Source organism: Streptomyces sp. NPDC024698 (assembly GCF_055559015.1).
In genome coordinates this window covers 56,575-112,854 of the sequence record NZ_JBVHLK010000007.1, presented here as the reverse complement: position 1 = coordinate 112,854, position 56,280 = coordinate 56,575, and the positions used below count along the sequence as shown (strand labels likewise).

51 protein-coding genes (2 of these 51 cut by a window edge) are annotated in these 56,280 nt (G+C 72.3%); 21 read left to right on the top strand and 30 right to left on the bottom strand.

The features are described from left to right. Positions 1–168, top strand: the 3' end of a protein-coding gene (locus ACZ4AA_RS18510) for a serine-threonine protein kinase (protein WP_467602706.1). The gene continues 1,146 nt to the left of window position 1, outside the view; the window shows 168 of its 1,314 coding nt (coding positions 1,147–1,314); the start codon falls outside the window, past its left edge; it ends in the stop codon at positions 166–168. A gap of 72 nt (positions 169–240) precedes the next feature. Here the strand turns inward: ACZ4AA_RS18510 and ACZ4AA_RS18505 are convergent, their stop codons facing one another. Continuing rightward, positions 241–3,033: a penicillin acylase family protein gene (locus tag ACZ4AA_RS18505; RefSeq protein WP_467602703.1), complete on the bottom strand. Its 2,793-nt coding sequence runs from the start codon at positions 3,031–3,033 to the stop codon at positions 241–243. Between the two features lie 296 nt (positions 3,034–3,329). On the opposite strand from ACZ4AA_RS18505, the gene ACZ4AA_RS18500 reads away from it, so the two are divergent. Together ACZ4AA_RS18500 and ACZ4AA_RS18495 are read left to right on the top strand one after the other, a co-directional pair. Beyond that, a complete protein-coding gene (locus ACZ4AA_RS18500; RefSeq protein WP_467602701.1) occupies positions 3,330–3,932 on the top strand; it encodes a hypothetical protein in 603 nt (200 codons plus the stop codon). A 288-nt stretch (positions 3,933–4,220) separates the two neighbouring features. Further along, the gene (locus ACZ4AA_RS18495; RefSeq protein ID WP_467602699.1) at positions 4,221–5,327 is read left to right on the top strand and encodes an RNA ligase (ATP); all 1,107 of its coding nucleotides are present in this window, start codon (positions 4,221–4,223) and stop codon (positions 5,325–5,327) included. Positions 5,328–5,354: 27 nt separating this feature from the next. Here ACZ4AA_RS18495 and soxR read toward each other — a convergent pair whose 3' ends face one another. Then, complete coding sequence (soxR, locus tag ACZ4AA_RS18490) at positions 5,355–5,900, bottom strand: redox-sensitive transcriptional activator SoxR (RefSeq protein ID WP_467602697.1); 546 nt, start codon at positions 5,898–5,900, stop codon at positions 5,355–5,357. A 106-nt stretch (positions 5,901–6,006) separates the two neighbouring features. On the opposite strand from soxR, the gene ACZ4AA_RS18485 reads away from it, so the two are divergent. Beyond that, positions 6,007–6,468 (top strand): MaoC family dehydratase, encoded by a 462-nt coding sequence (locus tag ACZ4AA_RS18485; protein ID WP_467602695.1) that lies wholly within the window; start codon positions 6,007–6,009, stop codon positions 6,466–6,468. A 21-nt stretch (positions 6,469–6,489) separates the two neighbouring features. Here ACZ4AA_RS18485 and ACZ4AA_RS18480 read toward each other — a convergent pair whose 3' ends face one another. The 3 genes from ACZ4AA_RS18480 to ACZ4AA_RS18470 all read right to left on the bottom strand — a co-directional run bounded on the left by ACZ4AA_RS18480 (position 6,490) and on the right by ACZ4AA_RS18470 (position 8,688). Further along, a complete protein-coding gene (locus tag ACZ4AA_RS18480; protein ID WP_467602693.1) occupies positions 6,490–7,116 on the bottom strand; it encodes a TetR/AcrR family transcriptional regulator in 627 nt (208 codons plus the stop codon). Between the two features lie 100 nt (positions 7,117–7,216). Further along, positions 7,217–7,471, bottom strand: coding sequence for a YiaA/YiaB family inner membrane protein (locus ACZ4AA_RS18475; RefSeq protein WP_467602691.1), 255 nt, complete (start codon positions 7,469–7,471; stop codon positions 7,217–7,219). A gap of 65 nt (positions 7,472–7,536) precedes the next feature. Beyond that, on the bottom strand, positions 7,537–8,688 hold the full coding sequence (locus tag ACZ4AA_RS18470; RefSeq protein WP_467602689.1) for an acyl-CoA dehydrogenase family protein: 1,152 nt from the start codon (positions 8,686–8,688) through the stop codon (positions 7,537–7,539). Positions 8,689–8,777: 89 nt separating this feature from the next. On the opposite strand from ACZ4AA_RS18470, the gene ACZ4AA_RS18465 reads away from it, so the two are divergent. Continuing rightward, entirely contained in the window at positions 8,778–9,419 is a 642-nt protein-coding gene (locus tag ACZ4AA_RS18465; RefSeq protein WP_467602686.1) for a TetR/AcrR family transcriptional regulator, read from the top strand. A 99-nt stretch (positions 9,420–9,518) separates the two neighbouring features. Then, positions 9,519–10,658, top strand: coding sequence for a DMT family transporter (locus tag ACZ4AA_RS18460; protein WP_467602683.1), 1,140 nt, complete (start codon positions 9,519–9,521; stop codon positions 10,656–10,658). Positions 10,659–10,789: 131 nt separating this feature from the next. Here the strand turns inward: ACZ4AA_RS18460 and ACZ4AA_RS18455 are convergent, their stop codons facing one another. The 8 genes from ACZ4AA_RS18455 to ACZ4AA_RS18420 all read right to left on the bottom strand — a co-directional run bounded on the left by ACZ4AA_RS18455 (position 10,790) and on the right by ACZ4AA_RS18420 (position 20,322). Next, a complete protein-coding gene (locus ACZ4AA_RS18455) occupies positions 10,790–11,872 on the bottom strand; it encodes a Zn-dependent alcohol dehydrogenase (RefSeq protein ID WP_467602681.1) in 1,083 nt (360 codons plus the stop codon). Between the two features lie 10 nt (positions 11,873–11,882). Further along, complete coding sequence (locus ACZ4AA_RS18450; protein ID WP_467602679.1) at positions 11,883–13,271, bottom strand: aldehyde dehydrogenase family protein; 1,389 nt, start codon at positions 13,269–13,271, stop codon at positions 11,883–11,885. Positions 13,272–13,406: 135 nt separating this feature from the next. Further along, entirely contained in the window at positions 13,407–14,753 is a 1,347-nt protein-coding gene (locus ACZ4AA_RS18445; protein WP_467602677.1) for an ABC transporter ATP-binding protein, read from the bottom strand. Positions 14,754–14,993: 240 nt separating this feature from the next. After that, entirely contained in the window at positions 14,994–15,755 is a 762-nt protein-coding gene (locus ACZ4AA_RS18440) for a class F sortase (RefSeq protein WP_467602675.1), read from the bottom strand. After that, a complete protein-coding gene (locus ACZ4AA_RS18435) occupies positions 15,742–16,494 on the bottom strand; it encodes a hypothetical protein (RefSeq protein ID WP_467602673.1) in 753 nt (250 codons plus the stop codon). The genes ACZ4AA_RS18440 and ACZ4AA_RS18435 overlap by 14 nt, the downstream gene beginning before the upstream one ends. Positions 16,495–16,628: 134 nt before the next feature. Then, entirely contained in the window at positions 16,629–18,893 is a 2,265-nt protein-coding gene (locus tag ACZ4AA_RS18430; RefSeq protein ID WP_467602671.1) for a molybdopterin oxidoreductase family protein, read from the bottom strand. Positions 18,894–19,057: 164 nt separating this feature from the next. Further along, positions 19,058–19,675 carry a TetR/AcrR family transcriptional regulator gene (locus tag ACZ4AA_RS18425; RefSeq protein ID WP_467602669.1) on the bottom strand — a complete coding sequence of 206 codons (618 nt, stop codon included), beginning with the start codon at positions 19,673–19,675 and terminating at the stop codon, positions 19,058–19,060. Positions 19,676–19,812: 137 nt separating this feature from the next. Then, positions 19,813–20,322 carry a hypothetical protein gene (locus ACZ4AA_RS18420; RefSeq protein WP_467602667.1) on the bottom strand — a complete coding sequence of 170 codons (510 nt, stop codon included), beginning with the start codon at positions 20,320–20,322 and terminating at the stop codon, positions 19,813–19,815. Positions 20,323–20,514: 192 nt separating this feature from the next. Between ACZ4AA_RS18420 and hmgA the strand changes: the two genes are divergently transcribed. From hmgA to ACZ4AA_RS18400, 4 genes are all read left to right on the top strand, one after another. Beyond that, entirely contained in the window at positions 20,515–21,849 is a 1,335-nt protein-coding gene (gene hmgA, locus ACZ4AA_RS18415) for a homogentisate 1,2-dioxygenase (protein ID WP_467602665.1), read from the top strand. Between the two features lie 49 nt (positions 21,850–21,898). Continuing rightward, positions 21,899–22,648 carry a GntR family transcriptional regulator gene (locus ACZ4AA_RS18410; protein WP_467602663.1) on the top strand — a complete coding sequence of 250 codons (750 nt, stop codon included), beginning with the start codon at positions 21,899–21,901 and terminating at the stop codon, positions 22,646–22,648. A gap of 41 nt (positions 22,649–22,689) precedes the next feature. Next, positions 22,690–23,904, top strand: coding sequence for a type ISP restriction/modification enzyme (locus tag ACZ4AA_RS18405; RefSeq protein ID WP_467602661.1), 1,215 nt, complete (start codon positions 22,690–22,692; stop codon positions 23,902–23,904). Positions 23,905–24,097: 193 nt separating this feature from the next. After that, on the top strand, positions 24,098–25,306 hold the full coding sequence (locus ACZ4AA_RS18400; RefSeq protein ID WP_467602658.1) for a CaiB/BaiF CoA transferase family protein: 1,209 nt from the start codon (positions 24,098–24,100) through the stop codon (positions 25,304–25,306). 159 nt (positions 25,307–25,465) lie between these two features. Here ACZ4AA_RS18400 and ACZ4AA_RS18395 read toward each other — a convergent pair whose 3' ends face one another. The 3 genes from ACZ4AA_RS18395 to ACZ4AA_RS18385 form a co-directional block, all read right to left on the bottom strand. Next, complete coding sequence (locus tag ACZ4AA_RS18395) at positions 25,466–25,735, bottom strand: hypothetical protein (RefSeq protein ID WP_467602656.1); 270 nt, start codon at positions 25,733–25,735, stop codon at positions 25,466–25,468. Between the two features lie 115 nt (positions 25,736–25,850). Continuing rightward, entirely contained in the window at positions 25,851–26,642 is a 792-nt protein-coding gene (locus tag ACZ4AA_RS18390; RefSeq protein WP_467602654.1) for an anti-sigma factor, read from the bottom strand. Positions 26,643–26,697: 55 nt separating this feature from the next. Continuing rightward, a complete protein-coding gene (locus ACZ4AA_RS18385) occupies positions 26,698–27,240 on the bottom strand; it encodes a sigma-70 family RNA polymerase sigma factor (protein ID WP_467602652.1) in 543 nt (180 codons plus the stop codon). A gap of 330 nt (positions 27,241–27,570) precedes the next feature. On the opposite strand from ACZ4AA_RS18385, the gene ACZ4AA_RS18380 reads away from it, so the two are divergent. From ACZ4AA_RS18380 to ACZ4AA_RS18365, 4 genes are all read left to right on the top strand, one after another. Then, complete coding sequence (locus ACZ4AA_RS18380) at positions 27,571–29,112, top strand: DUF4331 domain-containing protein (RefSeq protein ID WP_467602650.1); 1,542 nt, start codon at positions 27,571–27,573, stop codon at positions 29,110–29,112. A gap of 113 nt (positions 29,113–29,225) precedes the next feature. Then, positions 29,226–30,746 (top strand): tetratricopeptide repeat protein, encoded by a 1,521-nt coding sequence (locus tag ACZ4AA_RS18375; RefSeq protein ID WP_467602648.1) that lies wholly within the window; start codon positions 29,226–29,228, stop codon positions 30,744–30,746. Then, a complete protein-coding gene (locus ACZ4AA_RS18370; protein WP_467602645.1) occupies positions 30,743–32,680 on the top strand; it encodes a nickel transporter in 1,938 nt (645 codons plus the stop codon). Before ACZ4AA_RS18375 ends, ACZ4AA_RS18370 begins: the two co-directional genes overlap by 4 nt. A 45-nt stretch (positions 32,681–32,725) precedes the next feature. Continuing rightward, positions 32,726–34,369 (top strand): serine/threonine-protein kinase, encoded by a 1,644-nt coding sequence (locus tag ACZ4AA_RS18365; protein ID WP_467602643.1) that lies wholly within the window; start codon positions 32,726–32,728, stop codon positions 34,367–34,369. Between the two features lie 87 nt (positions 34,370–34,456). Here the strand turns inward: ACZ4AA_RS18365 and ACZ4AA_RS18360 are convergent, their stop codons facing one another. After that, positions 34,457–35,263, bottom strand: coding sequence for an SGNH/GDSL hydrolase family protein (locus tag ACZ4AA_RS18360; RefSeq protein WP_467602640.1), 807 nt, complete (start codon positions 35,261–35,263; stop codon positions 34,457–34,459). 404 nt (positions 35,264–35,667) lie between these two features. Here ACZ4AA_RS18360 and ACZ4AA_RS18355 point away from each other — a divergent pair, with 404 nt between their 5' ends. After that, on the top strand, positions 35,668–36,762 hold the full coding sequence (locus ACZ4AA_RS18355; protein WP_467602637.1) for a DUF5925 domain-containing protein: 1,095 nt from the start codon (positions 35,668–35,670) through the stop codon (positions 36,760–36,762). Positions 36,763–36,795: 33 nt separating this feature from the next. On the opposite strand, the gene ACZ4AA_RS18350 is transcribed toward ACZ4AA_RS18355, so the two are convergent. Next, a complete protein-coding gene (locus ACZ4AA_RS18350; RefSeq protein ID WP_467602635.1) occupies positions 36,796–37,167 on the bottom strand; it encodes a GntR family transcriptional regulator in 372 nt (123 codons plus the stop codon). 71 nt (positions 37,168–37,238) lie between these two features. On the opposite strand from ACZ4AA_RS18350, the gene ACZ4AA_RS18345 reads away from it, so the two are divergent. Then, positions 37,239–38,168, top strand: coding sequence for a GNAT family N-acetyltransferase (locus tag ACZ4AA_RS18345; protein WP_467602633.1), 930 nt, complete (start codon positions 37,239–37,241; stop codon positions 38,166–38,168). Next, positions 38,149–38,649 carry a ribonuclease FAU-1 family protein gene (locus tag ACZ4AA_RS18340; RefSeq protein ID WP_467602631.1) on the top strand — a complete coding sequence of 167 codons (501 nt, stop codon included), beginning with the start codon at positions 38,149–38,151 and terminating at the stop codon, positions 38,647–38,649. Before ACZ4AA_RS18345 ends, ACZ4AA_RS18340 begins: the two co-directional genes overlap by 20 nt. 57 nt (positions 38,650–38,706) lie before the next feature. On the opposite strand, the gene ACZ4AA_RS18335 is transcribed toward ACZ4AA_RS18340, so the two are convergent. After that, positions 38,707–39,327, bottom strand: a complete 621-nt coding sequence (locus tag ACZ4AA_RS18335) for a class I SAM-dependent methyltransferase (RefSeq protein ID WP_467602629.1) — start codon at positions 39,325–39,327, stop codon at positions 38,707–38,709. Positions 39,328–39,487: 160 nt separating this feature from the next. On the opposite strand from ACZ4AA_RS18335, the gene ACZ4AA_RS18330 reads away from it, so the two are divergent. Then, a complete protein-coding gene (locus ACZ4AA_RS18330) occupies positions 39,488–39,622 on the top strand; it encodes a hypothetical protein (protein WP_467602627.1) in 135 nt (44 codons plus the stop codon). 69 nt (positions 39,623–39,691) lie between these two features. Here ACZ4AA_RS18330 and ACZ4AA_RS18325 read toward each other — a convergent pair whose 3' ends face one another. Then, on the bottom strand, positions 39,692–40,174 hold the full coding sequence (locus tag ACZ4AA_RS18325) for a GNAT family N-acetyltransferase (protein WP_467602625.1): 483 nt from the start codon (positions 40,172–40,174) through the stop codon (positions 39,692–39,694). Positions 40,175–40,487: 313 nt separating this feature from the next. On the opposite strand from ACZ4AA_RS18325, the gene ACZ4AA_RS18320 reads away from it, so the two are divergent. Continuing rightward, positions 40,488–41,537: a lytic polysaccharide monooxygenase auxiliary activity family 9 protein gene (locus tag ACZ4AA_RS18320; protein ID WP_467602623.1), complete on the top strand. Its 1,050-nt coding sequence runs from the start codon at positions 40,488–40,490 to the stop codon at positions 41,535–41,537. A gap of 170 nt (positions 41,538–41,707) precedes the next feature. Here ACZ4AA_RS18320 and ACZ4AA_RS18315 read toward each other — a convergent pair whose 3' ends face one another. After that, positions 41,708–42,568 (bottom strand): esterase/lipase family protein, encoded by an 861-nt coding sequence (locus tag ACZ4AA_RS18315; RefSeq protein WP_467602621.1) that lies wholly within the window; start codon positions 42,566–42,568, stop codon positions 41,708–41,710. A 170-nt stretch (positions 42,569–42,738) separates the two neighbouring features. Further along, positions 42,739–43,185: a MarR family winged helix-turn-helix transcriptional regulator gene (locus tag ACZ4AA_RS18310; RefSeq protein ID WP_467602619.1), complete on the bottom strand. Its 447-nt coding sequence runs from the start codon at positions 43,183–43,185 to the stop codon at positions 42,739–42,741. 134 nt (positions 43,186–43,319) lie between these two features. Between ACZ4AA_RS18310 and ACZ4AA_RS18305 the strand changes: the two genes are divergently transcribed. Beyond that, entirely contained in the window at positions 43,320–43,694 is a 375-nt protein-coding gene (locus ACZ4AA_RS18305) for a cupin domain-containing protein (protein WP_467602617.1), read from the top strand. A gap of 6 nt (positions 43,695–43,700) precedes the next feature. Here the strand turns inward: ACZ4AA_RS18305 and ACZ4AA_RS18300 are convergent, their stop codons facing one another. The 6 genes from ACZ4AA_RS18300 to ACZ4AA_RS18275 all read right to left on the bottom strand — a co-directional run bounded on the left by ACZ4AA_RS18300 (position 43,701) and on the right by ACZ4AA_RS18275 (position 53,327). After that, positions 43,701–44,675: a DNA polymerase Y family protein gene (locus tag ACZ4AA_RS18300; RefSeq protein ID WP_467602615.1), complete on the bottom strand. Its 975-nt coding sequence runs from the start codon at positions 44,673–44,675 to the stop codon at positions 43,701–43,703. After that, positions 44,672–48,232, bottom strand: a complete 3,561-nt coding sequence (locus ACZ4AA_RS18295) for a DNA polymerase III subunit alpha (RefSeq protein ID WP_467602613.1) — start codon at positions 48,230–48,232, stop codon at positions 44,672–44,674. The genes ACZ4AA_RS18300 and ACZ4AA_RS18295 overlap by 4 nt, the downstream gene beginning before the upstream one ends. 216 nt (positions 48,233–48,448) lie before the next feature. Further along, positions 48,449–49,531 carry a S1 family peptidase gene (locus ACZ4AA_RS18290; protein WP_467602610.1) on the bottom strand — a complete coding sequence of 361 codons (1,083 nt, stop codon included), beginning with the start codon at positions 49,529–49,531 and terminating at the stop codon, positions 48,449–48,451. A gap of 489 nt (positions 49,532–50,020) precedes the next feature. Next, positions 50,021–50,920: a S1 family peptidase gene (locus ACZ4AA_RS18285; RefSeq protein ID WP_467602608.1), complete on the bottom strand. Its 900-nt coding sequence runs from the start codon at positions 50,918–50,920 to the stop codon at positions 50,021–50,023. Positions 50,921–51,183: 263 nt separating this feature from the next. Continuing rightward, positions 51,184–51,966 carry a DUF1684 domain-containing protein gene (locus ACZ4AA_RS18280; protein WP_467602606.1) on the bottom strand — a complete coding sequence of 261 codons (783 nt, stop codon included), beginning with the start codon at positions 51,964–51,966 and terminating at the stop codon, positions 51,184–51,186. A gap of 83 nt (positions 51,967–52,049) precedes the next feature. Continuing rightward, the gene (locus ACZ4AA_RS18275; protein ID WP_467602602.1) at positions 52,050–53,327 is read right to left on the bottom strand and encodes a DUF5685 family protein; all 1,278 of its coding nucleotides are present in this window, start codon (positions 53,325–53,327) and stop codon (positions 52,050–52,052) included. 289 nt (positions 53,328–53,616) lie between these two features. Here ACZ4AA_RS18275 and ACZ4AA_RS18270 point away from each other — a divergent pair, with 289 nt between their 5' ends. Beyond that, entirely contained in the window at positions 53,617–54,054 is a 438-nt protein-coding gene (locus ACZ4AA_RS18270; RefSeq protein ID WP_467602600.1) for a cell division protein SepF, read from the top strand. Between the two features lie 51 nt (positions 54,055–54,105). On the opposite strand, the gene ACZ4AA_RS18265 is transcribed toward ACZ4AA_RS18270, so the two are convergent. Next, positions 54,106–55,296: an acyl-CoA dehydrogenase family protein gene (locus ACZ4AA_RS18265; RefSeq protein ID WP_467602598.1), complete on the bottom strand. Its 1,191-nt coding sequence runs from the start codon at positions 55,294–55,296 to the stop codon at positions 54,106–54,108. A gap of 306 nt (positions 55,297–55,602) precedes the next feature. Then, positions 55,603–56,280 carry the end of an MFS transporter gene (locus tag ACZ4AA_RS18260; RefSeq protein WP_467602596.1) on the bottom strand. It continues 1,110 nt past the right edge of the window, so only the last 678 of its 1,788 coding nucleotides appear in the window; its start codon lies beyond the right edge, outside the window; its stop codon occupies positions 55,603–55,605.

Here is a 56,280-nt window from a genome sequence, read left to right as displayed (position 1 = left end):
TCGTTCACGCTCGCCGAGGCCCTGCGCACCCGGCTGCCGGTCTCGGGGTGCGTGAACGTCGACGCCGCCTCGGTGGTGTGCCGAGGCGGCGCGCCCGCGGGTGCGCACAGCGACATCTGTCATCGTGAGCTGGCCCGGGTGGTGCTGGCGGCGGGCCGCGTCCACTGACCCGCCGCCGCTTGGGAACCGGCCGGTTCTAGGAGCGGTCCCTGCGCTCCCCCGGCGTGCTCACCGGCGTGCTCACCGGTGCGAGGTGTACTCGACGACCTGCTGGAAGGTCGGCCGGTTCTGCCAGGTGATCTTGCCGTGCTTGATGCCGCCGAGCGTCCGCTGGACGATCGAGTCGGCGCACCACTGGTCACCCGCCGAGCACTGGTCGTCGCCGGGGTAGACGGTCGACGCGCTCTTGCCCGCCGCCTCCTTCAGCGAGCTGATCAGGGCGTCCCGGCAGGCACTGAGGCTGCCCCCGCCGCAGTACGTCCGCGGCAGGGGGCCCTGCACGGACTGTCCGAGCACCGACCGGATGTCCTTGTCGACATAGCTCCACCAGCCGAACTGGAAGGAGCTTCCGGCGTGCGAGCCGGTCGGTCCGTGCCCGGCGGACGGCGCCTCGTCCACGGGGAGGTTGCTGCCGAGCGCGGTGTACAGGTCGCTGCCGAGCCCCGGCTGGAACTCCGCCTTCACCAGCAGCGGCCACCAGGCGTCCAGGATGCGGATCGCGTCGGCGTCGGCGTAGGTGTGCGAGCCCGCCGAGGTCTCGGTCCGCTTGGCGCCCGCCGTCACCCAGGCGGACAGCTTGCTCACCGCGGCCGCGGCCGCGGTGTCCGTGACCGGAGAGCTGTTGACGACCTTGAGCAGGTTCGGGAGCACGTCCTCGGCCCGCAGATCGGCGACCGACGCGTCGGCCATCGCCTTCACCAGCGCGGATCTGGTGACTCCGCCCGCCGCGACCAGCTTGGAGACCCGGTCCTCCAGGAGGTCGCCGCGGTGCACCGAGCCGTCGCCCCAGGAGGCCGTGGTGTAGTCCTTGGCCTGTTTGTTGTTCCAGGAGATGTAGTAGTCCTGGTCGACCGAGTTGGGGTGCGCGGACGCCGGGGTGTAGGCGGCGGTGTTGGTGGCCGGGTCCCAGCCCTGCCATTCGTAGGCGGCCTGCGCCCACACCGGGAACTCGGCGTCGACGCCGTTCGCCCGCACCGGGTTGTCACCGCTGTTGTAGTAGGCGGTGTGCGCCGAGTCGGCGTAGAACCAGTTGAAGGTGTAGTTGATGTTCTGCACCGCGCTCTGGAAGGTCGCCGGACTCTTCACGTAGTCCGGGTCGTTGAGCATCTGGAAGCCGATGATCGAGTCGGCCTCGTGCATGAAGGAGCTGCGCAGGGTGGTGTACGCGACCTTCTTGCCGCCCACCGTCGCGCGGTACTCCACGGGTCCGTACTTGGTCCGGTAGACCTGCATGCGGTACGAGCCGGCCGCGGTGCCGTCGGCGGTGGTCGGCTTCCAGGAGTTGGTCCGCTCGACCTTGTCCATCGCCGTGCAGGTGCCGTGGTACAGGTAGTGGTAGTCGTCCTGGCACAGTTCGACGGCGTACGTGTCGATGATGTCCTGGCCGGAGGTCGTCGCGCTCCAGGAGTAGTCCTGGCCGCGCCCGAGTTCGACGTACATGCTCAGGCCCGCGAAGGAGGCGCCGCGGGCGCTGATCCCCGGACCCTGGATCTCCTGGAGCATGAGCAGCTGTGGCGCGAAATAGCCGGTCTGCGGACCGAAGACGGCGATCGGATGGCCGCTGGCGGTGTACTTGCCGCTGACCACGAGGGCGTTGGACATCCCGCGCCTGGCGGAGGTGAGCGAGGTCCTGGCCGCCGTGGCCGAGGCTCTGGTGGCGCTCGCGGTGGCCGCGCTGCCGGTGCGGTCGTAGACCAGCGGCTCCGAGGTCACCGAGCCGGCGTCGGGCAGGGCCTCGCCCTGCGGGGTGTCGGGCCGCGCGGCGTACGGGAAGCTCTCGCCGTTGTGCACGGTGAGCGCCGCTTCCGGGTCGTTGCGCTCGCGGAAGGACTCCCAGACCTTGGTGCCCTCGGTCACTCCGTACTGGTTCTGTGCGGCGAGCAGCGAGAGGGCGTTGTTGACCTCGCCGCCGCCTCCGGAGCCGAACAGCGAGCCGATGACGGAGGCGAGCGCGACCAGGTCTGTGAGCTTGAAGTGGTCGATGGTGCCGGCGTTGGTGATGGAGTCCTTGTGGCCGGTCAGGACGTATTCGCCGGGGAAGTAGCGGCCGCTGTCGGAGGCGTCGATGTAGGCGTTGATGCCGTCGAGGTAGGCGTTGGCGTCGGTGAGCGCCAGGGCGCCACGGGAGCCGGCCCTGCTGGTCGCCTCGTCGATCTGGGCCTGGAGATCGGCCTCGGTGTAGGGCGCGTTGCGCCAGAACTCCTGCTCCAGGCCCTGGTTGGAGGCCGCGCCGCCCGCGAAGCTGGTCAGCTGGCCGCGTCCGACGTGACGGAAGACGTCCATCAGCCACAGCCGGTCCTGGGCCGCGGCGTAACCGGCGCCGTACTCGGTGCCGTAGCGGGTGGTGCCGGTGATGTGCGGGACGCCCGTCTTCTTGTCGCGGACGATCGTCACGTCGGTGCGTCCGCCGGGCTTGGTGGTCGATTCGACCTGGCCCGAGGCGACGCCGAAGGAGGCGTCGTTGAAGAAGTTGTTGATCTTCGCGTCGGTGAGCCCGGAGTAGCCGGAGGGCAGGTTGCCGTACAGGCCGAGCTGGTCCTCGGCGTGACCCGGCTGGGTACCGAAGACCTGGTTGAGCAGGATCTGGGCGAGGGTGGCGTTGCCGTTCTCACCGGGCGGCAGGATGTCGGAGCACTGACCGCCGCAGTAGTCGTTCGCGGCGGCCGCCGTCGAGGTGTCCGCGGCGGCCGCCTGGGAAAGCGGCGACAAAAGACCGGCAATGAGCACGCATAGGGATGCTGCCCTGAGGAACTTGGGGAATCTGCGGGGAGTTCTCAGTCTGTCCAGGGTGGTGCGTGGGGTGCTCGGTGGCATGTCGGCTCCTACCGATGGGGGTGGCCGGACGTTACCGCCGGTATCCCCGAGTTTGAAGATGAACATGCGTCAGTTTTTGGGATTCACAACGAGTGATGGTGCGCCGGGCGACCGGCGTGATGGCCGGCCGGCGGTGACGTGAGGCGGGCCCTCGGCACTCGGCGGGAGGCTTGAGGGGGCATCGGAAAATTGGATGGAGCCGAATCGCTTGTCGATACGTCTACTCGACGACGTCCGTACGGGACGGCGCCGAAGTGACCGGAGTTCAGGTGCAGGTGTGACGGAGGTGCAGGACGATGGCCGGTTTCCGGAGTCTGGCGAGACAGACGCGAGATCCGAGGTGTGATCTGGCGCTGCGGCGGTACTCACTGCGCAAGTGCCTGGAGAGGTTCGCCCCTTACGGGCATCGGGCGACCTGGGACCATCTGTGTTCCCGGGCCGGATTCGACCCCGAGGACCGTTCCCCCGACCCGGCGCGGCTCGTGGCCGCACTGGACGAACTGGAGGAGGCCCGCTCCGTCTGGCTCGCCTACGAGGCCGAGTTCGCCGAACGCCGCAAGAAGGAGAAGCACGACGGGCTGCGCAGGCCGGGCAGTGTCGACGACTGGCACCGGCTGACCTGGGGCGGTTTCGGCGTCGCCTGGTGCGACAACCCCCGCGTCCACCCTCATGAACCGCTGGCGGAGGTGCTGCGCCGGCTGATCGCCGCGCTGGAGCGCGCACCGGGCGCCCTCTGCCCGGTGTGCGCCGGAGAGCGCCTCCTGTGGTTGTACGACCTGGCCCACGAACCGTCGTCGGGTCCCGTCTGCACGAGCTGCGGAATCGTGGTGCCGCGGCCCGTCCTGACCCCGGAGGCGCTGGCCGGCGCCCGGCGCGGCCGGCTGCTCGTGTCCGCGTGAGCGCCCCGCCCGCCCGGCCGGGGCCGGGCGGCGGAACCAGGGGGTGAACCCTCGGCCGCGGTAGGCCCGTGGCCAAAAGCGCGGTGCGCGGCGCGGGGGCAGTCGGGGATGTCCCGCGCCGACGGGGGCCGACGCGGACTGTCCGAGCGGCGCCCGGATCGGCACGGCGGTGCCGTCGTGCCGATGCGGCGCGGTGACCGTAGCAGCCGTAAATCGATGGCTCCAGCCGTTTGTCCTCGGGAGAGTTGGGGGCGATGCAGAACCGCTGAGCACCCCGAGGAGTCCCCCATGTCGACGCTGCGTGTCACAGCCGAGGCGCTGACCGTCCACGAGCACCCGAACGCCGACGCGCTCGAACTGGCCCAGGTGGGCCTGTACCGCGCCGTGGTCGCCAAGGGGGCCTACCGCACCGGCGAGTGGGCCGTGTACATCCCCGAGCAGTCCGTGCTGCCGGCCCCCCTGATCGAGGAACTGGGGCTGACCGGACGGCTGGCGGGGAGCTCGTCGGACCGGGTCAGGGCGGTGCGGCTGCGCGGCGAGCTGTCGCAGGGCATCGTCTGCCGCCCGACCGCGCTGGCGGACGTGGACCTGGCACGGGCGGCCGAGGAGGGGACGGACTTCGCGGAGCTCCTCGGCATCGTGAAATGGGTGCCGCCGATCCCGCCCACGATGAGCGGCGACGTCGAGGCGGCGCCCGATCTGCTGCCCTGGGTCGACATCGAGAACATCCAGCGCTACCCGGACATCTTCATCGCGGGCGAGCCCGTCGTCGTGACCGAGAAGCTGCACGGTTCGGCCTGTCTGCTCACCTACTTCGCCGACGAGGACCGCGTCCAGGTTTCCTCGAAGGGCTTCGGCTCCAAGTCCCTTGCGCTGAAGGAGGATCCGCGCAATCTGTACTGGCGCGCGGTGCACGGGCACGGGGTCGCGGAGGCCGCCGCCCGGATCGCCGGGCGCCTCGGCGCGCGCCGCGTCGGCATCTTCGGCGAGGTGTACGGGGCGGGGGTGCAGGATCTGACGTACGGCGCCGACGGGCGACGCGAGACGATCGGCTACGCCGTGTTCGACGTGTCCGCGGAGATCGACGGCGAGGTCCGCTGGCTGGACGCGCAGGAGCTGCTGGCGGGTGAACTCCCGCTCGTACCAAGGCTGTACGCGGGTCCGTACGACGTCGAGCGCGTCCTCGCGATCGCCTCCGGCCGGGAGACCGTGTCGGGCCGCGGACTGCACCTGCGCGAGGGCGTCGTGATCCGCCCCGGGGCCGCCGCCCCCGGCGGCCCGGAGGGGACCTTCGTCGCCGCCGAGCGGTACAGCCCGGTGACGGGCGGACGGGCCGTGGCGAAGGCGGTCAGCCCGGCCTATCTGACCCGCAAGGGCGGCACCGAGTACGAGTGAGCGGGACGGCGGCAGGGGGACGGTTCGTCAGCGGCAGTCCCCCGCCGCCCGTTCCCCGCGCGGCCCGGGTTCGCACGCGATCGCCGCCGCCGTCTGCCTCGGCTCCGGCTGTGCGCCTGCCTGCTCCACCATGAGCCGGGAGCCGGCCCGGCGCTCGCCGAGCACGTCGTCGGGGTTGGAGAGCACACAGGTCTCCAGGGAGAGGCAGCCGCAGCCGATGCAGTCCGTGAGGTGGTCACGCAGCCGGCCGAGCTGTTTGATGCGCTCGTCGAGTTCGGAGCGCCAGGCCCGGGACAGCCGGGCCCAGTCCTCCCGCGTCGGGGTGCGTTCCTCGGGGAGTTCGGCCAGGGCCTCGCGGATGGTGGCCAGCGGGATGCCGACACGCTGGGCGGCCCGGACGAAGGCGACCCGGCGCAGCGCGTCACGGTGGTAGCGGCGCTGGTTGCCCGAGGTGCGGCGACTGCTGATGAGGCCCTTGGACTCGTAGAAGTGCAGGGCGGAGACGGCCGCGCCACTGCGGGCCGACAACTGTCCGACGGTCAGCTCATGGACCGTCTCGGGGATCTGGGGCACCCGTCCAACCTACCCACCGCACCACCCGTGCGGTCCGTTGACATGCGCCGCCCGGCGGACCATGCTAAGCAGTCGCTTAGACTATGAGATGCGGGAGGCCAGGGACATGGCAGAGCCGAGGACGTTCGCGACCGTCGACGAACTGCGGGGCGCCGTGGGCGAGCAGCTGGGCCACACGGACTGGGTCGAGATCGAGCAGAAGCGAATCGACCTGTTCGCGGAGGCGACCGGCGACCACCAGTGGATCCACGTCGACCCCGAGAAGGCCGCGGCGGGTCCGTTCGGCACCACGATCGCGCACGGCTATCTCACCCTGTCGCTGCTGCCGCTCTTCGCCCCGCAGCTGATCAGCGTCGAGGGCGTGAGGATGGGCGTCAACTACGGGACGAACAAGGTCCGTTTCCCCGCCCCCGTGCCGGTCGGCTCGCGGCTGCGCGCCACCGCGACGATCACCGCGGTGGACGACGTGCCCGGCGGCGTGCAGGTCTCCGTGGCCTTCACCGTCGAACGCGAGGGCGGCGACAAGCCGGTCTGCGTCGCCGAATCGGTCTCGCGCTACTACGTGTGACCTTTCGGGGCGGGCCGGGGTCTAGCCCTTGAAGCCCACCATCCGCCGGACCAGGTCGGCGTACAGCGAGCCGACCTCGTCCGGTGTGCGGGGGCCCTCGACGTTGAACCAGCGGGCCACGTCGATACACAGGGACAGTACGGCGACGGTCGTGCCGGGGACGTCCGGGACGTCGAACTCGCCCGTCGCGACACCGTCCTGGATGATGCCGCGGACCTCCGCGTCGACCTGGCGGCGCAGCCCGATGATCTCCGCGCGCGCGTCGGGCCCGAGGGCCTCCAGCTCGTACTGGACCACGCGGGCCGTGGTGTGCTGGCCCGCGTGCCACCGTACGAAGGAACGCACGGCGTCGGAGAGCCGCTCGGCGGGGGCGCCCTCACCCGCCGCCGCGGTGCGCACGATGTCCAGCGCCTTGTCGTGGCCGATCCGGCTGATCCGGTGGAGCAGCTCTTCCTTGGTCTTGTAGTGGATGTACAGCGCGGCCGGGCTCATGCCCGCGCGGCCCGCGATGTCCCGGGTCGTCGTCGCGTGGTACCCGCGCTCGGCGAAGGCCTCCACCGCGGCGATGAGCAGCCGCCTGGCCGCGTCCGGGGTGACCTCGGCCCACGGCTGCATCTCGCCGCCGGGCGTCTCCTGCGCCGTACTCATCGCTGTTCGCCCCTTCTCGACTGACAGGGTGAACACCATACCCCCGAACCTGAGCGATCGCTTAGCGCCCTCGGGCCGGATCTCGGCGGCCGCGGGACCCTCAGAGCTTCTCGAACGGGTCGTACACCCGGCCGCCGGACCGGCCGCCGTCCTGGCGGTCGCGGATCACCTTGGCCAGCGTGAAGGCGGACGTCACCAGATAGAGGACGGCGACGGCCAGGAAGCCGCGCACCCAAGCGTCGGCCCGGAGCTTGAAGATGCCGATCGCGGTGGCGGCCATGGCGACGGAGAAGGAGGCCACGGCCTGGCCGTAGAAGGCGGCCGTGTTCTGCTGCTTGACGGGTGTCTCGGTCATGGGACCAGGATCGGCGGACGTGGCCCGCGCCACATCCGCCGTCGTACTCAGGGACGTACTCAGCGTCAGAACGCCGAGACGCCCGTCAGAGCGCGTCCGATGACCAGTTTCTGTATCTGGCTGGTGCCTTCGTAGAGGGTCATGACCCGGGCGTCGCGCAGCAGCTTGCCGACCGGGTACTCGTCGATGTAGCCGTAACCGCCGTAGACCTGGAGGGCGTTGTTCGCCGCGCGCACCGCGGCCTCGGAGGCGAAGAGCTTGGCCTTGGAGGACTCGGTCGCGAACGGCAGCCCGCGGTCGATGAGGTCGGCCACCCGCCAGGTCAGCAGCCGCGCCGCGTCCACGTCGACGGCGATGTCGCTGATCAGTTCCTGGACGAGCTGGTGGTGCGCGATCGTCTTCCCGAACTGCTCCCGCTGGGTCGCGTACGTCACCGCCGCGTCCAGGGCGGCCTGGGCGATGCCGACACAGCCGGCGGCCACCGACATCCGGCCCTTCGCGAGCGCCGACATGGCCACCGCGAAGCCCTTGCCCTCGGGCCCCATCATCGCGCTCGCCGGTACGCGCACGTCCGCGAGGGCGAGTTCGGCGGTGGCCTGGCCGCGCAGCCCGAGCTTGCCGTGGATGGCGCGGCGGGTCAGACCGGGGGTGTCGGTGGGCACGAGGAAGGCGGAGACGCCCTTGTGGCCCGGGGCGTCGGTGGAGCGGGCGAAGAGCAGCACGACATCGGCCCAGGTGCCGTTCGTGATGAACATCTTGCTGCCGTTGATGACGTAGTCGTCGCCGTCGCGCACGGCCCGGGTCGAGAGCGCTCCCGCGTCGGAGCCGGTGCCGGGCTCGGTGAGGCCGAAGCAGCCGACCTGCTCGCCGGCGGTCAGCCCCGGCAGCCACCGGCGCTTCTGCTCCTCGCTCCCCCAGTGCGCGATCGTCTTGGCGACGAGTCCGAGCGAGACGGAGACGATCCCGCGCACCGAGGAGTCCCCGCGCCCGAGTTCCTCGGTGACCAGGCAGTACGCGAGGTGGTCGCCGCCGCTGCCGCCGTACTCCTCGTCGATGGTCAGGCCGAGGAAGCCGACCTCGCCGAGCTTCTTCACGATCGACCGGTCGACGTCCTCCGCGCGGTCCCACGCGACCACGTGCGGGGCGATCTCGCGGTCCACGAAGTCCCTGGCGAGCTGCCGGACGGCGGTCTGCTCATCGCTGAGCCCGAGGTTCATGCCGGGTCACCCCACAGTTGGCGGACTTTGAAAGCCGTACATTTAAATTAGCACTGCTAGTTTCATGGTGCAGCCCTACTATGTGCGCCATGGCCCGACCGCGCAAGCCCCTCCTGAGCACCGACCGCATCGTCGCGACGGCACGGGCGCTGGTGGACGCCGAGGGCCTGGCGGCCGTCTCGACGCGCCGGCTCGCGGCCGAACTGGGGGTGAGCGGGCCCTCCCTGTACAACCACTTCCGCACCAAGGACCAGATCCTGGAGGCGGTCGCGGACTCGGTGAGCGCCCAGGTCGAGCTGTCGATGTTCGAGGACGGCCGCGACTGGCGGACCGCGCTGCACGACTGGGCCGTCTCCTACCGCGCCGCCCTGCGCGACCACCCGAACATCGTCCCGGTCCTCGCGCGCGGGCCGGGCCGCAGACCGGCCGGGCTGCGGCTGGCCGACGCCGTCTTCGGCGCCATGGTCCGCGCCGGCTGGCCGCCGTCCCAGGCCACCTCGATCGGGGCGCTGATGCGGTACTTCGTCATGGGGTCCGCGCTGGGTTCCTTCGCCGGGGGCTTCGTGGACGACGAGAGCGCGTACGACCCGGCCGACTATCCCCATCTGGGACAGGCGCACCTCCTCGCCGACCGGCAGGACAAGATCGACGAGCGGGCCTTCGAGACGGGCCTGCGCGCACTGCTGGACGGCCTCGCGGTGCAGTACGCGGGGCTGGTGCGGGACGCCTGAGTGGGACGGTCCCGGCGCGGCGGCGGGCTCGGTCGCACAGCCAGCTCCCCGTCCGAAATCCGCGCGCCCGGCGGGAGCGGCCCGCTTAGCCTCGGAAGCATGATGAACACCTCTCCCCTCACACCGCCCGGCCGACGTGCGGGGTTGCTCGCCGCCTGTGCCGCGACCGTCACCGTCGGGCTGTGGGCCTCCGCCTTCGTCGCGATCCGCAGCGCGGGCGCCGCGTACTCGCCCGGCGCGCTGGCGCTCGGGCGGCTGCTGGCCGGCGCCCTGGTGCTCGGTGCCGTGTGCGTCGTACGGGGTGAGGGGCTGCCGCCGCGCGCCGCCTGGCGCGGCATCGCGATATCCGGGGTCCTGTGGTTCGGCTTCTACATGGTCGCCCTGAACTGGGGCGAGCAGCAGGTGGACGCCGGTACGGCGGCGCTGGTGGTGAACATCGGCCCGATCCTGATCGCCCTGCTCGGCGCCCGGCTGCTGGGGGACGCGATGCCGCCGCGGCTGCTGGCCGGCATGGCGGTGTCGTTCGCGGGCGCGGTCGCGGTGGGGCTGTCGATGTCCGGCGGCGGGGGTTCCTCGATGCTCGGGGTCGTCCTGTGCCTGCTCGCCGCGATCGCGTACGCCGCGGGGGTGGTCGCGCAGAAGCCGGCGCTCGGGCGGGCGAGCGTGCTCCAGGTGACGACGTTCGGCGCTCTCGTCGGGGCCGTGGTGTGTCTGCCGTTCGCGGGACAGCTCGTCCGGGACGCGGCCGCCGCCCCGGTCTCCGCGACGCTCGACATGGTCTATCTGGGCGTCTTCCCGACCGCGCTGGCCTTCACGACCTGGGCGTACGCCCTGTCCCGGACCAGTGCGAGCCGCATGGGCGCGACGACGTACGCGGTGCCCGCCCTGGTGGTGCTGATGTCCTGGCTCTTCCTCGACGAGGTCCCGGGGATCCTGACGCTGGCGGGCGGGGTGCTGTGTCTCGCGGGCGTGGCGGTGTCGCGCTCCCGGCCGCGCCGGGAAGCGGCCCCGGCGAAGCAGCCCGTGCCCGGTGCGACCGCCGTTCCCGCAACCGCCGCCGGACCGGGCGCCGCCGTTCCCGCAACCGCCGCCGGGCCGGCCGCCGCCTTCCCCGGTGCGCCCTCCTGGTCGGCCTCCGTGCCGGGAGCGGCCCCCGCACCCGGCACGGACGCGGCTTCGGCCGGCGTTTCGGGGCCCGCGCCGGGCGCGGAGTCGGGAAGCGGGACCGAACGGGCCTGACTCCGGTCCGCCTCACGGACTGCCGCGCCCTTCCGGGGCGGCCCGGCGGCCGGGCGGGGCCCGCGCCTGTCCGGCCCCTGCGTGTCGTCGCCCGGAGTGTCGCCGGGCGGACGGGGACGGTCGGGCGGGCCCTAGAAGATCACCAGGGCCCGGCCCCCCTTGCCCGCGATCATGTTGTCGAAGGCCGCCGGGATGCCGTCCAGGGCGATGCGGTCGGTGACCAGGCCGCCGAGGTCGAGGCGGCCCGCGCGGACGTGCTCCGCCAGCACCGGGAGATCGCGCGCCGGGTCGGAGTCGCCGTACACACAGCCCGCGAGGGTCCTGCCCCAGTGGAAGATCTCCAGGGCGTTGAACGTGACCTGCTGGTCCTTGCCGCCGATGCCGACCACGGTGGTACGGCCGCCGCGCCGGGTCGACTCCCAGGCGGTGCGGATGGTCACGGCGCGGCCGACGCACTCGACGGCGACGTCGACGCCGTGGCCGCCGGTCAGGGCGCGGATCTCACGGGCGGTGGTGCCGGAGGCGACGACGTAGTCGGTGGCCCCGGCCTCACGGGCGAGCCGCTCCTTCTCCGGCGAGACGTCGACCGCGACGATCGTCGAGGCACCCGCGATCCGGGCGGCCTGGAGGGCGGCGAGCCCGACCCCGCCGGCCCCGAACACGGCGACGGTCTCGCCCGGCTGGACCCGGGCTGAGTGGTGGACGGCGCCGTAGCCGGTGAGGACGGCGCAGCCGAGCAGGGCGGCCTCGGTGAGCGGGATGCCCTCCGGGGCGGGCAGGACGCAGGACACCGGCACCACCGTCTCCTCCGCGAACGCGGCGACGTTCAGACCGGGGTGCAGATCGCTCCCGTCGGAGGCACGGCGGGCGTACACGGTTGCGGCGCCGGTGAGCGCGTTCGCGCACAGCCACACCTCGCCCAGCGAGCAGGCGTGACAACTCCCGCAGGAGGGAGCCCAGTTGAGGACGACCCCGGAGCCGGGGGCGACCTGCGTGACACCCTCGCCGACGGCGACGACGGTGCCGGCGCCCTCGTGGCCGAGCACGGCGGGCACCGGCACGCGCATGGTGCCGTCGGTCAGGGACAGGTCGGAGTGGCAGACCCCGGCGGCGGCGAGTCTCACCCGGACCTGGCCGGGGCCGGGATCGGGGAGTTCGATCTCGGTGATCTCCAGCGGGGCACCCACGGCGGGAAGGACGGCGGCGCGAACCACGTGAACGCTCCTAGAACTGGAGGGACTTGGTCTGGAGGTACTCGGACAGGCCGTGGGAGCCGAGCTCGCGCCCCACGCCGGACTGCTTGTAACCCCCGAAGGGGGCCCGGGGGTTGAAGCGTCCCCCGTTGATGTCGACCTGGCCGGTGTCGAGCCGCCGCGCGAAGGCGACCGCCTCGGACTCTTCTCCCGCCCACACCGCGCCCGCCAGCCCGTACACGGTGCCGTTGGCGATCCGCAGGGCCTCCTCCTCGTCCTCGTAGCGCAGGATGGACAGGACCGGGCCGAAGATCTCCTCCTGCGCGATCGTCATCTGCTCGGTGACGTCGGCGAAGACGGTGGGAGCGATGAAGTAGCCCTGCTCGCGCGGGGATTCGGGGCCGCCCGCGACGAGCCGAGCACCCTCGGCGACGCCCTTCTCGATGTAACCGCGCACCCGGTCCCGCTGCTTGGCGTTGACGACGGGGCCGATGCGGTCGCCGTACTTCTCGGCGGCGGCCGCGGCCAGTTCGACCGCCTCGTCGTAGCGGTCGGCGGGGACCAGCATGCGGGTCCAGGCGCTGCACGTCTGGCCGGAGTTGGACATCACGTTGGCGACGCCGACGTTGACGGCCTTGGCGAGGTCGGCGCTCGGCAGGATGACGTTGGCGGACTTCCCGCCGAGTTCGAGGGCGACGCGCTTGACCGCGGCGCCCGCGACGGCGCCGATGCGCCGGCCGACGGCGGTGGAACCGGTGAAGGAGACGAGGTCGACGTCCGGGTGCTCGGCGAGCGCCTGGCCCGCGACCGGGCCGAGGCCCGTGACCAGGTTGAAGACACCGGCCGGGATACCCGCCTCGGCCACGGCCTCGGCGAAGAGCTGGGCGGTGAGCGGGGTGTCCTCGGCGGGCTTCAGCACCACCGTGCAGCCGGCCGCGAGCGCGGCGGCCACCTTCGCGACGATCTGGTGGAGCGGGTAGTTCCAGGGAGTGATCGCGCCGACGACGCCGACGGGCTCCTGGTGGACGGTCGAGTTGCCGACCTTCTCCTCGAAGGCGTACGTCGCCGCCAGCTCGGCGTACGAGCCGGCGACCAGCACCGGGACGCCCGCGTGCACGGCCCGGGAGAACGCGAGCGGCGCTCCGAGCTCGGCGGTGACGGTCTCGGCGATCTCGTCCGCGCGGGCGGCCAGGACGTCCCTGAGGGCGGCGAGTCGGGCGGCCCGCTCGGCGGGCGGGGTGGCGGCCCAGCCGGGGAACGCGGCGCGCGCGGCGCGTACGGCGGTGTCGACGTCCAGGGCCGTGCCCGCCGGGACATGGCCGATCACCCGCTCGTCGGCCGGGTTCACGACCTCGATCGTGTCCCCTCCGGCGGCGGGGCGCCATGCCCCGTCGATGTACATGCCGTCATGTGCCTGCATCGTGTTCCTCCCGGGCGGGGCGACGTCGTCCGGGACCTAAACTAGCGATGATAGTTTTGCGGCGCCAGGGTGACCTGCCGTACGGCGCGGCCCGTCACCCCGCGCAGGCCCGTGCCCCGGGCGTGCCCCGGGCCGTCACTCGTCCAGGTCGGGCAGCCGTTCAGGTGCCGGACAGATGCGTTCGCCGCTGCGGTCGAAGACGAACAGATGGGCGAGATCCACCAGGAGCGGGATCTGCATGCCGTGGCGCAGTTCGATGTCGGGGGTGGTGCGCACGACGAGATCGCCGGGCAGCCTGCCCTCCGGTGGCGTGGCCCCGAGGTGATCGGCCTCGCCGTCCGCGGGATGGTCGAGGACGACGACCGGTCCGGCCCGCAGGGTCCCGGCGCGGCCCCGCAGCCGGTCGAGGACGGTGCCGCCCTCGCGGCGCCGCCGGCGCGTCGGCCGGGTCGGGCGCGGGGACTCCAGCTCGGGTACGAGGGCGGGCCGTGAACCGGTGTTGAAGTGGACGAGGACCTCGTGCCCCTGGAACTCGACGTGCTCGACCAGGCCGGTGATCGCCACCTCGCCCGGCCTGGCCTCGGACGGCCGGGCGAGCCGTACGGCCTCGGAGCGCAGTCCGACGATCACCTCGCGGCCCTGCTGCACGCGGAGCAACTGGTGGTCGAGGCAGAGCGGTTCGGGCAGCCGCAGGAACTGCTTGCCGAGGCTGATGGTCATGGCGCCGTCGAGCGGGGCCCGGACGACTCCGCGCAGCAGGTTGATCCGCGGGGTGCCGATGAAGGCCGCGACGAAGACGTTCGCGGGCAGCGCGTAGACCGTGCGGGGCGTGCCCAGTTGCTGGAGGACTCCGCCGCGCATGACGGCGACCCGGTCGCCGAGCGACATGGCCTCGGCCTGGTCGTGGGTGACGTAGACCGTGGTGGCGCCCAGGTCCCTGGTCAGCTTGGAGATCTCGGCCCGCAGATGGTTGCGGAGTTTGGCGTCGAGGTTGGAGAGCGGTTCGTCCATCAGGAAGGCGGAGGGGTGGCGCGCTATCGCCCGGCCCATCGCGACGCGCTGCCGCTCGCCGCCGGAGAGCTGGTTGGGGAAGCGGTCGAGGAGGTCCTGGATGCCGAGCATCCGGGCGGTGGCGTCGACCCGGGCCCGGGGGTCCTCGCCGGGCGCCTCGATGCGCAGCGGGAAGCCGATGTTGTCACGGCTGGTCATGCTCGGGTAAAGGGCGAAGTTCTGGAACACCATCGCCATGTTCCGCTCGGAGGGCGGCAGGTCGTTGGAGTACTCCCCGTCCAGGTGCACCTCCCCCTCGGAGACCTCCTCCAGTCCCGCGATCATCCTCAGCACGGTCGACTTGCCGCAGCCCGAGGGGCCGAGCAGGACCAGGAACTCGCCGGGCCGGATGTCCAGCGAGAACCGTTCCACCGCGCGGGGCCCGCGGGCGTACGACTTGCTGACGTGGTGCAGGGAGATGGCGCGTGTCATGACAGGTGCCCCCGGGGGCGTGCAAGGCGCTGGTGCTCCGCGGCCGGTCGTCCCGCACGGGTCGTACGGGACCTTGAGTCACGGAAGCTAACGGACCGCGCACGTCCGGGGGAAGACACGGGGCGGTATCGGACGGCCGGGTTCGGTACGGGCGGAAACGGACGATCGGATACCGGTCGGGGCGGGGCCGGGTGCCGGGCGTTCCGGCCCGGCGCCCGGTCCGCCCTCCGGCCGTTCGTCTCAGTGGGCGCCGGCGCGCCCGCCGATCTGCGTGAGGTGGGCGAAGGCGATGACGTTGGCCGCGTAGCCGGTGCTGTGGTCGTAGGCGCCGCCGCAGGTGATCAGCCGGAGTTCGGGGCGCCCCCGGTCCCCGTACACCTCCTGGTCGGGGAAGTGGGCCTTCGCGTACGTGCGTACCGCGTAGACCGTGTAGACGGCGGTCCGTCCGTCCACGCGCCGCGCCTCGACGCGTGCGCCGGTACGGATCCGTTCGAGCGGGGCGAAGACGGCGGGTCCCGTCCGGGTGTCGCGATGGCCGACGACGATCGCCGTGCCGCGTTCGCCCGGCGTGGGTCCTTCGGTGTACCAGCCGACGGGTTTCGGGTCGTCCACGGGCGGGGCGGTGAGCCGGCGCCCCCGGTCCAGCCGGAGGCCGATGACCGGGGCGTCGACGCCCAGGGAGGGGATGCGCAGGGAGGTGGCCCGGGAGCGGGGCAGCGGGGCGGGCGGGGGCGCGGTCCGGGCCGGCCGGACGGCGGCCGGGGACGGGTGCCGCGGGCCGTGCGCCGCGCCGCCGGGGCGGGCGTCCGCCGCGTGCCCGGCCGGGGCCCGGGAGGCGGCACCGTCGTCGCGTACGGCGCCGGACGCCACCGTCCCGGCGGGCTCGTCGTCCCCCGCCCACCAGACGCCGCCCACCACCAGTGCGACGGTGACCGTCAGGGTCCTCGTCAGGCGGTAGGCGCGCGTCCGGTACCAGGGCCTCCGTCGTCTACGCGGCGCCATTGCTGCGTCGGCGCAGCCGCAGGAACACGACTCCCCCGGCCACCACGAGACCCGCGGCCGCCGCACCGGCCACCGGGGAGAAGTCCCGCGCGTGGGCGAGACCGCCGCCACCCGCCGGAGGCCCTCCGTTGGGGCCGACGGGGCCACCCTGCCGACCGGGGGCACCCTGCTGCCCGGGGCCGCCCTGCTGTCCGCCGGGAGCGCCGGGGGCACCCGTCCGGCTCGGACCGGGTGCGCCGCCCCGGCCGCCCGGACCGTTCTGCTGACCGGGCGCCGTGCTCGGCCCGCCGGTCGTGGACGGCGACGGGGTCGGGGCGCTGACCGGGCAGTCGACCTTGAAGACCTTGGTCTTGCCCGCGCCGTTCTCGCCCTGGAGGTTCCAGGTCAGCTTGTACTGGCCGTCGGGCAGCGTCAGGTCGCCGGTCCGGCCGCGTCCGGTCGCGGACGTGAACAGCGTGCCCGCGAGGGTGGCGCCGCCCGCGATCTGTGGCTGGGTCGCGACCGACCAGGCGATCCGCTGTCCGCCGTCGAAGGCGAATCCGTCCAGATAGAAGTGGCAGACCTTCGGATCGTCCCGCTGATCGTCGAACGGGGTGTTCGCGTCGTGGACCTTGACGTCACCGTTGTCGCCGGGGGCGGCGACGGCGGCCGGGGCGCCGAGGAGGGCGGTGCCCGCGACCGCGAGGGCGGCGAGTGCGCCGGCGCCGCGACGTGGCGCGAGGTGGGACGAGGTGGACATGCGGGACTCCTCCGAGTCAGATGATTTTCATACAAATCTCCGGTCATCTGACTAGTTCTCACAGAAGATCCACGAAGGGGCGCAACTGCGCCCGGTCCCCCGCCAGGGACCGCCCGTCCGGCGCAACAACGCCTTCAGGCCGACGGGCAGGCCGTCAGCTCCACCGGCACTCCGTTGAGGACCGCCGTCCCGGACAGCGGGTCGAGCAGCGAGCCGTCGAGGAGCTGGTTGACGTTGACCCCGGGGTCCAGGGCGGCGTGGCTCATCCGGGTGCCGGGACGGTCGTGCCCCCAGCCGTGCGGAAGGCTCACCACTCCGCGCCGGACGGTGTCGGTGAACTCCACCGGGGCGGTCACCTCTCCCCCGGCGCCCTTCACGCGCACGGCCGCCCCGTCCGCGAGCCCGAGCCGGGCGGCGTCCTCGGGGTGGATGTGCAGGGTGCAGCGGTTGGAACCACCGGTCAGCGCGGGAACGTTGTGCATCCAGCTGTTGTTGGAACGCAGGTGACGGCGGCCGACCAGGACGATCGCCGCCGGGCGCTCGCGCAGCGCGTCGCGCAGACGGGGCAGGTCGCCCGCGATCGGCGCGGGCAGCAGCTCGATCTTCCCGCTGCGGGTCCTCAGCCGGCGCGGCAGGCAGGAGGCGAGCGGCCCGAGATCGATGCCGTGCGGGTGCTCCAGCAGCCTGTCCAGGGTCAGGCCGTCGGGACGCGCGCCGAAGCCGTCGCCGTACGGGCCGAGGCGCAGCATCATGTCGAGCCGGCGCTCGGGGCCGTTCTCGCCGGTGAGGGCGGCGGCGAGTTCCCCCGGGTCGCGCCCGAGCACCGGCGAGGCGGAGTCCCGGACCGCCTTGCCGAGGGTGCCCTCGACGACCATCGCGTCCACGGCGGACGGTTCGGCGCCGTGCATGCCGGTCGCGGCCAGGACGAGCCGGGCGAGGATCTCGGTCTCCGCCATCCGGCCCTCCTCCAGGGGGACGGCGGGGCGGTTGTAGCGGACCTGGTTGCGGACGGCGAGGGTGTTGAAGGCGAAGTCGTGGTGCGCGCCGCGGGAGGGCGGGGGCGGGGGCAGCACGACGTGGGCGTGGCGCGAGGTCTCGTTCAGATAGGGGTCGACGCTGACCATGAAGTCCAGTGATTCGAGGGCCTTGTCGAGACGCAGGCCGTCGGGCGCGGACAGGACGGGGTTGGCGGCGACGACGATGACGGCGCGGATCGGGCTGTCGTCCCCGGTCGGGGTGTCTATCTCCTCCGCCAGTGCGGCCAGGGGCAGTTCGCCCTTGGCCTCCGGGTGCCGGCTCACCCGGCTGTGCCAGCGGCCGAGGGCGAAGCCGCGCCCGGGACCGGGCGGACGGGGGGTCCGGTCGGTGGCGGCCGTCGGGAAGAGCGCGCCGCCGGGCCGGTCGAGGTTGCCGGTGAGGATGTTGAGGACGTCCACCAGCCAGCTGGCCAGGGTGCCGTGCGGAACGGTGCAGCTGCCGATGCGGCCGTAGACGGCGGCGGTCGGCGCGGCGGCCAGCTCGCGCGCCAGCTCCCTGATGGTACCGGCGTCCACGTCGCAGGCCGCGCCCGCCGCCTCGGGGGTGAAGTCCCGCAGCGCGTCGGGGAGTTCGTCGACCCCCTGGACGTGCGGGGCGAGTGCGCCGAGGTCGACGAGCTTCTCCTCGAACAGGACGTACGCCATCGCCGCGAGCAGCATGGCGTCGGTGCCGGGGCGGATGGCCACATGGCGGTCGGCGAGCTTGGCGGTGCGGGTGCGGCGCGGGTCGATGACGGTGAGCGTGCCGCCGCGGGCCCGCAGCGCCCGGAGCCTGCCGGGGAAGTCGGGGGCGGTGCACAGACTCCCGTTGGACTCCAGCGGGTTGGCGCCGATCAGCAGCAGGTGGTCGGTGTGGTCCAGGTCCGGGACGGGGATCGCGTTGGCGTCGCCGAACAGCAGGCCGCTCGACACGTGCTTGGGCATCTGGTCGAGCGTGGAGGCGGAGAAGACGCTGTGCGTGCGCAGGGCGCCGAGCAGGACGGTGGGATAGAGGGCGCCGGCCATGGTGTGCACGTTCGGGTTGCCGAGGACGACTCCGAGGGCGTGCGGCCCGTACCGCTCCACGACCGGGCGCAGTCCGGCGGCCACCGCGTCGAAGGCCTCCTCCCAGGTGGCCTCGCGCAGCACGCCGTTCTCGCGGACGAGGGGGCCGCCCAGGCGGTCGGGGTCGCTGTCGGCGGCGCCGAAGGAGGCGCCCTTGGGGCAGATGAAGCCCTTGCTGAACACGTCGTCGCGGTCACCGCGGGCGCCGGTCACCCGGGTGCCCTCGATGGTCAGCGTCAGCCCGCAGGTGGCTTCGCACAGGGGGCAGACGCGCAGCGCGGTTCGGGAGTCGGGGGTGGTGCCGGAGGTTCGGGACACGGGTCCTCCCGGAGGGGCGGTGACTTGGGCGCACAGGGACGCGAGCGAGCATACCGACCGGTACGCATGACGGGGAGGGCATGCGCTGGTCCCGTCGGATTTCCGCGCGCGGACGGCAACGGCTCCCGGGAGCGGACGGCCGGGGCGCCCGCGGCGGAGCCCTGCTAGTCGAGAACCCGGGCCAGGTACGCCCGCAGCAGTTCGCGTGTCTCCTCGATGATTCCCGCGTCCCCCTCGGGATCGACGCGGAAGGCGAGGTGGACCAGGGTGTCGGCGCTCTCCACGGCGACCAGGAAGCAGCGGCGCAGTGCGTCGTCCGGCTCCCGGTCGAGATAGCCGGAGAGCAGGTCGGTGAGGCGGTCGGCGACCCGGGTGTTGGGCTCGGCGTACCGGGCGCCGACGGGAATCTGGTTGCCGAAGTCGACCAGGGAGAAGCCGGGCGCGGTGCGCTTCATGGCGAGGTACTCGTCGAGCACCGCGTCCATCGCGGCCCGCCAGCCTCCCCCGTCCGCCTCGCGCAGGCTCCGGGTGACGCGCTCGGTGTAGAGCTCCAGGTTGCGCTGGGCGAGCGCGTCGGCCATGGCCCGCTTGTTGCCGAAGAAGCGGTAGACGGAACCGATGGGCACACCGGCCCGCTGGGCCACGGCCCGCGTGCTCAGCCCGTCGTAGCCCACCTCGTCGAGGAGGTCGGCACACGCGTCGAGGATTCTGGTCAGTCGTTCCGCACTACGCCGCTGTACGGGCGCTCTGCGGAGCGAGGTCGCATGGGGCACGCTCTTCATGATGCCTTTCCGCCGGGGTCCGGTGAACCTCGCCCATCAGTACGGGGCTGCGTGCCGTGACCACTCATTTCCGGCGGGCGGGTCCGTGCCGTGACCACGCGCCTGCCCCGCGACCGCCTCCCGCGAGGTCGCCGGTGTCAGCCCTGCCCGGCGGAGCCCGAGGCCGTGATGTCGGCCGTGCTCTCGACGGGCTTGCCGTGGACGGCCCACACGGTGCCGTCGTCGGCGTACAGCCGTGCGGTGAGGTGATGGGTGCCGCGCGGGACCAGCCGGCCGGCCAGGCGGTACTCGGCCGTGCGCAGCCGGGCGACGGCGCGGCCGTCGACATAGAGCCGGGCGACCCCACGCCCGGCGACCGGGACGGGCCGCGAACCCGCGGGCGAGAAACGGAAGTTGCGGACGGTCAGCCGTACGTCCCAGCCGTCGTCGGAGTCCGGCTGGATCTCGATCGCGACCTCGGGCGCCCCTTTCCTGCCCACCTCCCGATAGAGCCGTCCGTCCTCGTCCATCCCGTCGAGCAGGGAGCCCACGGGCGAGGCCGAGACGGTGGTCCCCCGCTCGCGCGCGTCACCGGCGCCGCACCCCGTGGCTCCGCCGAGCAGGGCGCAGACCGCGAGCGCGGCGAGCAGTCCACATGTCCAGCGCATGTCCGGGAGCGTAGAACAAGCCCCCTCATGGCCGGATCCCCCTGGAGTCGGGTTCTTGGACCGCCAGCACGGCCTCAGGGACTAGTCCCCTGGCAAATCCGGCCAACCCTCGCCGCGCCCGCTGCGGCCTCTTGCGCGGGGCGGCCCGGAATCCTACGGTGATGCATAGGAATCAGGCGCGAGGGAGCGATCATGAGCGGGGACGCGAGGAAGACGGCCGAGGGGCTGGCCTACCTCTCCGGATTCGGCAACGAACACAGCTCGGAGGCGGTCCCGGGGGCCCTGCCGCACGGCCGCAACGCGCCGCAGCGGGCACCGCTCGGCCTGTACGCGGAGCAGTTGAGCGGCTCGGCGTTCACCGAGCCGAGGGCGTCCAACCGCCGTTCCTGGCTGTACCGCATCCGGCCCTCGGCCGCGCACCCCGCGTTCACCCGCACCGACAACGGCACGCTGCGGACCGCGCCGTTCACGGAGACCGTGCCCGACCCGAACCGGCTGCGCTGGAACCCCCTTCCGGAGCCCCCCGCCGGCACGGACTTCCTCGCGGGCCTGTGGACCCTCGGCGGCAACGGCGACGCCGCTCAGCGCACCGGGATCGCGGTGCACCTCTACCACGCCAACGCCTCGATGGAGCGGGTGTTCAGCGACGCCGACGGCGAGCTGCTCATCGTCCCGGAGCGCGGCGGACTGCTGCTGCGCACCGAGTTCGGGCTGCTGCACGTGGAGCCGGGCCGGGTGGCGCTGATCCCTCGGGGGGTGCGCTTCCGGGTGGAGCTGCTCGACCCGTCCCCGGCGGGCGGCCCCGGCTCCCGGGGCTATGTGTGCGAGAACTACGGAGCGCCGTTCCAGCTGCCCGACCTCGGCCCGATCGGCGCCAACGGCCTGGCCAACGCCCGTGACTTCCTGGCTCCGGTGGCCGCCTACGAGGACGTCGAGGGCCCGGTCGAGGTGGTGAACAAGTTCTGCGGCAACCTCTGGCGCGCGACGTACGACCACTCGCCGCTGGATGTCGTCGCCTGGCACGGCAACCATGTGCCGTACGTCTACGACCTGCACCGCTTCAATGTGATCGGCTCGATCAGCTACGACCACCCGGACCCCTCGATCTTCACGGTGCTCACCTCGCCGTCCGACACCCCGGGTCTGGCCGGTGTCGACTTCGTCGTGTTCGCCCCGCGCTGGCTGGTGGGCGAGGACACGTTCCGGCCGCCGTACTTCCACCGGAACGTGATGAGCGAGTACATGGGGCTCGTCGAGGGCGCGTACGACGCGAAGGCGGAGGGCTTCGTCCCGGGCGGCGGCTCGCTGCACAACATGATGTCGGCGCACGGACCGGACGAGGAGACCTTCGCGCGCGCCAGCGCCGCCGAGCTGAAGCCGCAGAAGATCGACGACGGTCTGGCGTTCATGTTCGAGACGCGCTGGCCGGTCACCGCGACGGCCCAGGCGGCCGGGGCGGAGCACCTCCAGCGCGGCTACGACGAGGTGTGGAAGGGGCTCGGGCGCCACTTCCGTCCGGCCGGCTGAGCAGCACCGGCCGTTGCCTTCCCCGCCCGCGACCGGTACGGATACCCTCGTGACCTCCTTCGCTCCCGATTCGATCGTCCTGAACCGCAAGCTGCCGCTGTGGTATCAGGTGTCGCAGTCCCTGCGTGCCTCCATACTCGGCCGCACCCCCCAGGACCCCCTGCGCCTGCCCACCGAGGAGCAGCTCGCGGGGCACTACGGGGTGAGTGTGCTGACCATGCGGCAGGCGCTCAAGGAGCTGGAGGTCGAGGGACTCATCACCCGGCACCGCCGGCGGGGCACGTTCATCGAGCCGAGCGCCCGGCGGGGCGCGCCCGTGCGGCTGCTCGGCTCGGTGGACGCGATCGTCGCCCAGCAGTCGGGCATGACGACCGAACTGCTGGACCAGGGGAAGACGCCCGTCTTCGGCGAACTGGCGGAATTCTTCCCGGATGTGGACGAGGTGGCGACGTACCACCGGCTGCGCAGCGACGAGACGACGGGCGAGCCGACGAACCACGCGCGCAACTACCTGCGGCCGGAGCTGGCCGACCGCATCGACCGGGAGGATCTGATCCGCTGGCCGATGACCAAGGTGCTGCGGGACGTGCTCGGGGTCGGCATCAGCCGGATCACCGACACGGTGGAGGCCACGCTCGCGGACCCGGAGACGGCACGGCTGCTCCAGGTGCCGCTGCTCAGCCCGATCCTGCGCTACACGGGCGTCATCCACGGCAAGGACGGTCAGGCGCTGGACGTCGCGGTCATCCACTACCGGGGCGACCGCTTCTCGTTCACGGTCACCCTCGACGCGCACTGACGATGGCGTACGGGGACGGCGGGCGGCGCCCGCGTCGTACGATGCCGAGCGTGACGCCCGACGCCGCTCCGCTGCTCGCGGACCTCATGCCGTGGTCCGTCGCACCGCCGAGGCTGGGCCGGAGGTGGCCGGCGGCCCCCGACGCCGCCTCCCTGAAGGCCCGCTGGGACGCCCTCGTACGGGCCGAAGGGGCGGACCGCGAGGCGCTGTTCGGGCCGACGCGGGCACGCACGACGCACTCCGCGGTGGCCCAGCTGCCGGGTCAGTCCGGCGGGACGGGCCGTCTCGCGCGGGCGTCGGACCCCTGTCCGCCGCCGGTCCGGGTGCTGAGCGCCCCCTTCGACGAGCAGTGGCTGATTCCCGATCACCGGCTGATCGACGCGGCCCGCCCCGAGCTGTGGCGGGTGGCGGGCGAGGAGCAGGTGTTCGCGGTCGAGCAGACGCCCGCGCCCGAGACCTCCGGTCCGGCCCTGCTGGCCGCGTCCGTGCTGCCGCTGAGCGCCGGGCGCGGCGGGCGGGTCCGTCCGCTCTACCGACGCCCCGGCGGCCGTGAACCGAACCTGGCCCCGGGCCTGTTGGAGCATCTGGGCTCCCGCCTCGGCCTCTCGCCCGACCCCGTCGACGTCCTCGCCTGGACGATGGCGGTCGCGCGGCGGGGCCGGGACGGCTGCGTGGTCCCGCTCACCGCCGACCCCGAAGTGTGGTCGTACGGCGTCGAGTTGGGCTGGCGCGTGCTGCGGCTGATGCGGCGCGACGGCGAGCGCCCCAAACTCCCCGGCGGCCGGCGGCCCTATGTGCGCGCGCCACTGACCACGCCGCCCCAGGCGGCACGGCCCGCTTCGGGCCCCTTCCTCACCGACCCGTACTACGACCGCGACGAGGAGTCCCTGCACCTCGGCGAGGGCAGGATCTCACCCGTACCGCCGGAGGCCTGGGACTTCGAGGTGGGCGGTGTGCGCGTGCTGGAACAGTGGTTCGCGGCGCGGACCGGGGCGGCGGAGCCGGGCACCCTGGAGGCGATCGGCCCCGCCGGCTGGCCGCAGGCGTGGACCTCCGAGCTCCTCGAACTCATCACGGTGCTCGCGCTCCTCGCCGAACTGCGGCCCCAGCAGGACGCGTTGGAGGCGAGATCACCGATCACCCGGGCGGACCTGCGCACGGCCGGGGTGCTCCCCGTCCCGGACGCGGCCCGCCGCCCCGCCTCGGTGCTCGACCACCACGAGGAGGGCCCCGAGGGCCAGTTCGTGCTGATCTAGGCGGGTCCGCACCGTCTCGCCTGTCCGGCGACGAAGGACGAGCGGCGCCGGTCGGCAGGCCTCACCGAGGCCGGTCGGCACGCCTCGCAGAGGCCGGTCGGCACACCGCACCCAGGCTGGTCGGCACACCGCACCGGGGGCGGCCGGCCCGCTCCGGGGAAATCAGTGCATGACAAATGTATGTCCAGGGTCCATGATCCATCGCATGCAGCCAGAGCCCCTGCCCCTCGAAGGCATCACCGTCGTCGCCGTCGAACAAGCCGTCGCCGCACCCTTCGCGACCCGGCAGCTCGCCGATCTCGGCGCCCGGGTCGTCAAGGTCGAGCGGATCGACGGCGGGGACTTCGCCCGCGGCTACGACACCGCGGCAAAGGGCCTGGCCTCGCATTTCGTGTGGTGCAACCGGGGCAAGGAGTCCGTCGCCCTGGACCTCAAGGACCCGCGCGGGCTCGACGTCGTACGCCGGCTCGTCGCGGAGGCGGACGTGTTCGTGCAGAACCTCGCCCAGGGCGCGGCGGCCCGTCTCGGGCTGGACGCGGCGACGCTGTGCGCCGAGCATCCCCGGCTGATCGCCGTGGACATCTCCGGCTACGGGCCGTCGGGGCCGTACTCCGGCAAGCGCGCGTACGACATGCTCGTCCAGTGCGAGGCGGGGCTCGTGTCGGTGACCGGGACGCCGGGGCAGCCGGTAAAGGCCGGCATCCCGGCCGCGGACATCGCGGCGGCCATGTACGCGTTCTCGGGGGTCCTCGCGGCGCTGGTGCGGCGCGGCACGACCGGACGCGGGGGCCCGGTCGAGGTGTCGATGCTGGACGCGCTCGCGGAGTGGATGGGGCATCCGCTGCACCACGCGATGCACGACGGGACCCCGCCGGAACGCACCGGCCTCGCCCACGCCGTCATCGTTCCCTACGACGTCTATTCGACGGCTGACGGCCGGCACGTCCTGCTGTCGGTGCAGAACGACCGGGAGTGGCGGCGGCTCGCGCAGCAGGTGGTCGGGCGTCCCGCGGCGGCGGACGATCCGCGCTTCGCCACGAACGCGGCGCGGGTGGCCAACCGGGAGACGGTGGACGCGCTGGTGGGGAAGGCGCTCGGCGCCCTCGGCGCCGACGAGGCGGTGGCCCGTCTGGAGGCCGCGGGCATCGCCTGCGCACGGCTGCGGGATGTGACGGAGGTGGCGGAACACCCTCAGCTCGCGGCCAGGAACCGCTGGCGGGAGGTGGGGTCGCCGGCCGGGCCGTTGCGGGCGCTGCTGCCCCCGATCACGCTGCCGGGCGGGGAGGAGGCGCGCATGGGGTCCGTCCCGCGGCTCGGAGAACACACGGGCGTGGTGTTGCGGGCGCTGGGCATGACGGACACGGACGTCGCCGAGCTGCGGCGGGACGGGGTGGTGCGCTGAGCCCTCAGGGCTCGGTGAAGGTGGTGACCCGCGCTCCGGATGTGGTGATCACCGGGCGCCGCTGCCCGCCGTGGGGATGACGGACGCGGAGGAGCAGCGGTGCGCCGGTTCGGTGGAGCCGCCGGAGCGCGGGTCGAGAAGGCCGGTGCCGACAGCCGGTCAACGGTCGCCGAACAGCGAGCGGCGCAGCCGCCTGAGCGGCGCGAACAGCGAGACCCGCCGCACGCGCGCGACCCTGGAGCCGCTGTCGTGCGCGCGGTCACGGTTCGTGAGCTCACGCATCAGCGAGGTCGCCTCGACCGTCTCGCGCTGCGGTATGGCGGGACCGCCGAGCACGGCGAGATGTCGGTCGAGGCGCGAACTGGTCGCGCTGCTCCCGCACGTGATCGCAGGGACGCGTGCCCTGCTGCGCACTGTTATCTGTTCCATGTCACTCCCCACCCGTACAAGTCCACCCGGCCCGGGCAGACTAACCCTATCGCCCCCTCGTGGCGCGCGTGTATCTCGGACAAAGGATTCACCTTCCCCACAAGGGGGTTGACGGTCACTCTCCGAATCCAAGCGTTTCCAGGGCGAGTTGGACAACGGGCGAGGTAGTGGGCTGTTCTGAGCCCCCGTGAGGCTCGACCGTCACTGCGAGTGACGTCGCGTTCCGGTCGAGTCCGTCGGCGACGAGGGGCGTGTCGCCGGTGAAGAGACCGAGAGAACGCGGTTTCTCCTTGGGGCGCATGAGCCACAGCTGATGGACGCGTCCGCCGGGGGGCGTGCCGAGCCCGCTCAGTGTCACGACGGCGCGCCGCTGCGACGCGGAGGCCACTACTCCGATTCCCTGGCCCCGCGCGTCCCGTTCACCGGTCGCCCGCGCGTCCGGAGCCGACAGGACGTGGGCGATCTCACGTGCCTGGGCACGCTCCTGGTTCAGATCGTCGCGCGCCTGGGTCGCCTGCACCGCGAAGAGCGCCGCGACGACGAGGGCCGCGGCGGCCGTGGTGGTGGCGAGCGGTGCGAACAGCGGACGGAATCGCGGGGCACGCGCGCGGGTGGGCTGCTGGAACCCCCGGGCGCGGGGCAGGTCCCGGGCGGCGGCCGGTTCCTGAGGGGTCGTCCGTACGGCGGCCAGCACCCGTTCGCGCAGCGCGGCCGGCGGGGCCGCGGCGGTGGACCAGGCGAGCCGTACCGCGTCCTCGGTCAAGGTCCGTACCTCCTCGGCACAGCGGTCACAGCCTTTCAGATGGCGTTCGAAGCGGCGCCTCTCCTCGCTCTCCAGCGCGTCGAGGGCGTAGGGGGCGGCGAGGGAGTGCAGATCGCGGCCCAGCAGTCGGTCGAGGACGCTCATGCGGCACCCCCCTCTCTTCCGTGCGGATCACGGCCCGGCAGGCGGTCGTCGACGATCACGCGACCCCTCCCAGGCAGTCGCGCAGGCGGGCGAGCCCGTCGCGCATACGGGTCTTGACGGTGCCCAGCGGCAGGGACAGCCGCTCGGCGACCTCACGGTAGGTGTAGCCGTCGTAGTAGGCGAGGGTGACGGACTGCCGCTGGAGAGCGGTGAGCCGGTCCAGACAACGGCGGACCCATTCGCGTTCGAGCCCGGCCTCGACCTCCTCGGCGACCTGGTCGAACGCGGGACGGTGGTTGCGCTGCCCCTCGCGCTGCTCGCGCTCGGTGGCCGCGCGGGCGCTGCGCACCCGGTCCACGGCACGACGGTGCGCGAGCGTGAGGATCCAGGACAGGGCGCTCCCCCGCCGGGGGTCGAACCGCGGTGCGGAGCGCCAGAGTTCGAGCAGGACCTCCTGCGACACCTCCTCCGACTGTGCCGGGTCCCGCACCACGCGGCGCACCAGTCCGAACACCGGCCCGGACACCAGTCCGTACAGCTCCTCGAACGCGTACTGGTCACCTCCGGCCACCAGTACCAGTAGTTCGTCAGCCTCCACCCGTCCCCCTCTCCGGCCGTGCACGGCCCGTCCTTTCCCCTACGTCTTCGCAGCGAACCTGTCTCTGGATGGGTTACGGATCGGCGAGCCGAAAACGCGTGTCCGGCTGGGATCAGTTCGTGTGTTCCGCGACCGGTCCGTCCCCCCTCCGACCTCCGGAGCGCACGCCCGTCCCCGGCGGGCCGATCGGGGAACCGCCGGCGAAGAAGCCGGGGCGCCGATGAAACAACCCGCGACAACCGCCGTAAAGACGTTTGGGATTCGACCAATCCACCCCGGCGACCGCTCCGAATGGCGTGCGTCAGGCAAGTTGGACAGAGGACGGACGGCATGACACCTATCTCCAGGAGCGGCGCGGGTCGCAGGACTCTCGTGACCCTCGTATGCGGTGCGCTGGCTGCCGGGGGGCTCGCGGCCGCCGGTGCGACGGCGCTGGCGCCGGGGGCGGCCTCCGCCTCCAGCCACCGAGAGGCACCGCTGATCTCGGGCACTCCCCAGTACGACAACACGGACGTGTACGCGTTCGTCAGCCCGGACAAGCCGAACACGACGACGATCGTGGCGAACTGGATCCCCTTCGAGGAGCCCGCGGGCGGCCCGAACTTCTACACGTTCGCCGACGATGCCCAGTACGACATCCACATCGACAACAACGGTGACGCGCAAGGTGAGTTGATCTACCGCTACACCTTCAAGACGCATCGCAAGAACGGCAACACGTTCCTGTACAACACGGGTCCGGTCAGCAGCCTCGACGACCCCGACCTGAACATCACGCAGACGTACGACATCGACGTGCTGCGGTTGCACAAGCAGCGGCTGGTGTCGCGGACCAAGATCGCGGACGATGTCCCGGTCGCTCCGTCCAACGTCGGCAAGGCCTCGATGCCGGACTACGCCAAGCTGCGCCACCAGGCGGTGTCCAAGCTCGCCGGCGGCTCTACGACGTTCGCCGGCCAGGCCGACGACCCGTTCTTCCTGGACCTGCGCGTCTTCGACCTGCTGTACGGCGGCAACCTGAGCGAGGTCGGCCGGGACACCCTCAAGGGCTACAACGTCAACTCCATAGCCCTCCAGGTCCCGAACGACATGATCCGCGAGTCGGCCGGGCAGCCGATCGTCGGCATCTGGTCCACCACGCAGCGCAGGGACGCGAGCGGCCGCTACCGCCAGGTCTCGCGTCTCGGCATGCCGCTGGTCAACGAGGTCGTCAACCCGCAGAAGGACAAGGACAAGTTCAACGCGTCCGCGCCCTGGGACGACGCCCAGTTCCTGAAGAACGTCACCAACCCCGAGCTGCCGAAGCTCATCGAGTCGATCTACAAGATCAAGGCTCCGGCCGAGCCCCGCAACGACCTGGTCGACGTGTTCCTGAAGGGTGTGAAGGGCCTCAACCAGCCGCCGCACGTGCGTCCGGCGGAGGAACTGCGCCTCAACACCTCGATCAAGCCGGCCATGCACCCCAAGCGGCTCGGTGTCCTCGACGGCGACAACGCGGGCTTCCCGAACGGGCGCCGGCTCACGGACGACGTGATCGACGCCTCGCTCCAGGTCGTCGAGGGTGAACTGGTCGGCTCCAAGAACGACTTGGGCGACGCGGTCGACAAGAACGACAAGAGCTTCGAGAAGTCGTTCCCGTACGTCGCCGAGCCGACCTCGGGTTCGCGCGGCGCGCTCGCCAAGGGCACGACCAGCGGGACCGATGTCCGCAGCCAGCTCGGTGACGCGCTCCAGCCCGCCGGGACGAACTCCGGCGGCGGGACCGACACCGTGCTGATCGCGGGCTCCGCCGCGGCGGGTGCCGCCGGCATCCTGCTCATCGGCTCCGGTCTGCTGTGGTGGCGCCGACGGATGTACAACCGGGCCTACTGACCCGCTCCCCGACTGGCGCGGCCCGCACGCAGTATTCGACCCCCCACGGTGCGGGCCGCGCCGCCCCCCACCCCCCACGACGACCGTTTCGCCAAGGACTTTGAGGAGAGGGCATGTCCCCGCGTACGAACGACAACGCGACGCCGGACGCCGACGAGGCCACGCCCGAGGAGAACCCCGCGGGGGCCACGCCCGACGAGAACACCGCGGCGGCCGGATCCGCAGTGCCCTCCGCGGAGGCCGCGCCCGCCGAGGATGGGGCCGGCCCGCGGGTCGATGCCGAGCGGGGGCTCTCGCCGTCGCAGCGCCGCTGGCGGGCCGCTCAACTGGGCTTCTGCGCAGCCGCGTTGGCCGTCGCCATGACGGCGGGGGCGGTGGTGCTCGGCGCCCTGAGGGACGGAGCGACGACCCCGGCCGTCGCGACCGTGTCCAACGGCGTGTCACCGCAGCTCCTCGCGAGCGGCGACCTCGACGCGAGCATCCTCTCCCTCCAGACCCATCTCCGCACCCAGCCCAAGGACTTCGGCGGCTGGGCGACGCTCGGTCTCGCCTATGTCGAGCAGGCCCGCACCAAGGGCGACCCCTCGCGCTATCCCCAGGCGCAGGAGGCGCTCAACCGGTCCCTGAAGCTGCGTCCCGGCTACGACCCCGCGCTCGCCGGACGGGCCGCTCTCGCGGCGGCCCGGCACGACTTCGCCGGCGCGCTGAAGTACGCCGACCTCGCCCTGAAGCAGAACCCCTACAGCGAACGCGCCCTGTGCTCCCGTATCGACGCACTCGTCGAACTCGGCCGCTACGACGAGGCGTCGAAGGCCGCCGACCTGGCCGACTCACGGCGGCCGGGTGTCCCGGTCTTCACCCGGTACGCCTACGTCCACGAGCTGCGCGGCGACGTGAAGACCGCCCGCAGGGTCCTGATGCAGGCGCTGGACACGGCGACCAGCCGCGGAGACATCTCGTACGTGACCTCCGCGCTGGGACAACTGGCCTGGAACCAGGGCGACTACCACTCGGCACTCACCTACTACGCGCGAGCGCTCGCCGCCGACGACAACTATCTCCCCGCGCTGGAAGGCCGGGCCCGCACCCAGGCCGCGCTCGGCGACCGCGCGGCCGCGATCAAGGGGATGGAACAGGTCGTACAGCGCTATCCGCTGCCTCAACCTCTCGTCGAAATGGGCGAGTTGTATGAGGACAGGGGTGGGGCGGGCGATGCCCGGAAGGCCCGGGACCAGTACAGGCTGGTGAACGCCTGGATCGCCCTCGCGCACGCCTACGGCGTCAACGCCGACCTCGACACCGCGCTGGCCGCCGCCGACCACGGCGACCACAAGGCCGCGCTGGCCGCGGCCCGCGCCGAGTGGGCCCGTCGACACACCGTGCACACGGCGGACGCGCTCGGCTGGGCCCTGCACGTGTCGGGCCGTGACGCGGAGGCCCTGCCGTACGCGCGTCAGGCCACGGCGACGGGCTATCACAACGCGTCCTTCCTCTACCACCTCGGCGTCATCGAGCGGGCCACCGGACACGCCGCCAAGGGCCGCGCCGCGCTGAAGGCGGCCCTGGGCCTGAACCCGGGCTTCTCCCCGCTGGGCGCCCGCCAGGCCCGTAAGGCACTGGAGGCGGCGAAGTGAGGGCGCCCCGGTTCCTCGCGCTCTGCGGCACGGTCCTGACCGCGGCCTGTGCGCTCGTGCTGGGCCCCTCCGGGCCGGCGAGCGCGCATCCGCTGGGCAACTTCACCGTCAACCGCTACGACGGTCTCGTCGCCGCCCCCGGGCAGTTGCGCGTCGATCACATCGAGGACCTGGCCGAGATCCCCGCCACCCAGGCGGAGCCGGACATCAAGCGGCTCGGCATGTCCGAGTGGGCCCGGCAGCGGTGCGCGACCGCCGCGCACGGCAGCAGGGTCACGGTGGACGGGCGTGCGGTGACGCTCACCGCGGGCACGAGCCGGGCCCAGCTGCGGCCGGGGCAGGCGGGGCTCCACACGCTGCGCGTGGAGTGCCGGCTGACGGCGCCGCTGTCCCGCGACCACGCGGTGACCGTGGGCTTCCACAGCGCGGGCGCCGACCACGGCCCCGGCTGGCGCGAGATCACCGCCCGCGGTGACCGGATGACGCTCACTTCCTCGGACGTACCGCGGACGTCCCTCTCGTCGGAGCTGACCCGGTATCCCAAGGCGCTGCTCTCCTCACCCGCCGACACCGCCACCGCCTCGCTGCGGATCCGCCCCGGCGGCCCGGCCCTCGTCGAGGAGCACCGCGACGCCCCGGCCGCCTCCGTGCTCCCCCGCGGCGCCGACCGCTGGACGCAGTACCTGAACAACCTGGTGGCCCGGCATCACCTCACCTTCGGCTTCGCCGCGCTGGCCCTGGTCATCGCCGTCGGCCTGGGCGCCCTGCACGCGCTCGCGCCCGGCCACGGCAAGACCCTGATGGCCGCGACGGCCGCGGCGCGCGGGGGCCGGGCCCGGTTCAAGGACGTGCTGCCGCTGGCCGCGTCGGTGACCGTCACCCACACCCTCGGGGTCGTCGCCCTCGGTCTGCTGGTCACGGCGGGCTCCGCCGCGGCCCCGTCCGTGATCGCCTGGCTGGGCGTGTCCAGCGGCGTCCTCGTCACCGGGGCGGGTGTCACCCTCCTGCGCCGGGCCTGGCGCAACCGGCCCTCCGCCCACGCACACGGCCGGCACCACGACCACGACCACAGTCATGGGCACAGGCACGAGCAGGGGCACCCGCGGGACGCGGGCCACCGGCACGACCACGCCCATGCCTCGACTCACGGACACGACCACGCGCACGAGCACGGCCCGGACCGGGCCCCGGCGCACGACGACGACCACCCGCACGACCACGGACCGGGCACCCCCCACGACCACGAACACCCGCCCGTCCTCCCGCACCCACACGAGCACGGTCACGACCACGGTCGCGACCACGACCACGGTCACGACCACGACCACGAGCACGCGGACGCGGCGCGCCCCCTGGTGCTGGCCCATGCCACCGCGTCCGTCGCGACCGTCGCCCCCACCGTGACCGCGACGGCAACCCGGCCCCACACCCACGACCACCCGCACCCGCACCCGCACGACCACAGCCACGGGCACGGGCACGAACAGGGCCACGGGCACGACCACGACCACCGCCCGGGCCGCACCACTCCCCACTCCCCCGCCCTCGAACACACCCATGGCGGCTTCACCCACACGCACGAGATCGCCCCCACCGTCCGCGGAACGATCCTGCTCGGCTTCGCCGGCGGGCTGGTGCCCAGTCCTTCGGCGGTCGTCGTCCTCGTGGGTGCCTCGGCGCTCGGACAGGCCTGGTTCGGCCTTCTTCTGGTCCTCGCGTACGGCGTCGGTCTCGCCCTGACCCTGACCGCGGCCGGGTTCGCCGTCGTCAAGCTCGGCAGCGGCATGAACCGCGCCCTGGCCGGACGCCGGCAGTGGGCCGAGGGACACCTCGTGCTCCTCGTCCGCAGGACCGCGCCCCTCGGATCGGCGCTGATCGTCGTGGCACTCGGGGCCGGATTGGTGCTCAAGGGGGCGGCATCCGTCCTCGGCTGAGCTACTTTTGGGGAGAAATCGCGCGGATGCGAATGGGGGACGCACGTGTCCGAAGTTCCGGGCAGTGAACGTGTGATCGCGGGGCGCTACCGTCTGCTCTCGCCCCTGGGCGAGGGCGGCATGGGCACGGTGTGGCGCGCCCGCGACGAGGTACTGCAACGCGAGGTCGCCGTGAAGGAGGTCCGCGCCCCGGCCGGGCTTCCCGATTCCGAGGTCGCGCGGATGTACGCGCGCCTGGAGCGGGAGGCGTGGGCGGCCGCCCGTATCTCCCACCGCAATGTGGTGACCGTGTACGACGTGGCCACCGAGGACGGCCGGCCCTGGATCGTGATGGAGCTGGTTCGCGGCATCGCGCTCTCCGATCTGCTGGATGCCGAGGGGCCGCTCGATCCACAGCGCGCCGCCCACATCGGCGCCGAGGTGCTCGCCGCGCTGCGCGCCGCGCACGAGGCCGGGGTCCTGCACCGGGACGTCAAACCGGGCAACGTGCTGATGTCGAACGACGGACGGGTCGTCCTGACGGACTTCGGCATCGCGACGGTCGAGGGCAGTTCCGCCCTGACCATGACGGGCGAGGTCATCGGTTCACCCGAATTCCTCGCGCCGGAGCGGGCGTTGGGCCGCACCCCAGGGCCCGAGTCGGACCTGTGGTCGCTAGGGGTGCTTCTGTACGCGGCGGTCGAGGGCAACTCGCCCTTCCGGCAGCCCACTCCGCTGAGCACGCTGAGGGCGATCGTCGACGAACCGCTGCCGGCACCCCGCCGGGCGGGCCCGCTCGGCCCCGTCATCGAGGGACTGCTCGCCAAGGATCCGGCCGAGCGGACGACCGCCGAATCGGCTGAGCACGAGCTGCGTGTGGTCGCGGCGGGCGGTACGGCGCCCACGCGTCCCCTGGGGGCCGTCACCCGCTCGTCCGAGGCGCCGACGATCGGCGCGTTCGGCCCGCCGGCGCCGTCCTCCCCGACACCGCCCCAGGGGTTCGGTCCGGCTCCCGCGACCGTTCCCTCGGCCACCCCCTCGGCGGGGCCCGACCGCAACCGGGGGGCCGCCGTCGCCCTGATCGCGGGTCTGGTCGCGCTGGCACTCGCCCTCGGCGGGCTGACGTACGCCCTGCTGAATCACCACAAGGGGAACGCCGGGAACACCGGGCGGGCGAGCAGCAGCAGCGGGGGCACGGGCACCACCGACGGGGGCACGGCCTCGGGGGGCCGTCCGAGCGAGAGCGCCACGGCCGGTGCGACCGGCGGCGGGAGTCCCTCCAGCAGCGCTCCCGCGGGCGGGAGTTCGACCACCGCTCCGCCCGCGCAGTCCGTCCGGGTGACGGTCGAGGGCCACAACACCCATTACACGGGCGGCTGTCCGCCGTCGAGCGCGCAGGCGCCGTCGTTCACGGCGACGTTCACGGTGGGCCGGGTTCCGGTGGATGTCGAGTACCGCTGGGTGACGGAGAGCGGCGAGGTGACCGATCCGAGCTGGAAGACGCTGTCGTTCCCCGCGGGCGGCGGCAGGACCCAGCAGAAGACGGTGGTGGCGACGACGTACGACACGAGCGGCGAGTTCGCCAACTCGATCGGCGTGGAGGTGCGCAGTCCGGTGCGGGTGACCTCGAACTCCGTCGCGTTCACCATCACCTGTGCGACGGAGACCCCGACGGACGGGGCCTCCGCATCGGTATCCGCGTCCCCCTGACGGGGCGGGCGGTGTCCTCGGCGGGGCGGGCGTCCTCCCCGCCGGGACGGTGTTCTCTCGAAGGGTTCCGGGGTGGGGGCCCGGAGGTCAGACGGCTCCGGAGAAGGCCGGCAGGTAGCCGCCGGAGTGGCCGGCCGCGGTCGGGTGGTACGACTCGCCGATGTCCAGCCAGTTCAGGCTGTGCAGCCAGACGTCACTGGAGCAGATCTCGTGGCCGGTGAAGGTGCCGCGTACATCGGCGAACGTGAAGCCGTGGGCGGCGGCACGAACGGCGATCGCGCTGTCCAGGTAGTCGGCGGCGCCGTTGATGGCGGACCTCTCGGTCTCCGAGAGTCCGGTCAGGCAGCTGCCGTTGAGCTTGTAGAAGCGGGGGTAGCCGAGGACGACGACATGGGCGGCCGGTGCCTTCGCCCTGATCGCCGAGTAGACCGAGTCGAGGTTGCCGGGGAGCGTGGAGTCGACGTACGCCTTCGCCGTGGCGATGCGCGAGAGGCAGGTGCTCTCGGACTGGAGGACGCACGTCGTCATGACGTCGGAGAATCCGGCGTCGTTGCCGCCGATGGTGATCGAGACGAGGCCCGTGGAGGAGCTGAGCGGGCCGAGCTGGTTCGCCGTGACATCACCCGTACGAGCGCCTGAGCAAGCGGTGAAGTTGAACGACGACGGTGAATGGGCGGCGTTCCAGAGATAGGGGTACGCCTTCGTGCTGCGGTCGCAGGAGCCGCTGGAGCTGATGTAGCTGCCCGCGCCGACGCCTGAGGAATAGGAGTCGCCTAGGGCCACATAGCCGGTGGCCGCCGCTGTCTGTGCCTGTGCCGCCGCTGCCCCGGTGAGGGCGAAGCCGGCGGCCAGGAGGAGTGAGGTCACGTATGCCGAAAATCTGGGACGTCTCATGGAACCTCCCTTTAGCAGGATCTCTGCCACAACTTTGGTAGCAGCTACGCGTGTTGACAGGAAGTGTCCATGCCAAGACTCTTATGTATCAACCGGGCGGAATACCCCCGTTCATCACATTTGTCGTTACATGTCCATGACGGTCGGACGTCGGCCTAATGACAGAGCGGGCCAAGTCGTCAACTCCCGAAAGCCCCAACCTGCCTTTCTCACAACGGAGTTGACCTTGCCCTGCCCTTGAGTCCCGCTGACGGGGAGGCCGTGCGCGTGCGCCGCGCCGTGTCGCACCGCGCCCCCCTGACAGGACGGACGGGATACACCGGAAGAGCGGGACCGAGCGCGACACACGCGACGCACCACGGAAACCGGGTGCACGGGGCGCCCGCGTGGCAGATCATGGCGGCATGTCTGCGAACCCACACGACGCTCTGCCGATCAGGCTCAACGTCGACGACAGCGACTCGCCGTCGGACGTCGTCGACGCGCTGTTCCTCGGTCGCTTCGCGACGGGCGAGCAGCCGCACTCGCACGCGGCGAACATCGACCGCGTACGCTCCGGGGCCACCCTGCTCCCGCCGGGCGCCCGGGTGCTGCGTTCCGCCCGTGACGACGACCGCAGCGCGACGCTCGCCGAGGGCGACGGCTGGACCCTGCTGGTGTCCCGCTGGAACCGCGGTGCCGACGTCACCGTGACCGCGACCAGCGTCGAGCTCGCCGAGAAGGTGCTGAAGCAGGCGACGGACGGCGCCGCGGACGAGCCGGAACCGCAGCCGGAGAACGTCACGATGGGCTTCTGGTACGTGTCGCCGCGCCGGGGCCCGCACCGCACGACGCGGCAGATCTCCGCCGGCACCTGGGAGGAGGTCCGCCCCAACTACACGGCGCCGGTGGCGGACGCCATGGACCGGCTGATGAAGACGACCCCGGAGGACATCGCGGGCCGGCTGCTGCTGCTCCACGGCCCGCCCGGCACCGGAAAGACCTCCGCCCTGCGCACGCTGGCCCGTTCCTGGCGCGACTGGTGCCAGGTGGACTGCGTGCTGGACCCCGAGCGGCTCTTCTCCGACGTCGGCTATCTGATGGACATCGCGATCGGCGAGGAGGACGGCACCGGCAAGGGCCGCTGGCGGCTTCTCCTGCTGGAGGACTGCGACGAACTGATCCGCGGCGAGGCGAAGCACACCGCGGGGCAGGCCCTGTCGCGGCTCCTCAACCTCACCGACGGTCTGCTCGGCCAGGGCCGCAACGTCCTCGTCGGCGTCACGACCAACGAGGACCTGGAGCGTCTCCACCCCGCGGTCGTCCGCCCCGGCCGCTGCCTCGCCCGGATCGAGGTCGGAGCGCTCACCCGCCGTGAGGCGGTGGGCTGGCTGGGCACCGAGGAAGGCGTCTCCCGCGAGGGCGCGACCCTGGCCGAGCTGTACGCCCTGCGCCGAGGGACGACCCCGACATCGGTCCCGGACCAACGCGAGGGCGCGGACGCGGGGCTGTACCTGTAGCCGCCGCGCCGACCGGTCCGGCGCGGCGTCTGGCTAGGCGTCGTCGAAGGCGGCCCGCAGGGCGTCTCGTACGGCGTCCAGTGCGGCCGCCTCGGTCAGGCCGAGCCGGTGGACGCGCTCGGCGTAGGCCTGCGCGGCCGACGCGGCCTCGCGGGACGCCGCGTCCCCGGCGGCCGCCACGAACGTGCCGTTGCGGCCCCGCGTCTCGATCACCCCGTCCGACTCCAGGGCGCGGTAGGCCTTGGCGACGGTGTTGGCCGCGAGGCCCAGCGACTCGGCCAGCCCCCGTACCGTCGGCAGCTTGTAGCCGACCGGCAGCTCGCCGGACCTGGCCTGCTCGGAAATCTGGGCGCGCACCTGCTCGTACGGCGCGGCCCCCTCTGCGATGCGGATCTTCAGGGTCACGCGGAGATTGTCCCGTACCCACGCGAAAATGAGAGGCATCCGCCCGCGGCGCCCGCGTAACGTGCGATCACATGACCGTGATCGTTCGCGAACTGCGGCACGGGGACCCGGTGGACACGGCGGGGTTCGCGCGCATTCGTCAACAGGCCCTCCCGTTCATCCTCTTCACCCCCGAGTCCATCGCCTACGACGTGGAGCGGGCCCACCCCGACGCCCACTACCGGCCGTTGCCGGCCGAGGAGGACGGGGAGCCGATCGGCACCGCGCAGGTAAGCCTCGTGCACGACAGCCCGGAGCCCGGTCAGGGAAGCCTCAACATCCACGTACGACCGGATCGCACGGGACGCGGCGCCGGCTCACTGCTGGCCCGAACCGCCGAGGAGCGGCTGGCCGCCCTCGGCGCGACCCGGCTGCACGCCTGGGTGCTGAACGAACCCGGCTGCCGCGCCTTCGCCGAGAAGCGGGGCTACCGCGCCGCCCGCCCGGCGCACTTCCTCCGTCTCGACCTGGCGAAGGGCACCCTGCCGCCCCTGCCGCCCCCGCCGGACGGCGTGGAACTGCGCAGCGGAGCGGACTTCGCGGACGACCCCCGGCCGTTGTTCGGGCTCGACGCGGAGACACTGCGCGACGAACCGAGCGACATCGACCGCGAGTTCACGGACTACGACGCCTGGCTGACCGAGACCTGGCACCACCCCCTCCTGAGCCACGAACTCACGTCCGTGGCGCTCGTGGACGGCCGCCCCGCGGCGTTCACCGCGGCCCGCACCGACGGCGGCGCCCGCTACGCCACCGTGATGACGGGCACCGGCCGCGCCTTCCGGAGCCGCGGCCTGGCCAAGCTCGCCAAGAGCCACTCCCTGCACCGGGCCCGCGCGGCCGGGTTCACGGACGCGTTCACCGGCAACGACGCCGGCAACGGGCCGATGCTGGCGATCAACACCTGGTTCGGTTACGAAATCTGCGCAACGGAGGTGAAGTATGCCCGTGACCTCGGCTGACACGCCCGGCTCGTTGGAGGTCGTGCTCGTCAAGGCGGGCCGTACGAAGATCAGTTACCCGGCCGAGCTGCTCGCCGACGACGGCACCCGGGTGGTCGTACGGGCCCCCTGGGCGGGAGACGGCGTCCGTGACTTCGGCTTCGTGCGGTTCGAGAAGGGCGATGTCTTCACCGAGTACTACTGGCGGGACCGCTGGTACTCGGTGAAGGAGGTCCGCGACTCCACGGGTGAGCGCAAGGGCTGGTACTGCGACATCACCCGCCCGGCCACCGTCTCCGAGGGCCGGCTGGTCGTCGAGGATCTCGACCTGGACCTGTGGCGTTCGGCCGACGGCAGGGACGTACGGCGTCTGGACGAGGACGAGTTCGCGGAGAGCGGCCTGGCCACCACCGACCCGGCCGCCGCGGCCGCCGCCGAGAAGGCCCTGGACGACCTCGAACGCCTGGCCCGCGAAGGCGGCTTCGAGGCGCTCCTGGCCTAGGCCGTGTCCCAGGACGCGCGACGGCCGGCGTTCCGCGAAGACACCCACGGGCACCGCTCAGAAACGGGCCACCACCGCGTACCGCTCGTCCTCGACCTCCCGGCCCCACAGTCGCGCCTCGTCCGACAACGGCTCGACGCGGAGGCCGGCGGCGTCGGACAGCAGCGGCCGGACCAGGGTGACCATCCGCTCGGCGGATATGCCGACCGGGCTCAGGGTCCCCCACACCCCCTCGACGAGCACCAGCCGCCCGCCCGGGCGCAGCAGTCCGCGCCAGTGCCGCAGCACGCGCCCGGGATCGGGCAGCGTCCACAGCACATGGCGGCTGAGCAGGACGTCGAAACGCTGCTCCCCGACGGGCGGTGCCACCGCGTCGCCGACGAGGAAGGCGGCGTCCCGTCCGGCCAGCTTGGCGCGGGCCCGGTCGACCATGCGCGGAGCGAGGTCGACCCCGGTGACCCGGTGCCCCTGTTCGGACGCCAGGAGCGAGAGACTGCCGGTGCCGCAGCCCACGTCGAGCAGATCACCGGGCTTCTCGGGCAGCCAGCCCCGCAGCCGGGCGGCCCAGGCAGCGCGGACACCGGGGTCGCGCAGCCCGTGGTCGGGTTCCTCGTCGAAGGTGCCGGACTCCGCGTCCCAGTCGACGCCCGCCCCTGGATTCGTTCCGTCGCTCACCATGCGTTCCACCATGTCACCCACCACTGACAATCGGCCCGCGCCCGCCGCGGGCGCCCGGGGGTGACCGGCGCCACAGACATTTCGCGACCGATGAGGAACTCTCCCGGGAACGGTCTACCCCCGTACAACCGCGGATCCGGGTGGACACGAGGAGGCAGCCATGCGCCGTGTGACCGTGCAGAAGCCCCTGAGGAAGCCCGAATCCCGCCGTGCGCGGGACGAGCCCGACGATCGCCCCGCCGTGCGCCCCGAGGTCCGGAAGGACATCGCGCGCACCTGGTGGCCGGACGGCTGAGCCGCGGCGGGCCGTCGCCGAACGCCTGCCGAAAGCCGTCGCGGGCCCGGCAGCCCGCGCCGGCCCGCGTCAGACCAGCCGCTTGCGGTAGTGGAGCCGGTCGTAGGGCCCGTCCACGCGCCGCTCGGTCATCTCGTACCCGTACCGCGGGTAGATCTTCTGGTTCTCCCACATCATCGCGTTGGTGCAGAGCCTGATCTCGTCGAGCCCGAGCGCCCGCGCGTGCGCGTCCACGAAGCGCAGCAGCAGCCGGCCGACCCCCCGGCCGTGCGCCTCGGGCCGGACCGCGATGATGTCGAGGTACAGATGGTCCGGGCGCCCCTCGACGACCACGAGCCCCTGGACCGGCTCCCCCGTGACGAACACCCGCCCCGCCGCCACGTTCGCCGCGTGGTCCGCCTCCATGGGCATGGGCACGAGCCCGATGCGCTTCACGTAGGGCTGGAACGCTGCGTCGATGACGGCTTTCACGACGGGCACGTCGGCGGCGACCGCCATCCGCACCCCGAACCCCTCGATCGTCCCGCCTGTCTCCCCGGACGTCCCGGCCATGCCCGCACCCCGCCTACCTGATCGCAGTCCCCGTACTCCCTCGAAGGCACGGTAGGCGCCCCGGCCAGGAGACGAAGCACCGCCTTGTGCCGCACCCCGGGGCCGGCCTCTCCGCCCCCCCCTTCCTCAGCCCCCCGTTAGCCCCGCCTTAAAGCCACCATAAGGATCTCCCTCACCCGCCTCCAGCAGGCGATTTCGCGGATTCTTCGGGCTAGTTTGCTGATCACCCCCACGGGATCCCCCCTCGGGATCCCCGCACGGAGTGCCGTGCGGGGACTCGCCCCACGTATCAGGACCGTTCGAGGAGTTCCCCATGTCCGCACGCCGCAAGGCCGCCGGCGTCGCCGTCCTCGGCATCGCCCCGCTCGCCCTGTCCGCGCTGGCCGCGGCGCCCGCCTCGGCGCACGGTTCGATGGGGGACCCGGTGAGCCGGGTGTCCCAGTGTTACGCGGAGGGTCCGGAGAACCCGAGGTCGGCCGCCTGCAAGGCGGCCGTCGCGGCGGGCGGCACCCAGGCGCTGTACGACTGGAACGGCATCCGCATCGGTGACGCGAACGGGCGGCACCAGGAGCTGATCCCGGACGGCAAGCTGTGCAGTGCGGGCAACGCCGAGTTCAAGGGGCTCGACCTGGCGCGCTCCGACTGGCCCGCGACGAACGTGAGCAGGGGCTCGTACACCTTCAGGTACCGGGTGACGGCACCTCACAAGGGCACGTTCAAGGTCTACATCACGAAGCCCGGCTACGACCCGTCCCGGCCGCTGGCCTGGGGTGATCTCGACCTGGCGCGTCCGGTCGCGACGGCCACCGACCCGGCGGCCTCGGGCGGCTTCTACACGTTCTCCGGCACGCTCCCCGAGCGCTCGGGCAAGCAGCTCCTGTACGCGGTCTGGCAGCGCTCCGACAGCCCGGAGGCCTTCTACTCCTGCTCCGACGTGGCGTTCGGGGGCGCGAGCGGCGGCAAGGGCTCGGGCGGCGGCAGCGCTCCCGCGCCGAGCGCCTCGGCGCCGTCGGAGAAGCAGATCGAGGACGGCAGCGACAAGTCGACCGTGAAGCACCACGACCACGGGCACGACGCCGCTGCCTCGGCGGAGCCGTCCGCGAGCACGGACGCGGGCGACGCGGCCGGGGACACCGCGTCGGGCGAACCCGCCGAGGAGACTCGGGCCACCGCTGATTCCGCGGACTCCTCGGAGAGCGGGCCGGACAACGCCGGTGCGCCCCGGAGCCTCGCCGAGACCGGCGGGGACTCCTCCACCTCGTACGTCGCGATCGGCGGTGCCGCCGCGCTCGCGCTCGGCGCCGCGGCGCTCTTCGCCTCGGTACGGCGGCGCGCGACACCGGGCAGCCGACGCGGCCGCTGAGGCGCGGAGGACCGGAAGAACTCCGGGGGCTGACCGGCGGCTCAGGCCGGACAGCCCCCGGCGGCGTGGTCCGCCGTCCGCGTTCCGCATGCGAGCGGGACGCGGACGGACGGACGATCACGCCGGTGTGCTCGGGCGGACCACCATGGACGAGTGGTCCGCCGAGCCGGTCAGCTGAACACGGACGCGCAGCTGCTGGTGGACGCGTGCGCCGGGTCGAGCGCGTTCGCCACCTCGTGGTACGCGATCCGGTCGAAGATCCCGATGGCCACGTGCTCGGAGAGGTCCAGGGAGCACAGGTTCTGCAACAGGACGTTGTGGACGTCGGATCCGCTCAGGTACTCGGACTGGTACGGGGTGACCACCTCGTCGTACTTGGTGGCGATGACCGTGTAGTGCACCCCGGGGACGGTGTCGCCGCCCGCGTTGAGCTTGGTCAGGAACGCGGAGCCGGCGATCTGGTCCGCGAGTCCCGGGGTCGCCGTGGACAGCAGGTCCTTGGCGCCGGGGAAGTACGGGAGCAGGTTGGTGAGCCCGTTGAGGGTGGTGCCGTGGTTGTCGGGGGCGATGCCGACGAGGGCGTTCACCTTGGCCGCTCCACCGAGGAACTTGAGGTAGTAGCGGGGCATCATGCCGCCCTGCGAGTGACCCACCAGGTCGACCTTGGCGGCGCCGGTGGCGGCGAGCACCTTGTCGACGAACACCTGGAGCTGCGCGGCCGAGGCGTCGATCGGGCCGAGGCCGTTGAAGAGCGGGACACCGGGCAGCTGCCCGTAGTCGAGGGAGAAGACGCAGTACCCGCGGCTGGTCAGGTAGGGGGCGAGGGCCAGCCAGTTGTCGATGGAGTTCCCGAAGGTGCCATGGACGAGCACGACGGGGCGCGGGTGCGAGGAGGAGGGCTTGCAGGAGTAGTTGTTCCAGCCACTGCTGGGGGCGGAATCAGCTTGTGCTGCGGCGGCGGGGACGATCGCGACCGTGGCGGTCAGGAGCAGCGCGGCCAGGGGTCTGAGCACTCGCTTCCAGGGCAGCATCGGGTGATCTCCTTGCGGCTCAAGGGAGTTGTGGGGGTTTACGCCCTGTGATCCGGATCACGAGGATGCTGTTCACTCGTCAAGTTACGGTCGAGTAGCAGAGGTGTGAAGTTACGCGTCAGTAAAAACTTCCAGTGATAACCAGGACGACCGCGACCGGTGACGGAACGTCACCAAGTGGGCTTGATCGGACCGTAGGGCGCGATGCTCGCCAAACGTGTGCGCAACGCGCGCATTTCACTCTCCCCCAGCACTTCGGACCACGCCCGCACGGCGTCCGCCGCCGCCTCCTCCGCCGCCCGGGTGCAGGCCCAGCCGAGTTCGGTGAGCACGACGAGCCGGGCCCGCGCGTCCTCGGGGTGCGGCCGCCGCTCGACGTACCCCCTGCGGACGAGTTCCTCGACGAGCTGACTGGCGGCCTGCTTGGTGACCCCCAGATGGGCGGCGATGTCGGTGACGGTCGCCCCGTCCGGCGCGATCCGCGCGAAGGCGAAGCCATGGGCGGGCCGCACCCCCTCGAACCCTCGGGCGACGACGCCCTCGTGGATACGTTGCGTCAGCTCGCCGGCGGCGGCGAGCAGGGCGGCGGACAGGGCCATGGCCTCGGAGTTCTGCACCCACGCATTCAAACACCCTTGACTATTTGGTCAAGCTGCTTGACCATAATTCCACAGCACATAGTCAAGCGGCTTGACCATATTCCGAGCGCCTGACCGCCCCGCCGACCCTGATCCCGACCTTGGAGGCATCCGTGCCCGTCGTCCGTTCGTCCGAAGCCGTCGTCCACGAGATCCACGGCGGCCGCTTCGTCTCGTACGCCTCTCCCCGCAGCGGCAGCAAGGAGCTGTGCGCCTGGCGCACGGAGATCCCCGCGGGGCACCAGGCCCCCGTCCACACCGTCGACCGCGAGGAGATCTTCCTGCTCCTCTCCGGAGAACTGCTGATCACCCTCGACGACCGCACCGAGCGGGTCACCGCGGGTGACACCGTGATCGTCACCCCGGGCGTGGCCTTCGGCATCGAGAACCCGACCCGGGAGACCGCGCTCTCCTGGGTCACCACCTCCGTCGGCCTCCGGGCGGAGCTGGCCGACGGCTCGACCCTCACTCCGCCCTGGGCCAACTGACGCCGCTCACGCGGCCAGTGTCCCCGGGCCGATCACATGCGGGCCGAACCTGGCCCGCGCCCGGTCGGCGACCTCCTCGATCCGGCGGACCTTCTCGTCCACCGGGTCGAAGGTGAGCTGATGGGAGGCCTGCGCCGCGGGGGTCAGACCCTCGGCCCGCAGGGCGATCACCCGGACCCGGGCCCGTTGGAGGCCGAGCGCCTCGTACATGCGGTACGCGGTGCCGGTCAGCGCCGAGGAGTGGGCGGTGGGCTCCCTGAGGGCACGGCCGCGGACGGTCGCGGAGCGGTCGGCGTACCGCACGGTGAGAGTCAGCGTGCGGCAGACCTTCTCCAGGGAGCGCAGCCGGGTGCCGAGCTCCTCGGCCGCGGAGAGCAGCGCCCTGCGATGCCTGGAGGGGTCCAACTCGTCGCACGGGAAGGCACGTTCGACGGCCAGCGAGCGTGAGGTGGCGTTCGGCACGACCCGGCCGCGGTCGACGCCGGACGCCTTCTCTCGCAGTTCGCGGCCGGGCCGGACGCCGGTGAGACGCTGAAGCGTGGACAGGGGCGCGGCCGCGACCTTGCCGATGGTGTCGAGGCCGTACTCGCACAGGATGCGGGCGGTGGCGCCGCCGACGCCGGGCAGCGCGGCGACGGGCCGGTCGGTGAGGAACTCCGTGACGGCGTCCGGCTCTTGGGGCACCACCCGGGGCACCCCGGGTACGGCGTCCCGCAGTGCCATCCGCGCGAGCATCGGTCCGGGCCCGGCGCCGATCGCACAGTCGATCCCGTACAGGGCGAGGGTCCGCACCCGGATCAGCGAGGCGAACTCGGCGGCGCCGCGCCCGAAGTACCGCTCGGCACCCCGCAGATCGAGCAGGGCGGTGTCGGGTGGCAGTGCCTCGACGACGGGGGTGAACTCCGCCAGGACGCCGAGGAGCCGGGGCAGGGCCGCCTCGCGCATCGGAGGCAGCTGGAAACGTACACAAAGGACGGTCATCCCGCACTCCCCGGACTCTGGTGCCACAACTTCTTTCCCCCCGCGGGCCCTTCGCCCGCGGGACGCAGATCGGCCCAGGGGTTCATCTCGTACCCCGTGGACATCCGGATCGTCCGCCCCCCGGAGTCCCCCCGCCCCTCCGGACCGCCCGGCTCCTCCCGCCCCTTCGGCCGCTCCGGCGCGGGTTCGGCCAGGCGCGCCGCCACCACGTCGAGGCCGCCCTCGGCGCGCAGCTCGACCAGTTCGGCGAGATTCCAGGCGGCCGCGCCCACCACGCTGAGACTGCGCGGGCCGCGGCGCTGTACGACCCCGCGCACGAGCAGCAGCCAGGAGTGGAAGACGGTGTGGGCGCAGGCGTCGTGGGAGTCGTCGAAGAAGGCGAGGTCGACCAGGCCCGTCCCGTCGTCCAGCGTGCTGAAGATGACCCGCTTGCCGGACCGGATCGGCGGGGTCTGGGTGGCCGCCTTGGCGCCCGCGACCAGGACCGTCTCACCGTGCCGCGCCTCGCGCAGCCGACGGGCCGTGACCACGCCCAACTCCCCCAGGAACGTGCGGTGGTCGTCCATCAGATTGCGCGAGGCGTCCATCGAGAGCACACCCAGTTCGGCGCTCAGCCGCTCCGCCGAGGACAGGTCGGGCAGCCCGGCGGAGGCGGTGTCCCGCCCCCCGGACAGGGGGAGTTGGCCGCCGCCCGCACCCCGGGACCCGCGGTGCAGTTCGGTCAGGTGCAGCTGAAGGTCACGGCGGTTGGCGCCGAACGCGTCCAGCGCGCCGACCTGCGCGAGCCGCTGGGCGAGCGGCCGGCTCGGCCGGGCCCGTTCCCAGAAGTCGAGCAGGGAGGCGTACGGCTGCCCGTCCGCGATCCGCGCCGCCTCGGCCTCGCTGATGCCGTGCACGTCGGAGAGCGCCAGCCGAACCCCCCAGCGACCTGCGGGACCGACGGGGCCGACGGCCCCCGGCATCAACCTCGCCCTCGACCCGGACCTCGACCCCGCCTCGGACCCGAGCACGGCCTCGGACTCGACCCCGGATCCCCCATCTCCCATCTCGGACACCAGTTCGATACGGTGAGCGACCGCCGACCGGTTCACGTCCAGCGGCAGGATCGGCACCCCGCGCCGCCGCGCGTCCGCCAGCAGCAGCCGCTTCGGGTACATCCCGGGGTCGTGCGTGAGCAGCCCCGCGTAGAAGGCGGCCGGATGGTGGGCCTTCAGCCACGCCGACTGGTACGTCGGGACGGCGAAGGCGACGGCGTGCGCCTTGCAGAAGCCGTACGACCCGAAGGCCTCGACGATCTCCCAGGTGCGCGCGATGGTCTCGGTGTCGTACCCCTTCACCGCGGCGTGCTGGGCGAACCAGAACCGGATGCGTCCCTGCGACTCGGGGTCGGACAGCCCGCGCCGCACCCGGTCCGCCTCGTCGCGTCCGCAGCCGGTCATGATGTCCACGATGTCGATGATCTGCTCGTGGAAGACGACGACTCCGTACGTCTCCTTCAGCGGCCCCGCCAGATCCGGGTGCGGGTAGCGGACCGGCGCCCGGCCGTGCCGCGCCTCGATGAACGGCCGCACCATGTCGGCGGCGACCGGCCCCGGCCGGAAGAGCGAGATGTCGACGACGAGATCGTGGAAGGTCGCGGGCTGAAGCCGTCCGACCAGGTCGCGTTGTCCCGGCGACTCGATCTGGAAGCAGCCCAGCGTCTCCGTGGACCGGATCAGCCGGTACGTCGCCGGGTCGCCCGGCGCCACCGCGTCGATGTCCGGCCGGTCCCCCGTGGCCCGCTCCACCTCGGCCACCGCGTGCGCCATCGCGGACTGCATCCGCACGCCCAGCACGTCGAGCTTGAGCAGACCGAGGTCCTCGACGTCCTCCTTGTCGAACTGCGACATGGGCAGGCCCTCGCCGCTGGTCGGCATGACCGGTGTACGGGCGAGCAGGGAGGCGTCGGAGAGGAGCACCCCGCACGGGTGCATGGCGATACCGCGCGGAAGGGCGTCGAGGGATTCGACGAGCTCCCACAGCCTGCCGTACCTGTCCTTCTCCCCCGCCAGCTCGCGTAGTTCGGGGAGTTCCTTCATGGCCAGGCGGGCGTCACGGGCCCGGATGTGCGGGAAGGCCTTGGCGATCCGGTCGATCTCCGCCGGGTCGAGCGAGAGGGCCGCGCCCACGTCGCGGACGGCGTGCCGGACCCGGTAGGTCTCGGGCATGGAGACGGTCGCGACCCGTTCGGTGCCGAACCGGCCGATGATCGCGCGGTAGACCTCCAGACGGCGGGCGGACTCCACGTCGATGTCGATGTCGGGCAGCACCGGGCGGCGCTTGGACAGGAAGCGTTCCATCAGCAGCCGGTGCTCGACGGGGTCGGCGTGCGCGATGCCGAGGAGATGGTTGACCAGGGAGCCGGCCCCGGAGCCGCGCGCCGCGACCCGGATTCCCATCTTCCTTATGTCGTCCACCACTTGAGCGACCGTCAGGAAGTAGGAGGCGAAGTTGTGGTGGGCGATGATGTCCAGCTCGTGGTGCATCCGTTCCCAGTAGGCGCGCCGGCCGGCGTAACCGCGCAGCACCATGCCCGCCGCCGCGCGGGAGGCCAGGACGCGCTGGGCGGTCCGCCGGTCCGCGCCGACGAGACGCGGTTCCGGGAAGCGGACGCCGCCGATGCCGAGGTCGTCCTCGGGGTCGACGCGGCAGGCGGCCGCGGTGGCCCGCGTCTGTTCGAGCAGCCGGAGCGCGGTGTCACGGCGGTAGCCCGCCGCCTCGACGATCCGTTCGGCGGCGACGAGCATGGCGGCCTCGTCCTTGAGCCAGGCCTCGCCGGAGTCCAGCTCGCCCCGGGGGTCGAGGGGGACGAGCCGGCGGGCGGCGTCCAGGACGTCGGCGACGGGGCCGAGTCCCGCGTCGGCGTACCGGACGGCGTTGCTGAGCACGGGGCGCACCCGCTGCTCGGCGGCGAAGCCGACCATGCGGGCGGCCAGGCGCAGGGAGCCGGGGCCGGTGCCCTGACGGCCGTGCCAGACGGCTTCGAGGCGCAGGGCGTCGCCGTAGATCTCCCGCCAGGGCGCGAGCAGCGTGGCCGCGCGGTCGGGGCGGCCCGCGGCGATCGCGCGGCCGACGTCGGAGCCGGGGCCGAGCAGCACGGTGAGGCCTTCGGCGTGGTTGGCGGACCAGGGCAGCAGCGGCGGGCCGTTCTCCCTGCCGCCCGCGTGCGTCGCCGTGACGATTCTGCACAGGTCCGCCCAGCCGGTGGCGCCGTCCCGGGCGAGGAAGGTCGCACGGGGTGCCGACTCGTCGACGAAGGCGCCGCCGCGCACCGGGGTGCGGCGCCGCTCCCCCCGTACGGGCTCCCCGACCGCCAGGTCCACGCCGAACAGCGGGCGGATGCCCGCCTTCGCGCAGGCCTTGGCGAACCGGACCGAGCCCGCGAGGGTGTCCCGGTCGGTGAGAGCGAGGGCGTCCATGCCCCGCTCGGAGGCGCGCTCGGCGAGGCGCTCCGGGTGCGAGGCCCCGTAGCGCAGGGAGAACCCGGAGGCGGTGTGCAGATGCGTGAATCCCGGCATGCACACCTCCCGACCTGTGAGCCTTTACAGCTCTCGAACATTCGTTCCCATCTATCCCACCCCCACCATAGACCAATTCTCGAACACTTGTACGACATCCACTCGGACCCGGCGCCACCTGCGCAAACGCCGCCCGGAAAACCCGAGAGCCCCGCCCCCGCGACACGCGCGAGGACGGGGCTCGGCCCTCCCGGGGAGGCCGGGACGGGAAGGCCGTCAGCCGATCTGGGCCCCGAAGGCCGAGAGCGCCTCGGGCACCGGCTGGAAGAACGTCTCGCCGCCCGCGGTGCAGTCACCGCTGCCGCCGGAGGTGAGGCCGATCGCGGTGTCGCCGGAGAACAGCGAGCCGCCGCTGTCGCCGGGCTCCGCGCAGACGTCGGTCTGGATGAGACCGTTGACGACATCGCCGTTGCCGTAGTTCACGGTGGCGTCCAGGCCCTTGACCGTGCCGTCGTGCACATGGGTCGTGGAGCCACTGCGGGTCACCTTCATGCCGACGGTGGCGTCACCCGCCTTGGTGATGGGCTGCGTGGAGCCGTTGTAGAGGTCGACCTCGCTCGGGTGGTCCGTGGTCGCGGTGTACTTGACCAGACCGAAGTCGTTGTCGGGGAAGCTGGACTGCTCGTTCGTGCCGATCTCCTTGCCGTCGGCGTCCGACCAGGTGGAGATGTCCGCGGTGCAGTGGCCGGCGGTGATGAAGTACGGCCGCCCGCCCTTGACCACGTTGAAGCCGAGCGAACAGCGCCCGCCGGAACCGCTGATGGCGTCGCCACCCGCGATGAAGGGTTTGAACTCCCCCTTCGTCCGCTTGAGTTCGGCCTTGGCCCCGAGACCGTCGACGACCTTGGTGAGTCTGACCCACTCGGCGTCGGAGACCGTGCGGTCGGCGGTGACGACGACCTTGTCGGTCCGCGGGTCGGTCGCCCAGGACGTGCCGGGGACGCTCGCGCTCTTCTTCAGCGTGGCGCGGGCGCTCGTCAGCTCGGCGAGGGAGTTCTCGACGATCCTCGGCCTGGCTCCGGCCGCCGTGACCGCGTCGGCCGCGCTCTCGTCGAGCACGTTGACGACGAGGTGCCGGGACTTCGCGTCGTAGTACGTTCCCGCGACGCCGGCCCCCAGGTCCTCGCCCAGGGTCGAGGAGAGCTTTCCGGCCGCCGCGACGGAGAGGGTGTGCGGCTCGGAATTCTTCGGAACCTCACTCGCGTTCGCAGTCTGGAAGGTGACTCCGGCGGCGACCAGCGCGGCGATGCCCGCACCCGTCACGAGGGCACGCCTCTTGGATATACGTCGGTGCTTCAACTCACGTCCTCCTGTGGGGGGGGTCGATCCGGGAGGTTGTGGGGACCTCCGGGACCGGAAGGCGTAGGGACATGGGCCCCGAGCACGGTGAATGGTCCGAACCGTCGCGTCCATGCCAGTTGTTCCTCGACCACTATTCCGAGACGCACAGGGAACACACAAGGTCGACTTCAGGACTCCCGTACGACAACAGCCGTACGCCTCCTACGTCCTGACCACACGTGGTCACGCCCGGGGGATTCGCATCGCAAACACAGCACGCACATCACACCGTCACGACCGGCGGGACCGAGGCTGTCCTGAAATCGCTCTTGGGTGAAACGAAAAGGGCGAGCCCCCGCACGCCGGTTGCGTGCGGGGGCTCGCCCGTCGATCTGTTGGCCATGGGTCCGGTCGCGCGGAAACCCGTGGGGGGTGCCGGCCTCGTGGGTCGACCTGTCGATGAGTCGACGAGTCGGTGAGCGGCCGGTCCGTCGCGCGACCGGACGGTCAGCCGACGCTCACGCCGTAGTAGCTCAGCGCCTCGGTGACCGGCTGGAAGAAGGTCGTACCGCCGGAGGTGCAGTTGCCGCTGCCGCCGGAGGTCAGACCGTACGCCACGCTGCCGCCGTACAGCGGGCCGCCGCTGTCCCCGCCCTCGGCGCAGACCGTGGTCTGGATCATGCCGTAGACGACGTCACCACTGCCGTAGTTGACCGTGGCGTTCAGAGCGGTGACCTTGCCGCTGTGCGTACCGGTGGTCGAGCCGCGCCGGTAGACGGTCGTGCCCACGCTGGGCGTGGCCGCGCTGCTGATCGTCTGACTGCCGACCGCGCTCGGGTGCGCGACCGAGGAGTTGGTGTAGCGGACCAGCGCGAAGTCGTTGGTCGGGAAGCTGTAGCTGACGTTGGTGCCCAGCGTCGTGGTGTGACCCGAGTTGGAGTACCAGGTGGAGGCGACCTCACCGCAGTGGCCTGCGGTCAGGAAGTAGTAGGTGCTCCCGCTGTGCACGTTGAAGCCGAGCGAACAGCGGTAGGAGCCGCCGTAGATGGCGTCGCCGCCGGTGATCAGCTTCTTGAAGGTGCCCGGCGTGTGCTTGATGGTGAGGGCGGCCGCGTTGCCGCCCGCCTCGCGCTCGATCTTCGCGATCTCCGCCTTGGAGACCGTGCTGTCGACGGTGACGACCACGCGGTTCGTCTTGGCGTCGACCGCCCAGGCGGTGCCCGCGATGTCGGACCTGAGCACCGACTGACCTGCGGTGCTCAGTTGGGTCGCGCTGAACGTCTGGGCGGCGGACGCGTTCGCGCTGGGGACCGCGAACGCTGCGGCGGCGACGAGTCCGGTGGTCACGGCGATCAGCCGGCTCCGTCTCGCCGTGCCACCGCGGGGGGTTGTGCGCTTGGTCCTCACGTTTCATTCCTCCGAAGGGAAGTAAGGGGCCCCATCTCGTGGGGTCGGGGCCCGTGAGGCGCAGCCGGGGGCCGCTCGTCCGGATTTCGAACAAGCCATGCCCCTGACAAGGCGCTGAGGGGGAGTATTCGGCTGCGCGGCCGACAGACGCAAGGGCGCCTTTCGGCCGTGCAGCGTTCAACTTGCCCTCATGCAACGGAGGTTGATCATCGGACCACTGAAGGCACCGGATTTCCCGCGCGACTTCGGGAGTCCCTGGAGCCTCAGGCCAGTCGGCGCTCCCCAGCGGCGACGGCGACGCGCAGCACATTTCCGGGCGGCGGGAACGGGCAGACGAAATGATCGGCGAACGCGCACGGCGGAAGCACGGTCCGGTTGAAGTCCACCGTCGTGCGCCCCTCGGCGTCGGGCGCGGCCGGCCGCAGGAACCGGAAGCGGTAACTGCTGTCCCTGCTGGTGGTGTCGCCGAACACGGCCCACAGCGAGCCGTCGCTCTCCACCGACACCTGGAGGGTGAGGTCCTGGCCGTCCAGGGTGAAGGCGAGGACGCCGCCGAGGGGGAGCCCTCGGGTCACCCCGTCGGCGTTCTCGACGCGCACGGTGCGGCCCTCGCCGTACGGGGTGAACTGTCCCGGCACCGACCAGCGCGGGTCGTACGGGGTCGCCTCGATGCCCGCGAAGGCCTTCCGGGCGGGCGCCTCGGGGTCGTACGCGCGCACGCCCCAGATCCCCTCGCGCACCAGCACGACGAACCGCCGCTCCCCGCGTCCGACCCGGGCACCGTCGGCCGGTCCGTAGTCGGCGTCCAGCACGATGTCGCCGGTGAACGGCTCGCCGTCGACCGTGAGCCCTTCCTCGGCCAGCGCCGTCAGGGCCACTCCGTCACCCTTGACGGCCCATTGCCCGGGGATGTCCGGAAGTCGCCCTTCCGGATAGTCCTCGATCCAGTGGGTCGCGATCAGGGCGAGCGGGCCGTACGGCGCGGACACCGTCGCCACACGGTGCTCCTGCCAGTGCTTCCAGTCCTCGGGTGCGTCCGTCGTCATGTGATCAACCCTTCCATACGGGCTCGCCGGACCGGCGTACGGGAGCGCCCCCGTGTCATGGAAGAGATCGCCCCCGCGCCCGGTCAGCACCCGCAGTCGCAGCACTCACAGCATTCGCAGCACTCGCAGCACTGGCAGGCGTCGCAGCAACCGCCGTCGCAGTCACAGCCGTTCAGGCACCCTTCGCGCTTCTTGCGCGACCACGGGCCCTCGTACTGGTCGGCGCAGCACAGCTTGCAGGTGCAGCACAGGCCGACGGCCTCGGCACAGCCCGCCCAGAAGCCGCGCTTTCCGGGAGGCGGGGGCGGGAAGGCCGGCCCGCCGCCGAAGGGGTTGCCGCCGCCGGCGTACGGGGTGCCACCGGCGTACGGGTTCCCGCCGTGCTGGGGCGGTCCGAAGGACCCCTCGGGCCCCGGCGGAACCACGGAGCCCGGGATGTCGAGGAGGAGGGCCGACCCGGGCGAGCCGAGGGCGCCGTGCGCTCCGCCTCCCGTGTGTCCGCACCCCGAGGTGCCGAACGCGCGGTCCACCGAGCGGCCCAGTTCGTGGACGAGCAGCACATGCGCCAGCCCGCTGTCGGTGAACTCGGCCTCGCGCAGGGCGAGCCGTATCCCGTGCAGGGCGTCGTCGGCGAGCCGGCGGGCCTCGGTGAGCGGGGTCCCGGTGGCCGTGAGCGGGTTCCAGGCTCCCGACGCCGCGTCGGCCTCCCGGTCCTCCACGGCGTCGAGCAGATGAGCGAGCCGCCCGAAGAGCCGCCCGGCCTCGGCCAGCGGAGCGGCGTTGCCGGGGCGGCCCGCGAGGACGGCGGTGTGCGCGAAGGCGGCGGCGGTGGCCGTCTCGGTGGGTTCCGTGACCGTCAGCAACGGCGTTCCGGGCCCGGCCAGCGCCTCGACGCCGCTCTGGCGGTCGACCGCGTCGACGAGCACGGCGGTGTCGAAGCCCACGGCACTTCCCGTCCGCGCCCCCGCCCTGCCCCAGCTCGTGGCCACCCGGCGCGCCGCGAGCGCGACCGGTCCGCGCGCCAGGAGACCGTCCCCGTCGGCGACATGGTCGCGCAGCTTCGCCGAGGCCAGCACCAGCGAGACGGCGGCGGCGAGCCGCGCGCCCTCGCCCTGCGCGACCGAGGCGGTTCGCATGCCCCGCAGGGGACAGGGCCCCGCGGTGCGCCGCCCTCGTGCCGCCTTCTCGGCCTGAGCCTCCGTCAGAACCGATATCAGCAGGCCGTCGTAGTTGGTGACCACCCGTGCGAACTGGCCGTGGTCCCCGCGCAGCGCGAGACACAGCCCGCACAAATGCGCCATCCACTGCGTCTTGAGCCCCTCACCGAGACGGTGGACGCAGGGCCTCACGATTCCGAACACGACACTCCCCCGTGACCCGTACGACATTGAAGTCGGGCATCGTATCGACCCTCCCGTTCACCCGTACGCACCGCTCGTCACCCGGTCGCCGAGAGAAATCATATTTCACTCTCAGTCAGCAGCCTTACCCCGTACGACCCTTGGGGGGCGCGGGCTCTCGACGGATTCGCTGTGCACCAGTACCGTCACGAAACCCCCACGCGGCGTCTATCCACTTGGCGCGACATCCGCATCATGGACGACCATGGGGATGCGGAAGCACGAAAGACCGCTGTGAGAGGAGGCGTCCATGGGATCGGTGCGCAAGGCGAGTGCCTGGCTTGGCCTCGTCGACGACAACGATGACGAGCGTTACTACGACGACGACTACGCCGAGGGTCAGGACTCCGGCGACGCGTGGGTCACCGACCCGCGCGTGAAGGTTGCTTCCGAGACGGCGGAGGAGAAGGGCCGCCGGATCGGTACGGTCACCCCGGACAGCTTCCGGGACGCACGCGGTATCGGCGAACTCTTCCGGGACGGCGTCCCGGTCATCATCAACCTCACGTCCATGGAGGCCGCCGACGCCAAGCGCGTGGTGGACTTCGCGGCCGGCCTGACCTTCGGCCTGCGCGGCACCATCGAGCGGGTGGCGACCAGGGTCTTCCTGCTGACCCCGGCGCACACGGAGATCGTCAGCGGCGAGGCCGCGGGCCGTCAGGCCGACGGCTTCTTCAACCAGAGCTGAGGCGGGGCCGCTCACCGGCCCCGCCTTGCCGGGGCTTCACGCGCGGGGTCTTCACCTGAAGGCGTCGAGCCCGGTGAGCGCCTTGCCCAGCACGAGCTGATGCATCTCGACGGTGCCCTCGTAGGTGAGCACCGACTCCAGGTTCGTGGCGTGCCGCATGACGGGATATTCCAGTGAGATCCCGTTGGCACCGAGGATCGTGCGCGAGGTACGGCAGATCTCGATGGCCTCGCGTACGTTGTTGAGCTTGCCGAAGCTGATCTGCTCGGGGCGAAGCCGTCCCGCGTCCATGCGGCGTCCCAGATGATGGGCGAGCAGGATTCCCTTGTGCAGTTCGACGGCCATGTCGGCGAGCTTGGCCTGGGTGAGCTGGAAGCCGCCGATGGGGCGTCCGAACTGCTCACGCGTCCTCGCGTAGGCGACGGCGGACTCGAAGCTGGAGCGCGCCGCGCCCATGGCACCCCACACGATCCCGTACCGCGCGTGCGAGAGGCAGCCGAGCGGGCCCCTCAGGCCGACGACGTCGGGCAGGACGGCGTCGGCCGGCAGCCGCACGTCGTCGAGGACGAGCTCACTGGTCACGCTCGCCCGCAGGGACCACTTGTGCTTGATCTCGGGGGCGGAGAACCCGGGCACGTCGGTGGGCACGACGAAGCCGCGGATGCCGTCGTCGGTCTGCGCCCAGACGACGGCGACACCGGCGACGGACCCGTTGGTGATCCACATCTTGCGCCCGTTCAGGACCCAGTCCCCGCCGTCGCGCTTGGCGTGCGTCCGCATGGAGGCGGGATCGGAGCCGTGGTCGGGCTCGGTCAGCCCGAAGCATCCGATGATCTCGCCGGAGGCCATACGGGGCAGCCAGGTCTGCTTCTGCTCCTCGCTGCCGAACCGGTGGATGGCGTACATCGCCAGCGAGCCCTGCACCGAGACGAGCGAGCGGATGCCGGAGTCGGCCGCTTCGAGCTCCAGACAGGCGAGGCCGTACTGCACGGCGCTGGCCCCGGCGCACCCGTACCCCTGGAGCGACATGCCGAGGGCGCCGATCCCGCCGAGTTCGCGTGCCAGTTCCCGGATGCCGGGCAGCTCGCCCTTCTCGTACCAGTCGGCGATGTACGGCAGGACCCGGTCCGCGGCCCAGGACCGCACGGTGTCGCGGACGGCCAGGTCCTCCGCGTCGAGCAGGTCGTCGATCCCGAGCGGGTCGGCGGGGTCGAAGGGCGGCAGCTTCGAGGACGCGGACATACGACAGCCTCCGGCAGGGTGACAACTAGCACCGCTAGTTAAGGATCTCGACCCGACGTTACGACGCGGAGTCCCGCAAGTCCAGGGCACTTCGGCCCGGCGGCTGCCCACCGGATACGCCCACGGGGCTGCCGCTCACGGCCCGCGGGCGCCCGCGGGCCGTCTACGCCCGGCCGCGCGGTTTCTCGCGCCCGCACGAGGCCCGCTAGGGGCGCGAGGAACCGCGCGAGCAAGCACGACGAGCCTTCCGCCCGAGGACCGGGCCTCGGCCCCCGCGGCGCCGCTCGGCGGGCCCGAGACCGAGGCCTATGCGGAGACCCGGGTCTCCGGGGCCCCGGCCACGTCCCGGGGAGCCGGGATGCCGGCGGGGTCCGTCGCGGGCGCCGGAGCCGGGGCGGCGGAACGGACGCCGGCAGCCCCTGCCGGAGAAGCCGGGATCGCCGGAGCGGGGAGGCCCGACTGAGCCGGAGTCGGACGGCCGGAAGGAGCCGGAGTCTGCGCCGGGAGGCCGGCGGCGGGCGTCGCGGGGGCCGCGGTGGCGTCCGTCGCCGGGGTCCCGCAGTCCATGATCCGCGGCAGCCGCAGCGCCATCACGGCGCCCAGCAGCAGCAGACCCGCGCTCACCAGCAGCGTCACATGCAGTCCGTGCACGAAGGAGTCCCGGGCCGCGTGCCGCAGGGCGCCGCCGGAGGCGCCGCCGAGCCGGTCCGCGACCTGGTACGCCTCGCCCAGCGAGTGTCCCGCCGCCGCCGTGTCGGCCGCCCGGACCCCCGGGACGGACGACAGCCCTGGCGCGTACGCCGCGTTCATCACACTCCCCAGCAGTGCGATGCCCAGACCCGCGCCCAGCTGGTACGAGGTCTCGCCGATCGCCGCGGCGCCGCCCGACTGCGCCTGCGGCGCCTCGCTCAGCATGGACTCGTACGCACCGAACAGCGTGGTCTCCAGGCCGAAGCCGAGCAGCACGAAGCCGAAGAGCAGCAG

Coding starts and splice junctions, on each gene's coding strand:
- ACZ4AA_RS18360 (WP_467602640.1), bottom strand. CDS start 35,263: ATGAGACGTCCCAGATTTTCGGCATACGTGACCTCACTCCTCCTGGCC.
- ACZ4AA_RS18445 (WP_467602677.1), bottom strand. CDS start 14,753: ATGACACGCGCCATCTCCCTGCACCACGTCAGCAAGTCGTACGCCCGC.
- ACZ4AA_RS18380 (WP_467602650.1), top strand. CDS start 27,571: ATGACACCTATCTCCAGGAGCGGCGCGGGTCGCAGGACTCTCGTGACC.
- ACZ4AA_RS18450 (WP_467602679.1), bottom strand. CDS start 13,271: ATGCAGGCACATGACGGCATGTACATCGACGGGGCATGGCGCCCCGCC.
- ACZ4AA_RS18500 (WP_467602701.1), top strand. CDS start 3,330: ATGGCCGGTTTCCGGAGTCTGGCGAGACAGACGCGAGATCCGAGGTGT.
- ACZ4AA_RS18400 (WP_467602658.1), top strand. CDS start 24,098: ATGATCCATCGCATGCAGCCAGAGCCCCTGCCCCTCGAAGGCATCACC.
- ACZ4AA_RS18495 (WP_467602699.1), top strand. CDS start 4,221: ATGTCGACGCTGCGTGTCACAGCCGAGGCGCTGACCGTCCACGAGCAC.
- ACZ4AA_RS18280 (WP_467602606.1), bottom strand. CDS start 51,966: ATGACGACGGACGCACCCGAGGACTGGAAGCACTGGCAGGAGCACCGT.
- hmgA (WP_467602665.1), top strand. CDS start 20,515: ATGAGCGGGGACGCGAGGAAGACGGCCGAGGGGCTGGCCTACCTCTCC.
- ACZ4AA_RS18265 (WP_467602598.1), bottom strand. CDS start 55,296: ATGTCCGCGTCCTCGAAGCTGCCGCCCTTCGACCCCGCCGACCCGCTC.
- ACZ4AA_RS18505 (WP_467602703.1), bottom strand. CDS start 3,033: ATGCCACCGAGCACCCCACGCACCACCCTGGACAGACTGAGAACTCCC.
- ACZ4AA_RS18295 (WP_467602613.1), bottom strand. CDS start 48,232: ATGCCGGGATTCACGCATCTGCACACCGCCTCCGGGTTCTCCCTGCGC.
- ACZ4AA_RS18300 (WP_467602615.1), bottom strand. CDS start 44,675: ATGACCGTCCTTTGTGTACGTTTCCAGCTGCCTCCGATGCGCGAGGCG.
- ACZ4AA_RS18335 (WP_467602629.1), bottom strand. CDS start 39,327: ATGGTGAGCGACGGAACGAATCCAGGGGCGGGCGTCGACTGGGACGCG.
- ACZ4AA_RS18390 (WP_467602654.1), bottom strand. CDS start 26,642: ATGAGCGTCCTCGACCGACTGCTGGGCCGCGATCTGCACTCCCTCGCC.
- ACZ4AA_RS18475 (WP_467602691.1), bottom strand. CDS start 7,471: ATGACCGAGACACCCGTCAAGCAGCAGAACACGGCCGCCTTCTACGGC.
- ACZ4AA_RS18420 (WP_467602667.1), bottom strand. CDS start 20,322: ATGCGCTGGACATGTGGACTGCTCGCCGCGCTCGCGGTCTGCGCCCTG.
- ACZ4AA_RS18485 (WP_467602695.1), top strand. CDS start 6,007: ATGGCAGAGCCGAGGACGTTCGCGACCGTCGACGAACTGCGGGGCGCC.
- ACZ4AA_RS18375 (WP_467602648.1), top strand. CDS start 29,226: ATGTCCCCGCGTACGAACGACAACGCGACGCCGGACGCCGACGAGGCC.
- ACZ4AA_RS18440 (WP_467602675.1), bottom strand. CDS start 15,755: ATGGCGCCGCGTAGACGACGGAGGCCCTGGTACCGGACGCGCGCCTAC.
- ACZ4AA_RS18325 (WP_467602625.1), bottom strand. CDS start 40,174: ATGGCCGGGACGTCCGGGGAGACAGGCGGGACGATCGAGGGGTTCGGG.
- ACZ4AA_RS18340 (WP_467602631.1), top strand. CDS start 38,149: ATGCCCGTGACCTCGGCTGACACGCCCGGCTCGTTGGAGGTCGTGCTC.
- ACZ4AA_RS18330 (WP_467602627.1), top strand. CDS start 39,488: ATGCGCCGTGTGACCGTGCAGAAGCCCCTGAGGAAGCCCGAATCCCGC.
- ACZ4AA_RS18345 (WP_467602633.1), top strand. CDS start 37,239: ATGACCGTGATCGTTCGCGAACTGCGGCACGGGGACCCGGTGGACACG.
- ACZ4AA_RS18465 (WP_467602686.1), top strand. CDS start 8,778: ATGGCCCGACCGCGCAAGCCCCTCCTGAGCACCGACCGCATCGTCGCG.
- ACZ4AA_RS18470 (WP_467602689.1), bottom strand. CDS start 8,688: ATGAACCTCGGGCTCAGCGATGAGCAGACCGCCGTCCGGCAGCTCGCC.
- ACZ4AA_RS18315 (WP_467602621.1), bottom strand. CDS start 42,568: ATGCTGCCCTGGAAGCGAGTGCTCAGACCCCTGGCCGCGCTGCTCCTG.
- ACZ4AA_RS18425 (WP_467602669.1), bottom strand. CDS start 19,675: ATGAAGAGCGTGCCCCATGCGACCTCGCTCCGCAGAGCGCCCGTACAG.
- ACZ4AA_RS18355 (WP_467602637.1), top strand. CDS start 35,668: ATGTCTGCGAACCCACACGACGCTCTGCCGATCAGGCTCAACGTCGAC.
- ACZ4AA_RS18395 (WP_467602656.1), bottom strand. CDS start 25,735: ATGGAACAGATAACAGTGCGCAGCAGGGCACGCGTCCCTGCGATCACG.
- ACZ4AA_RS18270 (WP_467602600.1), top strand. CDS start 53,617: ATGGGATCGGTGCGCAAGGCGAGTGCCTGGCTTGGCCTCGTCGACGAC.
- ACZ4AA_RS18320 (WP_467602623.1), top strand. CDS start 40,488: ATGTCCGCACGCCGCAAGGCCGCCGGCGTCGCCGTCCTCGGCATCGCC.
- ACZ4AA_RS18460 (WP_467602683.1), top strand. CDS start 9,519: ATGATGAACACCTCTCCCCTCACACCGCCCGGCCGACGTGCGGGGTTG.
- ACZ4AA_RS18480 (WP_467602693.1), bottom strand. CDS start 7,116: ATGAGTACGGCGCAGGAGACGCCCGGCGGCGAGATGCAGCCGTGGGCC.
- ACZ4AA_RS18405 (WP_467602661.1), top strand. CDS start 22,690: ATGCCGAGCGTGACGCCCGACGCCGCTCCGCTGCTCGCGGACCTCATG.
- ACZ4AA_RS18435 (WP_467602673.1), bottom strand. CDS start 16,494: ATGTCCACCTCGTCCCACCTCGCGCCACGTCGCGGCGCCGGCGCACTC.